Annotated in this window: 57 protein-coding genes and 1 tRNA gene (1 of these 58 cut by a window edge); 29 read left to right on the plus strand and 29 right to left on the minus strand. The window is 63.0% G+C overall.

Annotated elements, in window-relative coordinates; all coding sequences use genetic code 11:
* The 6 genes from AC0YKC_RS29135 to AC0YKC_RS29160 form a co-directional block, all read left to right on the plus strand.
* On the plus strand, positions 1-453 hold a 453-nt coding region (locus tag AC0YKC_RS29135; protein WP_488513572.1), incomplete at its 5' end, for a 2-oxo acid dehydrogenase subunit E2.
* A gap of 112 nt (positions 454-565) precedes the next feature.
* On the plus strand, positions 566-1204 hold the full coding sequence (locus AC0YKC_RS29140) for an SGNH/GDSL hydrolase family protein (protein ID WP_488513573.1): 639 nt from the start codon (positions 566-568) through the stop codon (positions 1202-1204).
* A gap of 28 nt (positions 1205-1232) precedes the next feature.
* Positions 1233-2681, plus strand: a complete 1449-nt coding sequence (lpdA, locus tag AC0YKC_RS29145) for a dihydrolipoyl dehydrogenase (protein WP_488513574.1) — start codon at positions 1233-1235, stop codon at positions 2679-2681.
* A 156-nt stretch (positions 2682-2837) separates the two neighbouring features.
* A complete protein-coding gene (locus AC0YKC_RS29150) occupies positions 2838-3095 on the plus strand; it encodes a GlsB/YeaQ/YmgE family stress response membrane protein (RefSeq protein WP_320295576.1) in 258 nt (85 codons plus the stop codon).
* A 129-nt stretch (positions 3096-3224) separates the two neighbouring features.
* Positions 3225-4190, plus strand: a complete 966-nt coding sequence (gene lipA, locus AC0YKC_RS29155) for a lipoyl synthase (protein ID WP_320295577.1) — start codon at positions 3225-3227, stop codon at positions 4188-4190.
* A gap of 6 nt (positions 4191-4196) precedes the next feature.
* Complete coding sequence (locus tag AC0YKC_RS29160; RefSeq protein WP_488513575.1) at positions 4197-4652, plus strand: type II toxin-antitoxin system RatA family toxin; 456 nt, start codon at positions 4197-4199, stop codon at positions 4650-4652.
* On the opposite strand, the gene AC0YKC_RS29165 is transcribed toward AC0YKC_RS29160, so the two are convergent.
* Both AC0YKC_RS29165 and AC0YKC_RS29170 read right to left on the minus strand, forming a co-directional pair.
* Positions 4649-5137, minus strand: a complete 489-nt coding sequence (locus AC0YKC_RS29165; protein ID WP_488513576.1) for a CinA family protein — start codon at positions 5135-5137, stop codon at positions 4649-4651. The two genes, AC0YKC_RS29160 and AC0YKC_RS29165, sit on opposite strands and share 4 nt — an antisense overlap.
* Positions 5134-6363 carry a bifunctional 2-C-methyl-D-erythritol 4-phosphate cytidylyltransferase/2-C-methyl-D-erythritol 2,4-cyclodiphosphate synthase gene (locus AC0YKC_RS29170; RefSeq protein WP_488513577.1) on the minus strand — a complete coding sequence of 410 codons (1230 nt, stop codon included), beginning with the start codon at positions 6361-6363 and terminating at the stop codon, positions 5134-5136. The genes AC0YKC_RS29165 and AC0YKC_RS29170 overlap by 4 nt, the downstream gene beginning before the upstream one ends.
* 250 nt (positions 6364-6613) lie before the next feature.
* On the opposite strand from AC0YKC_RS29170, the gene dusB reads away from it, so the two are divergent.
* The 8 genes from dusB (at position 6614) to hflX (ending at position 16892) form a co-directional block, all read left to right on the plus strand.
* Positions 6614-7642, plus strand: coding sequence for a tRNA dihydrouridine synthase DusB (dusB, locus tag AC0YKC_RS29175; protein WP_488513578.1), 1029 nt, complete (start codon positions 6614-6616; stop codon positions 7640-7642).
* Positions 7639-8781 carry a two-component system sensor histidine kinase NtrB gene (locus tag AC0YKC_RS29180; protein WP_320295582.1) on the plus strand — a complete coding sequence of 381 codons (1143 nt, stop codon included), beginning with the start codon at positions 7639-7641 and terminating at the stop codon, positions 8779-8781. Before dusB ends, AC0YKC_RS29180 begins: the two co-directional genes overlap by 4 nt.
* The gene (gene ntrC / locus AC0YKC_RS29185; RefSeq protein WP_224509941.1) at positions 8778-10238 is read left to right on the plus strand and encodes a nitrogen regulation protein NR(I); all 1461 of its coding nucleotides are present in this window, start codon (positions 8778-8780) and stop codon (positions 10236-10238) included. The genes AC0YKC_RS29180 and ntrC overlap by 4 nt, the downstream gene beginning before the upstream one ends.
* Positions 10239-10471: 233 nt before the next feature.
* Entirely contained in the window at positions 10472-12763 is a 2292-nt protein-coding gene (locus AC0YKC_RS29190; protein WP_488513579.1) for a sensor histidine kinase NtrY-like, read from the plus strand.
* Positions 12753-14114, plus strand: a complete 1362-nt coding sequence (gene ntrX, locus AC0YKC_RS29195; protein ID WP_488513580.1) for a nitrogen assimilation response regulator NtrX — start codon at positions 12753-12755, stop codon at positions 14112-14114. The genes AC0YKC_RS29190 and ntrX overlap by 11 nt, the downstream gene beginning before the upstream one ends.
* Positions 14115-14251: 137 nt before the next feature.
* The gene (locus AC0YKC_RS29200; RefSeq protein WP_320295585.1) at positions 14252-15115 is read left to right on the plus strand and encodes a D-amino-acid transaminase; all 864 of its coding nucleotides are present in this window, start codon (positions 14252-14254) and stop codon (positions 15113-15115) included.
* A 142-nt stretch (positions 15116-15257) separates the two neighbouring features.
* Positions 15258-15503: an RNA chaperone Hfq gene (gene hfq / locus AC0YKC_RS29205; RefSeq protein ID WP_006202172.1), complete on the plus strand. Its 246-nt coding sequence runs from the start codon at positions 15258-15260 to the stop codon at positions 15501-15503.
* On the plus strand, positions 15504-16892 hold the full coding sequence (hflX, locus tag AC0YKC_RS29210; RefSeq protein ID WP_488513581.1) for a GTPase HflX: 1389 nt from the start codon (positions 15504-15506) through the stop codon (positions 16890-16892).
* Between the two features lie 8 nt (positions 16893-16900).
* On the opposite strand, the gene mazG is transcribed toward hflX, so the two are convergent.
* Entirely contained in the window at positions 16901-17725 is an 825-nt protein-coding gene (gene mazG, locus AC0YKC_RS29215; RefSeq protein WP_320295587.1) for a nucleoside triphosphate pyrophosphohydrolase, read from the minus strand.
* 83 nt (positions 17726-17808) lie between these two features.
* A complete protein-coding gene (locus AC0YKC_RS29220; RefSeq protein WP_488513582.1) occupies positions 17809-18993 on the minus strand; it encodes an amino acid aminotransferase in 1185 nt (394 codons plus the stop codon).
* A 132-nt stretch (positions 18994-19125) separates the two neighbouring features.
* Between AC0YKC_RS29220 and AC0YKC_RS29225 the strand changes: the two genes are divergently transcribed.
* The 5 genes from AC0YKC_RS29225 to AC0YKC_RS29245 all read left to right on the plus strand — a co-directional run bounded on the left by AC0YKC_RS29225 (position 19126) and on the right by AC0YKC_RS29245 (position 22651).
* Positions 19126-19659, plus strand: coding sequence for a sigma-70 family RNA polymerase sigma factor (locus tag AC0YKC_RS29225; protein WP_488513607.1), 534 nt, complete (start codon positions 19126-19128; stop codon positions 19657-19659).
* Positions 19656-20429, plus strand: a complete 774-nt coding sequence (locus AC0YKC_RS29230; protein ID WP_320295590.1) for an anti-sigma factor family protein — start codon at positions 19656-19658, stop codon at positions 20427-20429. Before AC0YKC_RS29225 ends, AC0YKC_RS29230 begins: the two co-directional genes overlap by 4 nt.
* Positions 20430-20464: 35 nt before the next feature.
* Entirely contained in the window at positions 20465-21181 is a 717-nt protein-coding gene (locus tag AC0YKC_RS29235; RefSeq protein WP_320295591.1) for a Bax inhibitor-1/YccA family protein, read from the plus strand.
* A 180-nt stretch (positions 21182-21361) separates the two neighbouring features.
* The gene (locus AC0YKC_RS29240) at positions 21362-22237 is read left to right on the plus strand and encodes an aldose 1-epimerase family protein (protein WP_488513583.1); all 876 of its coding nucleotides are present in this window, start codon (positions 21362-21364) and stop codon (positions 22235-22237) included.
* A gap of 3 nt (positions 22238-22240) precedes the next feature.
* A complete protein-coding gene (locus tag AC0YKC_RS29245; RefSeq protein ID WP_488513584.1) occupies positions 22241-22651 on the plus strand; it encodes a hypothetical protein in 411 nt (136 codons plus the stop codon).
* A gap of 70 nt (positions 22652-22721) precedes the next feature.
* On the opposite strand, the gene AC0YKC_RS29250 is transcribed toward AC0YKC_RS29245, so the two are convergent.
* The gene (locus AC0YKC_RS29250; RefSeq protein WP_488513585.1) at positions 22722-23465 is read right to left on the minus strand and encodes an outer membrane protein; all 744 of its coding nucleotides are present in this window, start codon (positions 23463-23465) and stop codon (positions 22722-22724) included.
* A 194-nt stretch (positions 23466-23659) separates the two neighbouring features.
* The gene (locus tag AC0YKC_RS29255) at positions 23660-24571 is read right to left on the minus strand and encodes an agmatinase (protein ID WP_488513586.1); all 912 of its coding nucleotides are present in this window, start codon (positions 24569-24571) and stop codon (positions 23660-23662) included.
* 16 nt (positions 24572-24587) lie between these two features.
* Here AC0YKC_RS29255 and AC0YKC_RS29260 point away from each other — a divergent pair, with 16 nt between their 5' ends.
* Together AC0YKC_RS29260 and AC0YKC_RS29265 are read left to right on the plus strand one after the other, a co-directional pair.
* A complete protein-coding gene (locus AC0YKC_RS29260; protein ID WP_488513587.1) occupies positions 24588-25238 on the plus strand; it encodes a lysozyme inhibitor LprI family protein in 651 nt (216 codons plus the stop codon).
* Between the two features lie 49 nt (positions 25239-25287).
* A complete protein-coding gene (locus AC0YKC_RS29265) occupies positions 25288-25605 on the plus strand; it encodes a hypothetical protein (protein WP_434722618.1) in 318 nt (105 codons plus the stop codon).
* A gap of 37 nt (positions 25606-25642) precedes the next feature.
* On the opposite strand, the gene AC0YKC_RS29270 is transcribed toward AC0YKC_RS29265, so the two are convergent.
* Complete coding sequence (locus tag AC0YKC_RS29270; RefSeq protein ID WP_488513608.1) at positions 25643-26560, minus strand: NADP-dependent oxidoreductase; 918 nt, start codon at positions 26558-26560, stop codon at positions 25643-25645.
* A gap of 223 nt (positions 26561-26783) precedes the next feature.
* On the opposite strand from AC0YKC_RS29270, the gene AC0YKC_RS29275 reads away from it, so the two are divergent.
* Positions 26784-27659 (plus strand): LysR family transcriptional regulator, encoded by an 876-nt coding sequence (locus AC0YKC_RS29275; RefSeq protein WP_488513588.1) that lies wholly within the window; start codon positions 26784-26786, stop codon positions 27657-27659.
* Positions 27660-28220: 561 nt separating this feature from the next.
* Here AC0YKC_RS29275 and AC0YKC_RS29280 read toward each other — a convergent pair.
* The 6 genes from AC0YKC_RS29280 to AC0YKC_RS29305 all read right to left on the minus strand — a co-directional run bounded on the left by AC0YKC_RS29280 (position 28221) and on the right by AC0YKC_RS29305 (position 34066).
* The gene (locus AC0YKC_RS29280) at positions 28221-29120 is read right to left on the minus strand and encodes a rolling circle replication-associated protein (RefSeq protein ID WP_488513589.1); all 900 of its coding nucleotides are present in this window, start codon (positions 29118-29120) and stop codon (positions 28221-28223) included.
* 675 nt (positions 29121-29795) lie between these two features.
* Entirely contained in the window at positions 29796-30419 is a 624-nt protein-coding gene (locus AC0YKC_RS29285; RefSeq protein ID WP_488513590.1) for a M15 family metallopeptidase, read from the minus strand.
* Entirely contained in the window at positions 30419-31084 is a 666-nt protein-coding gene (locus AC0YKC_RS29290; RefSeq protein ID WP_488513591.1) for a hypothetical protein, read from the minus strand. Before AC0YKC_RS29290 ends, AC0YKC_RS29285 begins: the two co-directional genes overlap by 1 nt.
* 51 nt (positions 31085-31135) lie before the next feature.
* Positions 31136-32815 (minus strand): hypothetical protein, encoded by a 1680-nt coding sequence (locus tag AC0YKC_RS29295; RefSeq protein ID WP_488513592.1) that lies wholly within the window; start codon positions 32813-32815, stop codon positions 31136-31138.
* A 150-nt stretch (positions 32816-32965) separates the two neighbouring features.
* The gene (locus AC0YKC_RS29300; RefSeq protein WP_488513593.1) at positions 32966-33838 is read right to left on the minus strand and encodes a hypothetical protein; all 873 of its coding nucleotides are present in this window, start codon (positions 33836-33838) and stop codon (positions 32966-32968) included.
* A 15-nt stretch (positions 33839-33853) separates the two neighbouring features.
* On the minus strand, positions 33854-34066 hold the full coding sequence (locus tag AC0YKC_RS29305) for a hypothetical protein (RefSeq protein ID WP_127240460.1): 213 nt from the start codon (positions 34064-34066) through the stop codon (positions 33854-33856).
* A gap of 118 nt (positions 34067-34184) precedes the next feature.
* Between AC0YKC_RS29305 and AC0YKC_RS29310 the strand changes: the two genes are divergently transcribed.
* Positions 34185-34544, plus strand: a complete 360-nt coding sequence (locus AC0YKC_RS29310) for a Rid family hydrolase (protein WP_488513594.1) — start codon at positions 34185-34187, stop codon at positions 34542-34544.
* 19 nt (positions 34545-34563) lie between these two features.
* On the opposite strand, the gene AC0YKC_RS29315 is transcribed toward AC0YKC_RS29310, so the two are convergent.
* The 7 genes from AC0YKC_RS29315 to AC0YKC_RS29345 all read right to left on the minus strand — a co-directional run bounded on the left by AC0YKC_RS29315 (position 34564) and on the right by AC0YKC_RS29345 (position 42189).
* Positions 34564-35382, minus strand: coding sequence for an MBL fold metallo-hydrolase (locus tag AC0YKC_RS29315; protein WP_488513595.1), 819 nt, complete (start codon positions 35380-35382; stop codon positions 34564-34566).
* Between the two features lie 3 nt (positions 35383-35385).
* Positions 35386-36180 (minus strand): TatD family hydrolase, encoded by a 795-nt coding sequence (locus AC0YKC_RS29320; protein ID WP_488513596.1) that lies wholly within the window; start codon positions 36178-36180, stop codon positions 35386-35388.
* Positions 36180-37727 carry a methionine--tRNA ligase gene (gene metG, locus AC0YKC_RS29325; RefSeq protein ID WP_488513597.1) on the minus strand — a complete coding sequence of 516 codons (1548 nt, stop codon included), beginning with the start codon at positions 37725-37727 and terminating at the stop codon, positions 36180-36182. Before metG ends, AC0YKC_RS29320 begins: the two co-directional genes overlap by 1 nt.
* 90 nt (positions 37728-37817) lie before the next feature.
* Entirely contained in the window at positions 37818-38873 is a 1056-nt protein-coding gene (locus AC0YKC_RS29330; protein WP_488513598.1) for a DNA polymerase III subunit delta', read from the minus strand.
* Positions 38870-39544 (minus strand): dTMP kinase, encoded by a 675-nt coding sequence (tmk, locus tag AC0YKC_RS29335; protein WP_320295604.1) that lies wholly within the window; start codon positions 39542-39544, stop codon positions 38870-38872. The genes AC0YKC_RS29330 and tmk overlap by 4 nt, the downstream gene beginning before the upstream one ends.
* A 72-nt stretch (positions 39545-39616) precedes the next feature.
* On the minus strand, positions 39617-40795 hold the full coding sequence (locus AC0YKC_RS29340; protein WP_488513599.1) for a D-alanyl-D-alanine carboxypeptidase family protein: 1179 nt from the start codon (positions 40793-40795) through the stop codon (positions 39617-39619).
* A gap of 128 nt (positions 40796-40923) precedes the next feature.
* Positions 40924-42189: a septal ring lytic transglycosylase RlpA family protein gene (locus tag AC0YKC_RS29345; protein ID WP_320295606.1), complete on the minus strand. Its 1266-nt coding sequence runs from the start codon at positions 42187-42189 to the stop codon at positions 40924-40926.
* A gap of 608 nt (positions 42190-42797) precedes the next feature.
* Here AC0YKC_RS29345 and AC0YKC_RS29350 point away from each other — a divergent pair.
* From AC0YKC_RS29350 to AC0YKC_RS29360, 3 genes are all read left to right on the plus strand, one after another.
* A tRNA-Ser gene (locus AC0YKC_RS29350) sits at positions 42798-42887 on the plus strand.
* A gap of 145 nt (positions 42888-43032) precedes the next feature.
* Positions 43033-43632 carry a hypothetical protein gene (locus AC0YKC_RS29355; protein WP_320295607.1) on the plus strand — a complete coding sequence of 200 codons (600 nt, stop codon included), beginning with the start codon at positions 43033-43035 and terminating at the stop codon, positions 43630-43632.
* A gap of 78 nt (positions 43633-43710) precedes the next feature.
* Positions 43711-43908, plus strand: a complete 198-nt coding sequence (locus tag AC0YKC_RS29360; RefSeq protein ID WP_320295608.1) for a hypothetical protein — start codon at positions 43711-43713, stop codon at positions 43906-43908.
* Positions 43909-44051: 143 nt separating this feature from the next.
* Here the strand turns inward: AC0YKC_RS29360 and AC0YKC_RS29365 are convergent, their stop codons facing one another.
* Complete coding sequence (locus AC0YKC_RS29365; RefSeq protein WP_488513600.1) at positions 44052-44204, minus strand: hypothetical protein; 153 nt, start codon at positions 44202-44204, stop codon at positions 44052-44054.
* Positions 44205-44499: 295 nt separating this feature from the next.
* Here AC0YKC_RS29365 and AC0YKC_RS29370 point away from each other — a divergent pair, with 295 nt between their 5' ends.
* The 3 genes from AC0YKC_RS29370 to rimO all read left to right on the plus strand — a co-directional run bounded on the left by AC0YKC_RS29370 (position 44500) and on the right by rimO (position 47257).
* Complete coding sequence (locus AC0YKC_RS29370) at positions 44500-44907, plus strand: DUF930 domain-containing protein (RefSeq protein ID WP_320295610.1); 408 nt, start codon at positions 44500-44502, stop codon at positions 44905-44907.
* Between the two features lie 168 nt (positions 44908-45075).
* Positions 45076-45762, plus strand: coding sequence for a TerC family protein (locus tag AC0YKC_RS29375; protein ID WP_320295611.1), 687 nt, complete (start codon positions 45076-45078; stop codon positions 45760-45762).
* 181 nt (positions 45763-45943) lie between these two features.
* On the plus strand, positions 45944-47257 hold the full coding sequence (gene rimO, locus AC0YKC_RS29380) for a 30S ribosomal protein S12 methylthiotransferase RimO (protein WP_320295612.1): 1314 nt from the start codon (positions 45944-45946) through the stop codon (positions 47255-47257).
* 83 nt (positions 47258-47340) lie between these two features.
* Here rimO and AC0YKC_RS29385 read toward each other — a convergent pair whose 3' ends face one another.
* From AC0YKC_RS29385 to AC0YKC_RS29420, 8 genes are all read right to left on the minus strand, one after another.
* Positions 47341-48408 (minus strand): BMP family ABC transporter substrate-binding protein, encoded by a 1068-nt coding sequence (locus AC0YKC_RS29385; RefSeq protein ID WP_320295613.1) that lies wholly within the window; start codon positions 48406-48408, stop codon positions 47341-47343.
* Between the two features lie 51 nt (positions 48409-48459).
* A complete protein-coding gene (locus AC0YKC_RS29390; RefSeq protein WP_320295614.1) occupies positions 48460-49380 on the minus strand; it encodes an ABC transporter permease in 921 nt (306 codons plus the stop codon).
* Positions 49380-50510, minus strand: coding sequence for an ABC transporter permease (locus tag AC0YKC_RS29395; protein ID WP_434722629.1), 1131 nt, complete (start codon positions 50508-50510; stop codon positions 49380-49382). Before AC0YKC_RS29395 ends, AC0YKC_RS29390 begins: the two co-directional genes overlap by 1 nt.
* On the minus strand, positions 50507-52072 hold the full coding sequence (locus AC0YKC_RS29400; protein ID WP_488513601.1) for an ABC transporter ATP-binding protein: 1566 nt from the start codon (positions 52070-52072) through the stop codon (positions 50507-50509). Before AC0YKC_RS29400 ends, AC0YKC_RS29395 begins: the two co-directional genes overlap by 4 nt.
* Before the next feature lie 247 nt (positions 52073-52319).
* Entirely contained in the window at positions 52320-53297 is a 978-nt protein-coding gene (locus AC0YKC_RS29405) for a quinone oxidoreductase family protein (protein WP_488513602.1), read from the minus strand.
* Between the two features lie 135 nt (positions 53298-53432).
* On the minus strand, positions 53433-54251 hold the full coding sequence (pcsA, locus tag AC0YKC_RS29410) for a phosphatidylcholine synthase (protein ID WP_320295618.1): 819 nt from the start codon (positions 54249-54251) through the stop codon (positions 53433-53435).
* Positions 54248-54862, minus strand: coding sequence for a DUF1326 domain-containing protein (locus tag AC0YKC_RS29415; protein ID WP_488513603.1), 615 nt, complete (start codon positions 54860-54862; stop codon positions 54248-54250). The genes pcsA and AC0YKC_RS29415 overlap by 4 nt, the downstream gene beginning before the upstream one ends.
* Before the next feature lie 13 nt (positions 54863-54875).
* Positions 54876-55309: the end of a DUF2182 domain-containing protein gene (locus AC0YKC_RS29420; protein WP_488513604.1), read on the minus strand. It continues 457 nt past the right edge of the window; the window shows 434 of its 891 coding nt (coding positions 458-891); its start codon lies off the right edge, out of view; its stop codon occupies positions 54876-54878.

A 55309-nucleotide genomic window follows, 5' to 3' on the forward strand; every position in this document is an offset into this window, starting at 1 on the left:
GCCTCCTGGACGGACAGCGCCATGGTCAAGCACAAGCACGCCGATGTCGGCGTCGCGGTGTCGATCCCCGGCGGCCTGATCACGCCGATCATCCGCCATGCCGATGAAAAGACGCTGTCGGTCATCTCCAACGAGATGAAGGACCTGGCGAGCCGCGCCAGGAGCCGCAAGCTGAAGCCGGAAGAATATCAGGGCGGCACGACGGCGGTGTCCAATCTCGGCATGTTCGGCATCAAGGACTTTGCCGCCGTCATCAACCCGCCGCATGCGACGATCCTGGCGGTCGGCGCCGGCGAGGAGCGGGCGGTGGTCAAGAAGGGCGAGATCAAAATCGCCACCGTGATGTCGGTGACGCTCTCGACCGATCACCGCGCCGTCGACGGCGCGCTCGGCGCGGAACTGCTCGGCGCCTTCAAGCGCTTGATCGAGAACCCGATGAGCATGCTGGTCTAGGACGGGAAAGCGGTGCGGAAATTCTTCACCGGCCTTTTCGCCTTGTTCTTGCCGTCGGGCGGATCGCGCCGGCGGCCTAGTCGACCGGTGACGGCAGGGGTGTAGCAAAAGCATGAAGACGATTCTCTGCTACGGCGACTCTCTCACCTGGGGCTATGACGCCGGCAGTCTCGGCCGCCACGCGCTCGAAGATCGCTGGCCGAGCGTGCTCGGGGCTGAGCTTGGAGGTGACGTCGAGGTCATCGCTGAAGGTCTCAACGGCCGCACCACGGCCTTCGACGACCACCTGGCCGGCGCCGATCGAAATGGCGCCTGCGTGTTGCCGACGATCCTGACCAGCCATGCGCCGCTCGATCTCGTCGTCTTCATGCTCGGCTCCAATGACATGAAGCCTTGGATTCACGGCAATCCGGTCGCCGCCAAGCAGGGCATCCAGCGCCTGATCGACATCGTGCGCGGCCACGACTACCCGTTCGACTGGCCAGCGCCGCAGATTCTCATCGTCGCGCCGCCCGCCGTGACGCGCACCGACAATGCCGAGTTCAAGGAAATGTTCGCCGGCGGCGACGACGCCTCCAAGCGTCTGGCGCTGCAATATTCAGCACTTGCCGACGAGGCCGGCTGCGGCTTCTTCGACGCAGGCACGGTCGCCGTCACCACGCCGCTCGACGGCGTCCATCTCGACGCCGAGAACACGCGCAACATCGGTAAGGCGCTTGCGCCGCTCGTGCGCGTGATGCTCTCACTCTAACCTTCAGAAAGATCAGGGAGAAAACCCCGTGGCTGAATCCTACGACGTCATCATCATCGGCTCAGGCCCCGGCGGCTATGTGACGGCGGTGCGTTCCGCCCAGCTCGGCTTCAAGACGGCGATCGTCGAGCGCGAGCATCTTGGCGGCATCTGCCTCAACTGGGGCTGCATCCCGACCAAGGCGCTGCTGCGCTCGGCCGAGATCATGCATTATTCGGACCACCTCAAGGACTACGGCCTGAAGCTCGAAGGCGGCAAGGTCAGCCCAGACACATCAGCCGTGGTCGACCGTTCGCGAAAGGTGTCGCTGAGGCTCAACACCGGCGTCGGCTTCCTGATGAAGAAGAACAAGGTCGACGTCATCTGGGGCGAGGCGAAGCTGTCGAAGCCCGGCGAGGTCGTGGTTTCGAAGACGGCCAAGAAGCCGATGGAACCGCAGCCGCCGGTGCCGAAGGGCGTCAAGGGCGAGGGCACCTATACCGCCAAGCACGTCATCCTGGCGACCGGCGCAAGGCCGCGCGCGCTGCCCGGCATCGAGCCGGACGGCAAGCTGATCTGGACTTATTTCGAGGCCATGGTGCCGAAGGAAATGCCGAAGTCGCTGCTGGTGATGGGCTCGGGTGCCATCGGCATCGAGTTCGCCTCCTTCTACCGCACCATGGGCGCCGATGTGACCGTGGTCGAGCTGATGCCGGCGGTGATGCCGGTCGAGGACGCCGAGGTCTCGAAATTTGCGCAGAAGCAGTTCGAGAAGCAGGGCATGAAGATCATCCTCGAAGCCAAGGTGACCAAGGTCGAAAAGGGCGCCAATTCAGTCACCGCGCATGTCGAGATGAAGGACGGCAAGGTCGAGAAGATCACCGCCGACCGCATGATTTCCGCCGTCGGCGTGCAGGGCAACATCGAGGGCCTCGGCCTGGAGACGCTCGGCGTGAAGACGGACCGCGGCTGCATCGTCGTCGACGGCTACGGCAAGACCAATGTGCCTGGCATCTACGCCATCGGCGACGTCGCCGGCCCGCCCATGCTTGCCCACAAGGCCGAGCACGAAGGTGTGATCTGCATCGAGAAAATCGCCAATTTCCCGGGCGTACACGCCATCGACAAACTGAAGATCCCCGGCTGCACCTATTGCAGCCCGCAGGTCGCGTCCGTCGGCCTGACAGAAGCCAGGGCCAAGGCGGAGGGCAAGGACATCCGCGTTGGCCGCTTCCCATTCAGCGCCAACGGCAAGGCGATCGCGCTCGGCGAGGACCAGGGCTTCGTCAAGACCATCTTCGACAAGAAGACCGGGCAGCTTCTCGGCGCGCATATGGTCGGCGCCGAGGTGACCGAGCTGATCCAGGGTTTTGTCGTGGCGATGAACCTGGAGACCACCGAGGAAGAACTGATGCACACGATCTTCCCGCATCCGACGCTGTCGGAGATGATGAAGGAGAGCGTGCTGGACGCCTATGGCCGCGCTTTGAACGCATGATAAGTCACCAATCGGTGATAGATTGCCAATCGGTCATAGACGGCCAATCCGTGCTAACGTGGTCGGGCGAGACTCACACGCGGCAGCCGGAGAAAGCTGACGGCAAGGCAGTTCGTATCCGGATGCATTTTCACCTGATCGAGGAGGAATTGGCATATGCATATGAATGGCGTCGGCTGGATCACAGCCATCATCGTCGGCGGCCTGGCGGGCTGGTTCGCCGAGATGGTCATGAAGAGCAATACCGGCATCGTCATGAACATCATCATGGGCATCGTCGGCGCAGTCGTGCTCAACGCGATACTGCAGGCCCTCAATGTCGGGCCCTTCGGCGTCGGCTGGGTAGCCTATCTGATCACCGGCTTCATCGGCGCCTGCCTGCTGATCTTCGTCGGGCGGTTGGTGCGCCGCTGATCGCCGGCAAATGTCGCTATGCGAAAAAGGCCGTGGCGGCATGCGCTGCCGCGGCCTTTTTCTTTACCTCGAAAAGTCTTAGATGACGAAAGAGGCGGCCGTCGAAATAGCGGCCGCGAAGGGTTTGAGATGGTTACAGTCGTAGACACGATCGCCAGCCGGCCGCGCCCGCGGCATCCCGAGAAGGCGCACCGGCCCGACCAGGAGGTGCTGCGCAAGCCCGACTGGATCCGCGTCAAGGCGCCGGTTTCCAAGGGTTATGCCGAAACGCGCGAGATCGTGAAGTCGCACAAGCTGGTGACGGTGTGCGAGGAGGCCGGCTGCCCGAATATCGGCGAATGCTGGGACAAGAAGCACGCCACCTTCATGATCATGGGCGAGATCTGCACGCGCGCCTGCGCCTTCTGCAACGTCGCGACCGGCATCCCGACCGCGCTCGACCCCGACGAACCGGCGCGCGTGGCGCATGCCGTCAAGCAGATGGGGCTGAGCCACGTCGTCATCACCTCCGTCGACCGCGACGATCTGGCTGACGGCGGCGCGCAGCATTTCGCCGACGTCATCCGCGCCATCCGCGCGGCGACGCCCTCGACGACGATCGAGATCCTGACGCCCGACTTCCTGCGCAAGGACGGCGCGCTGGAGATCGTCGTCGCGGCCAAGCCCGACGTCTTCAACCACAATCTCGAAACCGTACCGTCGAACTACCTGACGGTCCGTCCGGGAGCGCGTTATTTCCACTCGATCCGGCTTTTGCAACGGGTCAAGGAACTCGATCCCTCGATCTTCACCAAATCCGGCATCATGGTCGGCCTCGGCGAGGAGCGGAACGAAGTGCTGCAATTGATGGACGATCTGCGTTCGGCCAATGTCGACTTCATGACCATCGGCCAGTATCTGCAGCCTTCGAAGAAGCACCATCCGGTGATCCGGTTCATCCCGCCGGACGAGTTCAAGTCCTACGAGACCATCGGCAAGACAAAGGGCTTCCTATTGATGGCATCGAGCCCGCTGACGCGCTCCTCGCACCATGCCGGCGAGGATTTCGCCAGGCTGCGCGCGGCACGCGAGGCGCAGCTCGCGAAGGCCAGCTGATTTTCAATGCCGAAATTCGAGGCGACACGCCGCGTCGCGCATACGCCGGAAGAGATGTTCGCGCTGGTGGCGGACATCGAGGCCTACCCGCAATTCCTGCCGCTCTGTGAATCGCTCGCCGTGCGCTCGCGCAAGGAGCGTGACGGCCGCACCATCCTGGTCGCCGACATGAGCATCGGCTACAAGGCGATCCGCGAGACCTTCACCACGCAGGTGCTGCTCAATCCGGCCGAGCATGCCATCGACGTCAAATACATCGACGGCCCGTTCAAATATCTCAGCAATATCTGGCGCTTCGACCCGGCCGAAAAAGGCTGCGAAGTGCATTTCTTCATCGACTACGAATTCAAGAGCCGCATCCTGGGCGCGGTGATGGGCACGATGTTCGACCGAGCCTTCCGCATGTTCTCGGAAGCCTTCGAGAAACGCGCCGACGTTATCTACGCGGCAAAACCGGCCTAACGCTCGCCCAGCGCCCGCAACCCGAGTTGCAGCGCATGCCGCACCGTTTCGTGCCGGATGAATTCACGGCCCTTTTGGCCGAACAATTGCTGTTCGGCGACAGTCGGCTGACCGGCAAGCGCGATCCCGAACCAAACGAGGCCGACCGGCTTGTCGGCTGAGCCGCCGCTCGGACCAGCGATGCCGGTGACGGCAAGCGAGAGGCTGGCTTGCGAATGTGCCAACGCGCCGGCTGCCATCTCCAGCACCGTCTCGCGCGAAACCGCGCCATGCGCGTCGAGCGTGGCGGCGGAAACGCCGAGCATCTCCATTTTGGCTTCGTTGGAATAGGTGATGAAGCCGCGATCGACCACGGCGGAGGAGCCGGCGATGTCGGTCAGCGCGGCGATGATCAGGCCGCCGGTGCAGCTTTCGGCCGTCGCCAGCATGATGCCGCGCTGCTGGCAGGCCTGGAGCAGAGCGATAGCGAGTTCGGCGTTGCTCATGCAGGCACCTCTCCCGGATAGACGACGCTGGCGGTGGCGATCGCGGCGATGCCTTCGCCGCGCCCGACAAAGCCCAGCTTCTCGTTGGTTGTCGCCTTGATCGAAATGCGCTCAGGCGCAATGCAGAGCATGGCCGAAAGCGCTTGCGTCATCGCCGCGCGATGCGGCCCGACGCGCGGCGCTTCGCAGATCAGCGTGATGTCGGCATTGGCGATACGGCCGCCACGCTCGCGCACCAGTCTTGCCGCGTGCTCGACGAAGATCTTCGAGGCCGCGCCCTTCCATTGCGGGTCTGAGGGCGGGAAATGCGTGCCGATATCGCCGGCGCCGCAGGTGGCGAGCAGCGCGTCGGTCAGCGCATGCAGCCCGACATCGGCATCCGAATGGCCAGAGAGCTTTCGCTCGTAGGGAATGGCGACGCCACAGAGCGTTACATGGTCGCCGGGCTCGAACGCATGCACGTCGTAGCCGTTGCCGGTGCGTATGTCCGGGAAGCGCTGCTGCGCACTGGAAAGCCGCTGGTCGGCCAATGCAATGTCCCTTGCCCAGGTGAGTTTGACGTTGTCCGGCGATCCGGGAACGATCTTGACCGGGATCTGCGCCCATTCAGCGATCGCCGCATCGTCGGTGAACTCCGTCTTGCCCAGATGATGCGCCTTCTCATGCGCGGCGAGCAGCGGCCAGAACGGAAAGCCTTGTGGCGTCTGCGCCGCATGCAGGCCGGCTCGCGACACCGTCTCGTCGATCATGCCGGTGGCCGATTCCCGCTTCAGCGTATCGGCGACGGGCAACGCCGGCAGCGCGCCCTGGCGCTCGCCGATGGCCTCGATAGTACGGTCGATCAGCCCGGTGTCGACGAACGGCCGCACGGCGTCATGCACCAGCACTTTTGCGGGCGCCTGATCCCTCAGCGCCAGGAGGCCGAGCCGGACGGACGCCTGGCGCGAAGGGCCGCCGATCACGGCGACAAGACGATCGCCATGCGCCTCGGCCGCGCGTTGGAAGAGTTCGGCGTCGTCGGCATGAATGGCCACGACCACGGGGCCGATCATCGGATGCGAGAGGAAGATATCCAGCGTATGCGCAATGACGGCGCGGCCGCCGATGCGCTGATATTGCTTCGGGCCGTCGGTCTGCCCGGCGCGCGCGCCACGGCCGGCGGCGACGATCACCACCCCGATCCCGCCGCTTGGGGACGCCGCTTGCTTTTCGCTTGCCTCGCTCATTCCGATCGGTCCTAGAGCCGGATGATTTCAGGGCGATTCGACCTGAAATCTGAATCCGTCTCTAAATCAAAGAAGTAGATGATGTCGGCCGAAAACCGCTCACACTTTTCGGCATCATGCTCTAGTCGCCGTGATGGCCGAAGGCCAGCTTTTTCCAAAATGCGCCTTAATGTGACGTCATTGCGCGTTGCACAATGCCACACTTCTGGCTAGAGAATGTGCAACGATCGAACATGCTTGGTTTTTGTGCATGGCTGAACTGACCACATTGGCATCGCCACTCGATGTCGGCGGCGTGAGAATCCGCAATCGCGTTTTCCTGGCGCCGATGTCTGGCATCACCGACGAGCCGTTTCGGCAACGCGCCCACGCGCATGGCGCGGGGCTGGTCGTTTCGGAAATGGTGGCAAGCGGCGAACTGGCCAAGGGCAGGGCCGGCTGCGACCTGCGCATCCGCCATTCCGGCCTGCCGGTGCATATGGTTCAGCTCGCCGGCCGCGAGGCCGTCCACATGGGCGAGGGCGCGCGCATAGCGGCGGGCGAGGGCGCCGATATCATCGACATCAACATGGGCTGCCCCGCGAAGAAGGTGACCGGCGGCTATGCCGGCTCGGCGCTGATGCGCGACCTCGACCATGCGCTTTCGCTGATCGAGGCGGTGGTCGGCGCCGTGTCGGTGCCGGTGACGGTCAAGATGCGGCTTGGCTGGGACGAAAGCGCGCTCAACGCGCCGATGCTTGCGCGCCGCGCCGAACAGGCCGGCGTCAGGATGGTGACCGTGCATGGCCGCACGCGCTGCCAGTTCTATCAGGGCAAGGCCGACTGGCGCGCCATCGCGCGCGTCAAGGAAGCCGTCTCGATCCCGGTGGTGGCCAATGGCGATGTCGGCTCGGCCGAAGAGGCGGCGACAATCCTCGAACAGTCCGGCGCCGACGCAGTGATGATCGGCCGTGCGCATTATGGCGCGCCGTGGACCGCCGGCGGCATTGCCACAGCCGCCGCCGGTGCAAGCGCGCAAGCTGTTCCGAGAACGCCGCAGGCGCTCGCCGACTACGTCATCTCGCATTACGAAGACATGCTCTCGCTCTACGGTATCGAAAGCGGCTTGCGCCAGGCGCGAAAGCATCTCGGCTGGTATCTCGACCGCCATGCTCCCGATGCGTCCGCCGAACAGCGCAAGCGCATTCTCACGTCCTTCGAGCCGGGCGACGTCGCCGCCGAGCTGCGCCGCGTACTCGGCGGCCGCGCGCAATCGACCAGCCTGCGGAGCGCGGCATGAAGGCAGACGTCCCACAGCCGGCTGGTATGGCGGATGCCGCCAATATCGTGCTCAACACCATTCGCCGCCCGGTCATCATGGTCGACCCCGACGGCTTCATCACGTTCGCCAATGCCGATGCCGAGGACTTCTTCCGCTCCAGCGCGACCATGCTCGCCCGCAACACGCTCTCCAAGCTGGTGCCGTTCGGCAGCCCGTTGCTGACGCTGGTCGACCAGGTGCGCGAGCGGCGCGCGCCGGTCAACGAATACCGCGTCGACGTGTCGTCGCCGCGGCTTGGTATCGAAAAGATGGTCGATCTCTATGTCGCGCCGGTGCCGGAGTTTCCAGGCTCCATCGTCGTCATGTTCCAGGAGCGATCGATGGCCGACAAGATCGACCGTCAGATGACGCATCGCGGTGCCGCGCGCTCCGTCACCGGCCTTGCCGCGATGCTCGCGCATGAGATCAAGAACCCGCTCTCCGGCATCCGCGGCGCCGCTCAGCTGCTCGAGCTTTCCGCCTCCGACGAGGACCGCGCGCTGACCCGCCTGATCACCGACGAGACCGACCGCATCGTCTCGCTTGTCGACAGGATGGAGGTGTTCTCGGATGAGCGGCCGATCGAGCGCTATCCGGTCAACATCCACGTCGTGCTCGATCATGTGAAGGCGATTGCCAAGAACGGTTTTGCAAGGCGGATCAAGATCTTGGAGGAGTATGATCCATCATTGCCTCCGGTCTTCGCCAACCGCGACCAACTGATCCAGGTCTTCCTCAATCTGGTGAAGAACGCCGCCGAGGCGATCGGCGCCGACCCGCAGGGCGAGATCATGCTGTCGACGGCCTTCCGCCCCGGCATCCGCGTCTCGGTGCCTGGAACGCAGGACCGGGTCTCGCTGCCGCTGGAATTCTGCGTGCATGACAACGGGCCCGGCGTGTCCGAAGACATCCTGCCGATCCTGTTCGATCCATTCATCACCACCAAGCCGAACGGCTCCGGACTTGGCCTGGCGCTGGTCGCCAAGATCGTCGGCGAGCATGGCGGCATCATCGAATGCGATTCGACACCGCGCGGGACGACGTTTCGCATCCTGCTTCCAGCCTGGAAGGAAGCCGCGCCCGGCGTTGGCGACGAAGCTGAAGGAGACCGCACATGAGCGCTCGCGGCAATATTCTGGTCGCCGACGACGATGCGGCCATCCGCACCGTGCTCAACCAGGCGCTGTCGCGGGTTGGCCACGAGGTGCGCGTCACCTCGAATGCCTCGACGCTGTGGCGTTGGGTGGCGGCGGGCGAGGGCGACCTCGTCATCACCGACGTGGTGATGCCCGACGAGAACGCCTTCGACATGCTGCCGCGCATCAAGAAGGCGCGGCCCGAACTGCCCGTCATCGTCATGAGCGCCCAGAACACCTTCATGACCGCCATCCGCGCCTCCGAGACCGGCGCCTATGAATATCTGCCGAAGCCGTTCGACCTGACCGAGCTGCTCAACATCGTCAACCGGGCGCTTGCCGAGCCGAAGCGGCCGAAGCTCGATGCCCGCGCGGAAGACCAGCCCGAGACGATGCCGCTGGTCGGCCGGTCGGCCGCCATGCAGGACATCTACCGCATGCTGGCGCGCATGATGCAGACCGACCTCACGGTCATGATCAGCGGCGAGTCCGGCACCGGCAAGGAGCTGGTGGCGCGCGCGCTGCACGAATACGGCCGCCGTCGCGGCGGTCCGTTCGTGGCCATCAACATGGCGGCGATTCCGCGCGACCTCATCGAATCAGAACTGTTCGGCCATGAGAAGGGCGCCTTCACGGGCGCCCAGAACCGCTCCAGCGGCCGTTTCGAGCAGGCCGAGGGCGGCACGCTGTTCCTCGACGAGATCGGCGACATGCCGATGGAAGCGCAGACCCGGCTGCTGCGCGTGCTGCAGCAGGGCGAATACACCACGGTCGGCGGCCGCACGCCGATCAAGACCGACGTCCGCATCGTCGCGGCCACCAACAAGGACCTGCGCACGCTGATCAACCAGGGTCTCTTCCGCGAGGACTTGTTCTACCGCCTCAATGTCGTGCCGCTGCGGTTGCCGGCACTGCGCGAGCGTTCCGAGGACATTCCCGACCTGGTGCGGCATTTCTTCAAGCAGGGCGCCAGCGAGGGCCTGCAGACCAAGCGCATATCGTCCGGCGGCATCGAGCTCATGAAACGCTATCCCTGGCCGGGCAACGTGCGCGAGCTTGAAAATCTGGTGCGCCGGCTGGCCGCCCTCTATTCGCAAGACGAGATTTCATCGGAGATCATCGAATCGGAACTGAAAACCGGCGAAAGGCCGGTCGTGCCCGACGGTGGCGCGCTCATCCCCGACGATCTGTCGATCGGCCAGGCGGTCGAGCATTTCCTGCAGCGTTATTTCGCCTCCTTCGCCGGCGAATTGCCGCCGGCCGGGCTTTACCAGCGTATTCTTGCCGAGGTCGAGTATCCGCTGGTGTTGGCTTCGATGACGGCGACGCGCGGCAATCAGATCAAGGCGGCGGAGCTTTTGGGGCTCAACCGCAACACGCTGCGCAAGAAGATCCGCGAACTCGGCGTCAACGTCTACAAATCGGCCAGGCAGCCCTAGAGCCGGATGATTTCAGGTCGAATCGACCTGAAATCTGAATCCGGCTCTAAATCAAAGAGATAGAGCATGATGTCGTCCGAAAACCGCTTCACACTTTTCGGCATCATGCTCTAGCGTCACCTCGTCCTTCGGCGAATTTGTCTGGGAAAGATTATCTTCCCGGCCACACTTGTTGCATAATCGCCACAATGCGTTGCATACATCCGACGCGATGACCGACTCTGTACCGCGACATGGCAGCTGAGGCTCCGACCCTGAACCAACCGCTTTTCAACCAGACTGGCACGCGTGAAGGGCGACGGTTGCTGGCGTTGCCAGGCGTGGTCGCGATTGCCGGAGCGATGATAACGGCGGCCATCTCGTTCGCGATCCTGGTCGGCGCGACGCCGATCGCGCCGACCGCGGACGCGACGTGGGCCTTGATCGCGGCCAATGCCGTCTTTGTCCTGTTCCTCATCGCCTTGATCGCCCGCGAGGTGCGCCGCATCGTCCTGGCGCGGCGCCACGGCAGGGCCGCCTCGCGGCTGCATGTGCGCATCGTCGCGATGTTCGCGCTGGTTGCCGCCATTCCGGCCATCATGGTGGCGATCATCGCCTCGATCACGCTCGATATCGGCCTCGACCGCTGGTTCGAACTCCGCACCAAGACGATCGTCAACTCGTCGCTGTCGATTGCCGACGCCTATGTGCAGGAGAACGCGCGCAACCTGCAGGGCACGACATTGTCGATGGCATACGATCTCGATGCCTCGCGCACGCTTTACGGTCTCGACCGAGCCGGTTTCCTCGATCTGTTGAACAAGGAAGCCGTCGGGCGCGGACTGGCGCATGCGGCCCTGATCAAGCCGGACGGCTCGTTCGTCATGAACGCCAAGACCGACGCCGATTTTCCCATGCCCGAGCCGCCCTCGGGTGCTGTCGACACCGCGGCCGACGGCAAGCCGGTGCTGATAGAACCGCGCACCCGCAACATCATGGGCGCCATCATCAAGCTGCGCGAGATCGAAGGGCTTTACCTCTATACCATCCGGCTGGTCGATCCCGACGTGATCAAGGCGCGCCAGATCGTCAGGTCCAACACCGACGAATACCGCAATCTCGAGGACAACCGCCGAACCTCGCAGGTGGCCTTCGCGCTGCCTTATCTGTCGCTCACGCTGATCATCACGCTCTCGGCGATCTGGACCGGCATCGCAGTCGCCGACCGGATCGTGCGGCCGATCCGTCAGCTGATCGGCGCGGCCGACGAAGTGGCGACCGGCAATCTCGACGTTGCCGTTCCCGTGCGCCAGTCCGATGGCGACGTCGCCTCGCTCGGCGAGACCTTCAACAACATGATCCTCGAGCTCAAATCGCAACGCAACGAGCTGGTGTCGGCCAAGGATCTGATTGACGAGCGGCGTCGCTTCTCCGAGGCGGTGCTGGAGGGCGTCACCGCCGGTGTCATCGGCGTCGACCCCTACGGCATCATCACCATCGTCAACCGCTCGGCCGAGACCATGCTGGCGATTTCGGCAAACGCAACGCTCGGCCAGAACCTTTCGGCGGTCCTGCCGCTTGTCGGCCGCGTCTTCGAGATCGGGCGGCAGTCCGGCAAGCCGGTCTATCGCGAGCAGGTGACCTTCTTCCGCACCGGCCTGGAGCGCACCTTCAATGTGCAAGTCACGGTCGAGGCCGGCGACGACGGCGAGGAAGAGAAATCCTACGTGGTCACCGTCGACGACATCACCGATCTCGTCCAGGCGCAGCGTTCGTCGGCCTGGGCGGACGTAGCGCGGCGCATCGCGCATGAGATCAAGAACCCGCTGACGCCGATCCAGCTTTCGGCCGAGCGCATCAGGCGCCGCTACGGCAAGGTCATCACCGAGGACCGCGAGGTCTTCGACCAGTGCACCGACACCATCATCCGCCAGGTCGAGGACATCGGCCGCATGGTCGACGAATTCTCGGCCTTTGCCCGCATGCCGAAGCCCGAGATGAAGACGATAGACCTGCGTGAATCGCTGCGCGAGGCGTCCTTCCTGGTCGAGGTCAGCCGCTCCGACATCGCCTTCGAACGCGATTTCGGCAGCGAGCCGTTGAAAGGCACTTTCGACAGCCGCCTGATGGCGCAGGCCTTCGGCAACGTCATCAAGAACGCCGCCGAGGCGATCGACGGACTTGATGCGCAAGACCGTTCGGACGGCACAATCCGGATTCACGCCGGGCGCCAAGATGGCGCCATACGAATCGACGTTATCGACAACGGCAAGGGGCTGCCGCGCGAGAATCGCCAAAGGCTTCTCGAGCCCTATATGACGACACGCGAGAAGGGCACCGGGCTTGGCCTCGCTATCGTCAAGAAGATCGTGGAGGACCATGGCGGCCGTCTCGAATTGCATGACGCGCCAGCGGATTTCCATGGTGGCCGGGGCGCGATGATCTCGATCATCCTGCCCCCGGCAACGATCGTAGCCGCGCCGCCACGCGGTGAAGGTCGAAGCGAACACGAACGAGAAACTGAAAAGGTCGGTAATGGCGTCTGACATTCTCATCGTCGATGACGAGGAAGACATCCGCGAACTTGTCGCCGGTATCCTGAGCGACGAGGGTCATGAAGCCCGCACGGCGCATGACGCCGACAGCGCGCTTGCGGCAATCGCCGATCGCGCGCCGCGATTGATTTTCCTCGACATCTGGCTGCAGGGCTCGCGCCTCGACGGACTGGCGCTCCTCGACGAAATCAAGACCATGCATCCGAACATGCCGGTGGTGATGATTTCCGGCCACGGCAACATCGAGACGGCGGTGTCGGCCATCCGGCGCGGCGCTTACGACTTCATCGAGAAGCCGTTCAAGGCCGATCGCCTCATCCTGGTTGCCGAGCGCGCGCTGGAAACCTCCAAGCTGCGGCGCGAGGTTTCCGACCTCAAGCAGCGCAGCGGCGAGACCTTCGATCTGATCGGCATGTCGTCGGCGATGAGCCAGTTGCGGCAGACCATCGAGCGCGTCGCGCCCACCAACAGCCGCGTCATGATCGTCGGTCCCTCAGGCTCCGGCAAGGAACTGACGGCGCGCGCCATCCACACGCTGTCGTCGCGCAAGGCAGGCCCGTTCGTCACGCTGAGCGCGGCCACCATCACGCCTGAGCGCATGGAGATCGAGCTGTTCGGCACCGAATCGAACGGCACCGAACGCAAGGTCGGCGCGCTGGAAGAGGCGCATCGCGGCATCCTCTACATCGACGAAGTCGCCGATATGCCGCGCGAAACGCAGAACAAGATCCTGCGCGTGCTGGTCGAGCAGCAATTCGAGCGGGTAGGCGGCACCAAGCGCGTCAAGGTCGATGTCCGCATCATCTCTTCGACCTCGCAGAATCTCGAGGCGATGATCGCCGACGGCCGGTTCCGCGAGGACCTTTACCATCGCCTGGCGGTGGTTCCGGTCATGGTGCCGGGGCTCGCCGAGCGCCGCGAGGACATTCCCTACCTCGTCGACAACTTCATGAAGCAGATCGCGCGCCAGGCCGGCATCAAGCCGCGCCGCATCGGCGACGATGCTTTAGCCGTGCTGCAGGCGCACAACTGGCCGGGCAACGTTCGCCAGTTGCGCAACAATGTCGAGCGATTGATGATCCTGGCGCGCGGCGAAGAGGCAGATGCGCCGATCACCGCCGATCTTCTGCCCTCCGAGATCGGCGACGTGATGCCACGCACACCCAACCAGTCGGACCAGCACATCATGGCGCTGCCGCTGCGCGAGGCCCGCGAGCAATTCGAGAAGGACTATCTGATCGCCCAGATCAACCGCTTCGGCGGCAACATCTCGAAGACGGCCGAGTTCATCGGCATGGAGCGCTCCGCCTTGCATCGCAAGCTGAAGTCGCTCGGTGTGTAAGCAATTCCAGGAAAAGTGCGCAGCGGTTTTCCGTCCGGAATTGCGTAAACTCTCTAGACCGACTTGGCCCACGCGATTGTTCATTACGGCAGGGGCGGAATCGCCTAAGAAAGCCGGACATTTCCCTGAGGATGCCCATGCCGCGCATTGCCTATGTCAACGGGCGCTATGTCGTTCATGCCCAAGCCAGCGTCCATATCGAGGACCGCGGCTACCAGTTCGCCGACGGCGTCTACGAGGTCTGCGAGGTGGCGCGCGGCCATATCGTCGACATGCCGCGCCATCTTGCCCGGCTCAAGCGCTCGCTGAAGGAACTGTCGATCGCCTGGCCGGTCTCCGAGGGTGTCCTGCCGATGCTTTTGCGCGAGGTGGTCAACCGCAATGGCGTGGTCAACGGCCTTGTCTATGTGCAGGTGACGCGCGGCGTTGCCAGCCGCGAGTTCGTGTTTCCGCCCGCGGGCACGAGACCTGCCCTGGTCATAACCGCCAGAAAGGCCGATCCGACCGCGGGGGCGAAGCGGGTGGAGACCGGCATCAAGGTCGTCACCGTCCCCGAGAATCGCTGGGACCGCGTCGATATCAAGAGCACGGGCCTGTTGCCCAATGTGCTCGCCAAGCAGAAGGCCAAGGAGGCCGGCGCCCAGGAAGCCTGGTTCGTCGACACCGACGGCAACGTCAAGGAAGGTGGCTCGTCCAACGCATGGATCGTCACCCGGGACGGCGTCCTTGTGACCCGACCCGCCGAGCACGGCATCCTGCGCGGCATCACCCGCACGACGCTGTTCGATGTCGCCGCAAAGCTTGGCCTCAAGATCGAGGAGCGCGGTTTCTCGGTCGCCGAAGCCAAGGCCGCCAGGGAAGCGTTCATCAGCTCGGCGACGACAATCGCCATGCCGGTGGTCGAAATTGACGGCGCGCCGATCGCAAATGGCCATCCCGGTTCCATGACACTTTCGTTGCGGCAGGCATTTTTTGACGTTGCGGAAAAAAGTCCAGCCTGATAACCGCACAACTGGAATTAACCTCAACTATCTCATTCTGCTTGCCATTGTGTCGGCAAGAGGGGGTTTGCGCGCTTGACAGGTGCTGCGTAATTTGGCGCATTGGCACGCAAACCAAGGGGATCGGCGAAAGACAAGAAAAATGGCGGAACGATCGCAAAACCTTCAGGACCTGTTCCTGAATTCAGTTCGCAAGAGCAAAAATCCACTTACCATCTTCCTCATCAACGGCGTGAAGCTGACCGGCGTCGTCACTTCGTTCGATAATTTTTGTGTGTTGTTGCGGCGTGACGGGCACTCCCAGCTCGTCTACAAGCACGCCATTTCCACGATCATGCCGAGCCAGCCGGTTCAGATGTTCGATGGCGAGGAAAGCCAGGGCGCCTGATTGGCACGCGATAAGGACGCGGACCGCAGCGTTCGCGGAAAACAAGGACATCAACTCGGGCCGGAATCCAAGGATCCGACCCGGGCTGTCGTTATTGTGCCGGTGCTCACCCGCCAACCGCGCGGCGACGACGAGTCGAGCCGTCCGCGGCTGAGCCGTTCGGCGGATGCCCGCCACGACGAAGCGGTCGGGCTTGCCAGCGCCATCGATCTCAATCCGGTTCACACGGCGGTGGTGACGGTCGCCGACCCGCGCCCGGCGACGCTGCTCGGCAGCGGCAAGGTGGCCGAGTTCGCGGATATCGTGAAGGAACGCAAGGCGGAGCTGGTCATCGTCGACCATCCGCTGACGCCGGTGCAACAGCGCAATCTCGAAAAGGAACTGAACGCCAAGGTGCTCGACCGCACCGGGCTCATTCTCGAGATATTCGGCGAGCGGGCCCGCACCAAGGAAGGCACGCTGCAGGTCGAGCTCGCCCATCTCAACTACCAGAAGGGCCGCCTGGTGCGGAGCTGGACCCACCTTGAGCGGCAGCGCGGCGGCGCCGGCTTCCTCGGCGGTCCGGGCGAAACCCAGATCGAATCCGACCGTCGCATCCTGCAGGACAAGATCACCAAGCTGAAGCACGAGCTGGAAACCGTGCGGCGCACGCGCGACCTGCATCGCGCAAAGCGCAAGAAGGTGCCATTCCCGGTGGTGGCGATCGTCGGCTACACCAATGCCGGCAAGTCGACGCTGTTCAACCGGCTGACCGGGGCAGGGGTGCTGGCCGAGGACATGCTGTTTGCCACCCTCGACCCCACGTTGCGGCGCGTTCGGCTGCCGCACGGCACGCCGGTCATCCTGTCCGACACGGTCGGTTTCATCTCCGACCTGCCGACGCATCTGGTGGCGGCCTTCCGGGCAACGCTGGAAGAAGTCGTCGAAGCCGATCTGGTGCTGCATCTGCGCGACATCTCCGATCCGGACACGGCCGCCCAGGCCGAGGATGTCGAACGCATCCTTGCCGATCTCGGCGTCGACGCCGCCGACGCGAACCGCGTGATCGAGGTCTGGAACAAGATCGACCTGCTCGATGAGGGCAACCGCGAACGGCTGCTGGCCGAAGGGGCGAGCGGCAGGACGCCACCGATCGCCATTTCGGCGGTGACCGGCGAAGGACTGGACACGCTGAAAGCGCTCATCGAGACGCGTGTGTCGGGCGAGCTGGAAACGATGACGGTGACCTTGAGCCCGGCTCAGCTCGGCAATGTCGACTGGCTCTACCGCAACGGCGACGTCGTTTCGCGCACCGACAATGAGGACGGCAGCGTCACCCTTTCGCTGACCGCCACACACAGCGCCAGGCAGGAGATCGAGAGCCGCCTGCACCGCAAGAGCGGCGGCTAAGAGGCTGTTTATTTGGCGCTTTTGGCCTGCTGCCAGAGCGCTTCCATCTCGTCGAGCGTCGCCTCTTCCAGCGAACCGCCCGAAGCCTCCAGGGCCTGCTCGACATAGTGGAATCGCGAGCGGAATTTGTCGTTGGTGCCGCTGAGCGCCGCTTCGGAATCCAGCTTGAGATGGCGTCCCAGATTGACCACGGCAAACAGCATGTCGCCGAACTCGTCCTTGATCGGAGCCGCGTCACCGGTGGCCAGTGCCTCGCGCAATTCGCCGATCTCCTCCTCGATCTTGTCGAGGATCGGGGCTGCCTCGCTCCAGTCGAAGCCGACGCGCGCGGCTTTCTCCTGCAGCTTGAGCGCGCGGGTCAGGGCAGGGAGCGCCACCGGCACGCTGTCGAGAAAACCTTTGCCGTGATCTTCCGGATCGAGCCCACGCGCGATGCGGGCAGCGCGCTTCTCGGCTTTTTCGGCGGCCTTGATCTTCTCCCACATGCCCTTGGCCATGCCGGCGCTGCGCGCCTTCTCGTCCCCGAAGACATGCGGATGGCGTCGGATCATCTTGGTGGTGATGGCCTCGACGACATCGCCGAAAGCGAATTCGCCGATCTCCTCGGCCATCTGCGCATGGTAGACGACCTGCAGCAGCAGATCGCCCAGCTCCTCGCGCAGATCGTCGAAATCGCCGCGCGCGATCGCGTCGGCCACCTCATAGGCTTCCTCGATCGTGTAGGGCGCGATGGTCGAGAAATTCTGCTCGATATCCCAGGGGCAGCCGGTTTTCGGCGCCCTGAGCGCCGCCATGATCTCGATCAGCCGGGAAATGTCTTTCGAGGGTTTCATCTTGCGAACCCTAGCGCGCAGCACGGCGGGCTACCAATCCCGCCGGCCGGCAAAAGCCTATTGTCCACAGTTGCGCGCGGGCTCTAGTCGAGCACCGAGACGATCGCCTTGGCGAGATCGTCCATGCCTTCCTCCGGCAGACCGGCCACGTTGATGCGGCTGTCGCCGACCATATAGACGGCGTGCTCGGTGCGCAGGCGCTCGACCTGCGCCTCGGTCAGCCCAAGCCTTGAAAACATGCCGCGATGGCTGGCGACGAAGTCGAAGCGATCGGAGTTGGACTGCCGGCGCAAAGCCTCGGCGAAAGTGACGCGCAGCCTGAGCATGCGCAATCGCATCTCCTCGAGCTCCGTCTCCCAATCCTTCTTCAGGCCGGCATCTTCAAGCACCATGCGCACCGCCGCCGCGCCGTGATCAGGCGGCATCGAATAGAGCGCGCGCGCCGCCGCCAGCATCTGGCTCATCGCCACATCCGCCTGGGCGCCGTCCTTGGCCATAATCATCGCGGCGCCCACACGGTCGCGATAGACAGCGAAATTCTTCGAGCAGCTCGAGGCGACGACCATTTCCGGAACTTTGCCGGCCAGCAGCCGCAGACCGGCGGCATCCGCGTCGAGGCCCTCGCCAAAGCCCTGATAGGCGATGTCGACAAAAGGCATGAGGCCGCGCTCCAGGAGAACGTCCGCGACCTTGGCCCACTGCGCGGCATCGAGATTGGCGCCGGTCGGGTTGTGGCAGCAGCCATGCAGCAACACGACATCGCCGCTGTTGGCGCTCCTGAGCGTCGCCAGCATCTCGTCGAAGCGGACTGTGCCCGAAGCGGCATCGAAATAGGGATAGTCGCGAACCTGGAGGCCTGCGGCGCGCATTACCGGCAGATGGTTCGGCCAGGTCGGATCGGACAGCCACACCGTCGTGCCGAGACGCGTGCGCTGCAGAAGCTCGGCAACCAGCCTGAGCGCGCCGGATCCGCCCGGTGCCTGCGCCGCCCGGATGCGCGAATGGTCGGCCTTCTCGCCGAAGGCGAGCTTGATCATGGCCGCATTGAAGCCGGTGTCGCCGGCAAGGCCGAGATAGGTCTTGGTGTCCTGGCTCGCCAGCAGCCGCTTCTCGGCCTCGCGCACGGCGCGCATCACCGGCGTCCTGCCGTTGATGTCCTTGTAGACGCCGACCCCTAGGTCGACTTTGCCCGGCCGTGGATCGCTGCGGTAGAGGCCGATCAGGGCGAGGATCTTGTCGGCGGGCGCGGGCTGCAGGGTCTCGAACATCGAAAAGGACTCCAATGGCGGCGGAGTGATACGCAAATCGATCCCGCCGCGCCAGCGGTTTCCTCGGAGACGGCGACACGAAAAGAATGCCGGGCAGGGGATTAAATTCCCTACATGCTCCGTAAACAGGGCATGAAACGGTCGATGGCACGCTTCGATATTGTCGGGCAGTTGGGGTCGCTGCGGCGCTATGCGCGCTCGCTGACGCGCGACAGCACCGAGGCCGAGGATCTCGTCCATGACGCGCTGGTGCGCGCCTATGAGCGGCGCGCGACCTTTCGCTCGGGTGGCAATCTGCGCGCTTGGCTCCTGGCGATCACGCACAACATCTTCATCGACCGCATGCGCTCGCGCCGCTCCGAGGCGGCGCGCATCGAACAGGCCGGCCACGTCGCCGACCAGAGCGTGCCGGCCTCGCAGGATCATTCGGTGCGCCTGTCGCAGGTCCGGGAAGCGTTTCTTTCGCTCCCCGAAGAACAACGCTCGGCCCTGCACCTCGTCGCGATCGAAGGGCTGTCCTATCAGCAGGCCGCCGAAGCCATCGGCGTGCCGCTCGGAACCTTGATGTCGCGCATCGGCCGCGGGCGTGCCGCGCTGCGTGAAATGGAAGAGGGCGCGGCGCCGAAAGCCAAGCCTCATCTCAGGATCGTGGGAGACGATCAATGACCGCCATTGTCGACCCCGTAACCGATGCCGACCTCGACGCCTATGTCGACGATCAGCTGGATGTCGCCCGCCGCATAGAGGTCGAGGCGCACCTCGCCGCGCGCCCGGAAGTGGCCGCGCGTGTAATGTCCGATCTGAGGACGCGCGACGAGTTGCGCGTCGCGCTTGCCGGACCGGTCGGCAGGGCGCGTCCGGCCACGACCGAAGCGGCGCGGCGACTGGAAAGGGCGCTTGCCAGGGGGCGTATCCTCGCCGTGCTGCAGCGGGCAGCGGCCGCGGCCGTGCTGGTCGCGGCGGGCTGGCTGGCCAACGGCATTTTCGGGCCGATCACTGTCACCAAGGTGGTCGCCTCGACGCAGCCGCCGGCCTATGTCGAGGATGCGGTCAGGGCGCACCGGACGACTTTGGTGCGCGAGACGATGCCGTCGCAGCAGGAGGCGCCGGGCTACGATGCCGACGAGATCCGCGCCGCCACGGCGATCGTCATGCCGTCGCTGCCCGGCGACTGGAAGATCCGCGACGTCCAGGTCTACCCCTCGCAATTCGGGCCGAGCGTCGAGGTGGCGGTCGAGACCAAGGACCTCGGTCTTGTCTCGCTGTTCGCCATCAGGCCGGGCACGTTCGACGTCGTGAAGCCGACGGTCGCGCCCTCCGATGACATTTCAACTGCGTATTTCCAGATCGGCGAGGTCGCGTATGCGGTGGTCGGACGTAGCGACGCCGGCACTCTCGACCGTGCCGCCGAAAAGCTAGCCAGAACTCTCTATTGAAAACAGACCCACTACCGAGAACCAAGGAGAACCAAATGAACAGCCCCAATCTGGGATACCGAATGGGCACCGGCGTCCAGGCCGGAGCCGTCTATGACGAGGGCCTGCGCAAGCATATGCTGCGCGTCTACAACTATATGGGCCTCGGTCTCGTCGTCACCGGCCTCGTCGCCTTCTTCGTGGCTTCGACGCCGGCGCTCTATGTGCCGATCTTCTCCAGCCCGCTGAAGTGGGTGGTGATGCTGGCGCCGCTCGCCTTCGTCATGCTCTTCTCGTTCAGGATGCAGACCATGTCGGCCTCGGGCGCGCAGGCAATGTTCTGGGCTTTCTGCGCCGTGATGGGCCTGTCGCTTGCCTCCGTCTTCCTGGTCTTCACCTCGACCAGCATCGCGCGCACCTTCTTCATCGCCGCCACGATGTTCGGCGCCACCAGCCTCTACGGCTATACGACCAGGCGCGACCTGACGCAGTTCTCGTCCTTCCTGATCATGGGCCTGATCGGCGTGGTCATCGCCAGCCTGGTCAACCTGTTCCTCGGCTCGACCGCGCTGCAGTTCGCCATCTCGGTGATCGGCATTGCCGTCTTCATCGGCCTCACCGCCTGGGACACGCAGACGATCAAGGAGCAGTACGCCGAGAACTTCGACGCGGAATCGCAGCAGAAGCTCGCCGTCTTCGGTGCCTTCTCGCTCTATCTGAACTTCATCAACATCTTCCAGCTGCTTTTGAATTTCACTGGCGAGCGCGAATAAGCCGGACCGTAGCAGGCAACGCTGCTGACCTCGGCTCGGCCGGAGGGAAACCTCCGGCCGTTTTTCGACTCTGCATCAGAGCGTCCACCGGCCAAGGCGACGCGCGGTATGCTTGCCGCCCTTGAGTTCACGCGGCCTTTTGCTAGCCTGTCGTCCAAACCGGCCAGCCGCGAGGACGCAATGGAACAGCTGACGCTTCACGCTGACGGCATCTCGGCGACCGTCGTCGGGCAGGGGGCCGAGCTGGTCTCGCTGCGCGATGGCGACGGCGCCGAGCTTCTGTGGCAGGCAGGCCCTGTCTGGCGCCGTCATTCCCCGGTCCTGTTCCCGATCGTCGGCCGGTTGAAGGGCGATCAGCTGCGGCATCGCGGCCAGACCTATCCGATGACGCAGCACGGCTTTGCCCGGGACAGGCGCTTTGCCTGGACGGAGCAGGGCACGACCTCCTGCACATTGGTGCTGACGGATGACACCGAGACGCGAACGCACTACCCCTTCGCCTTTCGCCTGGCCATCGGCTACGAGCTGAAACCCCGGCAGCTTGGCGTCACCTTCGAGATAACCAACACCGGCGACGAGCCGCTGCCGGCCTCGATCGGCGCGCATCCGGCGTTCAACTGGCCACTGCTGCCGGAACTGCCCAAGGAGGCCTATTGGCTGACCTTCGCCGACGATGAGCCGGCGCCGGTCCGCCGCCTGAAGGACGGCCTGCTGCTGCCGGACCCGCAACCCACACCCGTGGCGGGAAAGACGCTCCCTCTCTCCGAAAAACTGTTCGACGACGACGCAGTCATCCTCGACAGGCCGGCCAGCACCAGCGTGCGCTATACTGCCGGGCGCGGGCCGGCGATCGAGATGTCGTGGCGGGGGTTCAACGAGCTGGGTATCTGGTCCAAGCCCGGCGGCGCGCCGTTCCTGTGCATCGAGCCCTGGCACGGCATCGCCAGTCCCGTCGACTTCGACGGCGAGTTCGCCGACAAGCCGGGTGTCATGCGGATCGAGCCGGGCGCCCGGCGCCTGCTGAGCTACCGGATCGGTCTCCGCCGGGAGCCGTGAGGCATGGCATACGCCATCAAGGCCGAAATCAGGGACCCACAGGCGGAAACCTTCGTCTTCACCGCCCAGAAGACCATGTATGGCGGCAAACGCATCGCCGAAGCCGACGTCGTCTACCTGTTCGCCAGCGAGAATGAAGGCGGGCAGGGGCTTGTCGCGCGGGGCGTGGTTGCCTCCTCGGAGGCCACTCCAAGACGTCCCGATCTCGAACGGCAGACGCCGCGCGTCAGCGTTGCCATCCGCAGCACCGCCTTGGCGACGAGGCGTTTGGGCCGCGATGAGCTCAAGCGCTTCGAGGATTGGCAGGACGGCCGGCCCGAGACCGAACTCAACTTCAAATTCTACCGCCAGGCGACCAACAAGATCGTCGGCATCTCGGACGCGACGGCGGCGTTTCTCGAAGGCTTCTTCTAGCCATCTGTCTGCCGCCAAAAGGAAAGCCCGGCGCAAGGCCGGGCCAATCCAGATCGTGCCCGTCGATTGCTCAGTTGGAGAACTTGTAGCTCAGCCGCGCCATGACAACGTCGGCTCGGGCCTTGACCTTGTATGTCTCCGGATTGCTTCCAAGCGAACCGTTGTCAAACACATTGGGACCAGTGCTGGTCTTGGAGCCGAGGTCGATATGCGTGTAATCCACACCTAAGCTGAGCTTGTCGGTGAGAGCGTAATCGATGCCCGCGCCGATCGCATAGCCGTTGTGCCAGTCGTTCTGTTCGTAAGTGACAAGGACATCGTTGTCGCGCGCCTTGAAGCCGACTTCACCGCCGGCGTAACCGCCCTTGGCATAGATCAAGACGCGGTCGAAGGCATAGCCGATCCGGCCTACCACTGTAGCGTAGTGCTGGATTCGCCCGGTCTCGGTATCGCTGTCGGGGAAGTACGGGCTGACGATCGTCTTCCTGATCCCCGTCGCGGTCCATGAGGCTTCACCGCCCACGACGAACTGGTCCCACTGATACTGGGCGCCGACATGCACGCCGCCGGCGATATTGGCGTTGCTGAAATGGAAGCCTTCGGTCCCGGCGGGAACCGAATCGGTAAAGAAGCCGCCACTCGGCTGCGTGACATCGGTGGCTGTTATGTCGCCATTGGCGACGCCGATATGCGCGCCGGCATAGAAGCCGCTCCAGTCATAGGCCGATCCGGCAACCGGGCCAGCCATATCCGCGGCCGAAGCGGCGGTCGCGCTAAGTCCGGCCAGCGCGGCAAGTGCAACAAGTCTCTTCACTGAATTCCTCCGATCCACCCAAATCCCATCGGTGACGTAACCATAGTCGAATATTCGAAATAAAGTGTGACGATTTAGCCGCACTGCCTATAAAATCCGCACGATGCACATAACACTTTGTACAACAGTACTCACTAATATAATAGGTGGGACGCGTCTCGACTCGGCGCAAAAATTAAGAAGTAGCCGAGCTTCTACATTTGCCGCGCGATTGCGCCTATCACATTGACGAGAAGCCGCGCCGCGGTCAGCGCCGACAGGTTGTCGATGTCGGCGGGAGGATAGAGTTCGACGAGGTCGAACCCTGCGATCCTGGCTCGCTTGCCGAGGCCCGCGATCAGGTCGATCGCCTGCGTGTAGGAGAGACCGCCAGGCGTGCGGGCGGCCACGCCCGGCATGATCGAGGGATCGAGACCGTCGCAGTCGAGGGTGACGACGACATGCGCGCCTTCCGGAATGTGGCGCAAAGCGGCTTCGACGCCGTGGGCATGAACCTCGCGGGCCGTGACGAAGCGGCTGCCGAAATGCCGCGCCGCTTCGATGTCCGCGAGACGCGCGCTGCCGACGCTGCGCAGGCCGACCTGCACCATGCCGGCGACATGCGGCATCTTACTTGCCCGGCGCATCGGGCTCGAATAGCCGTAGCGTTCGCCACGCACCTCGTCGCGCCAGTCGATATGGGCGTCGATCTGCAGGACCCAGACCGGCCTGTGATCGGCAAAGCCGGCGAGGAAAGGGATGGTGGCCGAACAGTCGCTGCCAAGCAGGATCGGTACGGCCGGCATGGACAGCACCTCCCGCGTCTTTGCCTCGATCCGGCTCCTGTTGCCGGCATTGTCATTGATGGCGGTCGCGACGTTGCCAACATCGACGCAGCAGACCGGCCGGCCGGCGAACAGCGGACCGCCGAGATCGAAATCCCAATGCTCGACCAGCGGGGCATCCTTCTGGCTCGCCCCGCGGATGGCGTCGGCTGCCGAGACATCGCCACCACTGTGCTCGCCGGGATAAGCGCTGCAGTGATTGGCCCCGAAGATCACCGCCCTGGGCAAATGCCCGTCACTGAGTTGATCCGGAAGATCGAGAAAGGAAGGCGAGGCGGTCATTTTCTGGATGCCTTTGTTGTTGCGCCGCAGCGCGACGGGCAGGGTAGTTGCTTTAGCCCGGAGTTTTGCGACAATTCTCATCTCGGCGACAAGATGGGGTGCGGCGATGAAGAGTGTTCTGATGCTTGCGGGGTGCTGGTTGCTTCTTGCCACCCTATCGCCGGCGGTGGCCGATGAGAAACTGCGCGCTTCGGACAAGGCGGCGCTTGCCGAATGCCTGAAATATGTCGCCGATTTTCCCGGCGATGTCCCTGGGGTGAACGATACGCCGACGCCGGCCATCCATATCGACAACGCGATCAAGCTCGCCGGGCACGAGCCTGCCTCATGCATTAACTACGTGACAGAGCTGTGTTCCTTCGAGAGCGATGACGGCCGGTCGCAACTGGGACTGATCGATTGCGCCAACCGCGAGGTCAGTGTGTGGGAGGATCGTCTCAACACCACCTATGCGGCGCTGATGGCCAAGGCCGCGCCCAAGGCGCGTGAAGGCTATCGCAAGATGCAGCGCGCCTGGATCGCCTACCGCGATGCGCGGTGCGCGGCGGAAGGGTCCGCCGAAACCGTCAACAGCGATCGTCAGGGCAACATCATCGTCAGCTGCGCGCTTGACGCGACGGCCCGGCAGGCGCTCATCCTCGATGACGAGCTGTCGGATCTGCAGTAATCGGGCCGAGCGAGAGGTGTCGAAGGCTATTATCGTTTCCGGAGGTATGATGCCAAAATTCTCATGGCGGGCAGGGCTCATTTTCGGCCTGTGCGCAACGCCTGTCGCCCTGCTGCTGGCGCTCTTCTCCGCCGGATCAGGGCACGGCGACTGGGTGTTGGCGCGCGCGCTCTATCCGGTACCCATGCTGGTGACACTCTTGACCGACAAAACCGTTACCGGCCTCTCCGTGGGGCTGGCCCTGATACAGTTTCCTGCCTATGGCGCATTCGTTGCCCCCGGCGGCAGCATCCGATGGCTGGCGCTTGGCCTTGCCCATCTCGTCGCGGTCGCAGCTGCCTTCAGCGGACTTCTCGACTATTACTAACGCGAGGACTGTGAATACCATCGTTCCTCCCGACTCCTCACGAGCGGACGCGGATGACCGTCTTTCCGGCCCGTCGCTCAGTCGAATTGAAGGTAGCGATCGCGTCTTCCAGGGAAGGGACCTTGCCGATGTTGGTCCGCAATCTTCCGTCCCTGACTCGCTGAACTATCTCCGAAAGCTGGGCACGATCAGCCTCGACGACGAAGTCGATCGTCAGGCCGTCGGCAGGTCGAACATCCGTCGGTCCGACGGCAGTCACAAGCATTCCTCCGGCGCGGATCAGCGCTGCCGACCGCTTCTGGACATCGCCGCCGATGACGTCGAACACCAGATCGACGCCTCCGACGTCTTCCAGGCTGTCGTTCCCGAGGTCGACGAATTCATTTGCCCCGAAGTCGAGGGTCTTCTGGCGGTCGGCGGCGCGGCCTGTGCCGATGACATAGGCTCCCGCCTCTCGTGCAAGTTGCGTCACGACCGAACCGACGGCGCCGGCGGCGCCATGCGCAAGCACGCTCTGCCCGGCCTGAAGACGGCCATGCTGGAACAGGCCCTGCCACGCGGTCAGGCCCGAGATCGGCAGGCTCGCGCCAACCGTGAAGTCGACATCGCCGGGCAGCGGCGCGAGGTTGCGTGCCTCCATGGCGACATACTCGGCGAGTGTGCCGTCGCGATGCCAGTCCGACAGGCCGAATACCCGCTGACCGATCGAAAGCCCGGTTGTCCCATAGCCGAGGGCAGTGATCACACCGGCCAGCTCGTGGCCGAGGATCGACGGCGTCCGGTCACGGAAGGCCCGATCGGCCCAGGTCGAAGGCCACTCTAGTTCGGTGTTGACGAATCCCGCCGCATGAACCTGAACGACGACGTCGTTTATCGCGGCTTGCGGCTCGGGCCGCTCCACCAGTTTCATCCCGGCCGTTCCCGAAGCCTGCTCCGTGACAACGATTGCTTTCATCGGAATTGCCTTTTCTCTGGTCTGTCTCTTCGGTGGAAATGCTGCCCGCTGGCCGGTATGAATGGCATGCGGGTTGCGTTCATTGATGATTTCGACTGTCGCAGCACCGGATAAAAATTGCCAATAGCCGGCATGTATAGTTTCCATGCCGGTTGGTAATTGTTTCGCGCGATGGCGCTGGCTCGCTCGGAAGCGGCACAGGGAGAGCGGCGAGGGCAGAACAATGGAACTCAACCAGATTCGATATTTCCTGAACCTGGCGGACACTCTCAACTTCACCGAAGCCGCCATGCGCAGCGGGGTCTCCCAGCCCACGCTCACCCGCGCGATCCAGCGACTCGAACAAGAGCTGGGCGGAACATTGGTGTATCGCGATGGGAAAGACAGTCGACTGACAACGCTTGGCCGCGACATCCGATCCGAATTCGTTGCGATCGCGGACAGCGAACAGCGGATTCGTGCGATATCGCTGAACAGGGTTCGCGGCCGCCGCGAGACTTTGACGCTGGGCATCGTGAACACGATCGCGCCAGCGCTGATCACCGGGTTCGTCTCGCACGCGCTTCAACAGATGCCAATGCTGGAACTGATTCTCCAGCCGATCACGCGCGACGAGGGGCTGGAGCGTCTTCTTAGCGGCCAGATCGATGGCTGCTTCTGCACTGACCCAACCCTCGGAAACACAAAGATCGCCACCGTCGAAATGTTCAGCGAGCGGCTGCTGCTGGCAATGGCACAAGGGTACTGCCTGGCAAGTCGGACTTCGGTTTCGCTTTCGGACCTGTCGGAGCAACCGTACCTCGATCGGCTTCAATGCGAATTCCGCACGCGCGTGCAAAACCACCTGCATAAGCGCGCGATCGTCATGATCCCGCGGCTCCGATCCGAACGGGAGGATTTGATCCAACAGGCTGTGGCAGAGGGCGCAGGTGTCTGCATGTTGCCTGAGCGCTCGGCAATCGTGGGCGGTCTGACGCTACGTCCGGTCGATACGCTGGAGCTGTCTCGCACCGTCGCATTCCAGTCCATTTCGGGGTCGGGAACAGCATCGGCGTTGCAGCAATTCCGCATGCTGGTCGAGCACCATGCGTGGACGTGAGAAAGTCGCATAAGATATAGTATGCTACTTCGCTGCGAAACTTTTGCGAACGGGGAGAGGACTAATTTTCTACTCCCCGTTGCTTGGTTGATCTGATTTGCGGACTTCCGTCAACTGGTCCACTCACAATCGTGTGAATAGGCCAGACGGGATTAAAATTCGACCGCAATCAGCCGCACCACGGGACAAATCTTTTCCCGGACCCGTTTCCGCCCATGGGGCGATTATTCCGAGGCCGCGCCTTGCAGTGAGGCCGTTTGTCGTCACGCACCGAGGGTGAAAGCTTAGCTTGAGACGTTGCGGCCTTTTGTAGCGGCTTGGGATTGGCCTCGGAGATTTTGAGCCGGGACAGGTTGCGCTTGCCACTTTCGTTTGGCGCTGAGAGCCCAGCCGCGCGGCGGCTGTCGTGCGCCTGGACAAGCGCACGGCGGCGGCTCTCGCCGCGCTCTATTTGGCGACGGATCGCTTGTTCGGCCCGTATCCGCTTCTGCTCTGGAAGGGCAGGAAGCTGGGCCATGCGACCGCGCAGACTTGCCGACGCCGAGGCGCGGGCAGAGTGACCTATTTGACGCGACGACCGTTCGACAACGGGACGCCCGTTGATCCGTCGGGATGAAACCCTTTCAGAACGATACGATTGTTCCGAACGGCGCTCCCGGCTTTGCCTAGCTTTTCGTGCCATACCAAATCCCCTGTATTGTTGCGATAGAACCACAGCCGAGCAATCGGCGTGTCTGAGAAGTACGCGTTAACGGTCGGACTGTAAACAGGGTCCGAGCCGTAGGGAGGAGGTCTTTCAGGTTTAGGCACACGACCGGCAAACCGCTCTTTCCCAAGATCAAGCGGCGTTTTGGCTGCTTCACGGTCTAAGAAGTAATCGACCAGTTCAGATGACGGCCAACGGTTGTTGCCGTGTTTTTCTTGCCAAAGACGGACGAACCTTTCCACGAAGTGCGCAGCACTGAACGACTGTTTCGGCAGTCGGAAGGTTTCGGGCAGCTTAGTCTTTTTGTTGAGAACATCGGGGAAGCTATATTCTAGCTCTTTCGGAGAAAGACCCGCCTCAACATATTTCGCAGCCAGCAATTCAAAGTACTTTGCGCCGAGGGCAGGGCGCTTTGACAGTGCAAATTTGGCCTGCTTTTCTAGCGCGCCTTTATCCTTCTGCACATACTTGACGCAGTAGCGGATAGCTTGTGTGGATATTTCTTCCCACTGGCTAAAGCCATGTGGCCACATTTTATGATTGATCCGCTTGTTTAGTTCCACTTCTGGAACCTTGCCGCTCTCATAAAACAGGAGAACATGCCAATGCGCACGGCCCTTTTCGGAGCCGTATTCGCCCACGGCGAGGTAGCGGACTTTTGCCTTACGGCGGACCTCTACCAACCAGCGCTGGACATGTTCATAAGTCAGGAACTGCGCTGCAGGGTGGTCACCGCCGCCATAGGTGAGGGTCACGAAGCGGCTTGCAGAGGCAGTTCGACTTTCGGCAATGCAGCGACCCACCCAGTCTTGCGACTTCTGTTTCAGGCATTGCCAACATTTACGACACCCTATTTCGGAGCCGTCGTCTAAGCGGATCGGAGCCCCGCACATTACCGACCACCCGGCATAGGGTGTTGAGTAACTGCATTAGACGACAAGGGTGCATGCAGGGGCGCGCGCGAATAAGGATATTCGCGCGCGCCGTCAACCCCCACCAAGAGGGGACGGTCACCTACAGCCCAATTTAATAAGAGCGGTGACCGTCCCCTTGACCGCGTTACATGTAACGGGCAAGGTACGGGAAGCGTTACTACCAATGCTGGGGTTAATGAGGGGTTTACCATGGGACTTACACCACAGACAGCGAGCAACACCGACACGCTGTTTTGCAAGCAATGTCAGCAGGTTAAGCCAAAGCCGAGAGGGTGGCGGAGCATCAAATGCGAGCCCTGCTATCGGACGGCAAGAGCCGCCTCCAACCGGGAGCGTCAGCGCCGGTTCAGAGCAAGGCAAGCAGAGGCGAACAAGGTCCACGTGTTCGGTTACGTGTACCGCCACCAGATGGCCGGTTTGAATGAATTAATCACGGCCCTCGAGCGGGACCCGGACCTACAGGCCGGGCCCGCCAAGAGCGAACGCACAGGACGCTTACACGGCGTTCGGCGCTAAGAGACGCCACCCGCGCACTTGCCAGTGCGCCGGGTCGTAGAACTCCCAATCGCCGCCCCAGTCGATTTTCATCCGACCACGGGCGGCGACGCTTTTTCCAATATGGCCCAACAGGGTCCATTGCTGGCGCGTCAGGTCCCACCCAAGCTTGGAGTGGACGAGATCGAAGGCGAGCCCGTAGCCGTGCGGGGACTGGCCCCGCAAAGCCTTAGACATACCAGCGGCCCGCAGTTCGTCCTGGCGCTCAGGAGAGCGCACGAATTCAGCGGCGAACATAGGGACGCCAAGCGCCCGTAGCTGGCGCTGGAACGCATCGTAGAAGCCAAGCAGATGCATGTTAACGCCTTCGCGATCCGCCCGCATTTGCTGCGCGGCGTAGCGTTCGCCCATGAGATAGGCGCGATCCCTGATCGAGTTGAGCGCTTCCCGATAACCCCCGGAAACGATGGCAGTTTCCGGGATAGGCAATTCTTCCGGGAAGGCGAGGGCCAGCAGATCGGCAGGCGGTTGCCTGCCACGCTGGACATACATTTCCACGGCAGATTTAGCGGCCCGGGCGCGAGCGCCCGAGCCTTTGCCGTCGTCAAAGACAGCATCACCCATCAAGGCTTTTCACCTTTGGCGACTGGAACCGCGCCCGATCCTGCGTCGGCGGCGTTAGATACTGCCCGTCGTGCCCCGGGCTCCCGCCCCTCGCCATCCGTGGCCGGCTCAGTTGCGCCGGCTTGTGCGTCAGGCTGTTTCGGACGTTTCGGAGCCGTTCGCTGATGAACTCCTTCGCCTGATCCACCGGGGTTTTCGACGGTATTGGCATTGCGGTTCCTTTCTTCCCAAGCCAGCGAGCGGCGTTCGAACTCCGCTTCCATGGCCGCCATGCGGCTGTTGATGTTCTGGTTCATCATGAATTCCATCCACTCAACTTCGGGGTTGCGCTCCCGACGCTGCGCAATGGTCGTGAAGGTTTCTTCCTCGACGTTTTCGAAGGCCACAGCCTCGATTTCCGGGGTGAAGTAGGAGAGCGGCCCCGTGCTGGACAGCACGAGAGAGCAGCCGCCCGAGAGGAACTCGACCGCCGAGAGGCCGACCGGAAGAACGGTCATGAACTCGTCCACAAGTTCGCCATCCTCGTTTGTGTGCAGATAAACGTGCACCGGAGCCGAGGCGCGAACGTCCAGGCGGATTGTGCGGACCTTGTGATGACCAAAGGCGATTGCCTTTTCGTCGTGGACACGCCAACGAGCGAGATCACCAAGCTTCTGAATTTCCATTGGAATTTCCTTTTCTGAAAAGAGGGAAGGGGAGGGCCGCAGCCCTCCGATTTAGTCGCCCGCCGAGCCGTTCGCCGGGATGTCGTCAGCGACGACAGCCGCCTTGTCGATCCGGGGTTGCGGTGCGTGGGTGAGCACCTTTGCGTAATCGTCCACGCTTTCCTTGAGGCGCGGGCCGAAGACCGTATTGCCCTCAATGAGCAGGTCACCCTGCGTCACGCATTCGAACGGATCCTGATTGGTCACGACGAACACCGAAGTGTTCATGTTCGTGCACAGGTAGAAATCCGTCCCGAGGGTCGGATTGACCGTTTCGACCGCCCAAAGGCGCTGACGATCCTCGTCAAACGGATCGGTCGCGCCGGGACGGTAGAACTTGCCGCCGATGCGAGGGGTGTTGACGTTCCAGCGATAGTTGAGCGGAGCGTAGCCGAACACGCCCGTCGGAGTGGCGTGCTGGACGTCCATGTAGCGGTTCGGAACCGCCTCGACCTTTTCAGGGTCAAGAGTGTCGCGGAGATAGTGCGGGAAGTTCGCACCCGTATCCGGATAAGTGCCCGGCACCACCGGATAGTGGTAGAGCGGGTCAGCCTGCCGCTCAAACAACTGTTCCGGGGTGATTTCCGCAACAACCATGATGATGCCGCCGACCGGGATACGCGGGGTTGCGACAGACATTTCAATCTGCGTCGCACCGTTGACCACGCTTTCGGTCAGGTTGGCAGCGTCCGACGCATAGCGCTTGGACATGCCAAAGATCGTCGTTTCTTCACCGAGCAGGATAGGCTGGCGCATCGCCTGTTCGGGGATGGTCAAGCCATCCATGAGCATGTTGATGAGATAGTCGTCATCGAGCTCATTGTACTGGGTCCGCAGCTGCGCAAAGGCAGCGGTTTTCTTCGCCAGTTCGATGTTGGACAGCGACACGGTAATACCGTTCGCCGCCATTTCGGCGAAGATTTGCGGGATGCCGCCCGCGTTCGGCGCGGCGGACATCTTGATGGCGAAGCCAGCGCCAGCAAGTTCCGTCGTCGGATAGGTCGGGGTGCCCGCCGTACCGTTTTCACGGACGGTTTTCGCGCCGGCGCCAGTGCCGCCCGGCTGGATCACGCCGATACCCTTAACGGGCAACTGCGTGTTCACGACGTTCAGCGCGACGTTGCCGTCCACAAGGGCCTGATCGAAGTTCGGCACGATGTGGCGGAACTGTTCATGCCGCCAGAAGGCCGGCGCGAGGTTCTTCGCGGTGAGGGCGCGGAGCGCCAAATCCGGGGACCGGTTCTTTGCCCGGAAGTTCCAGATTTGGTTATAGGCCTCATGATAGGCCAAGGTCACCTTGTCGCCGGTCTTCGCGTGAAGGCCGAGATAGACCTTGATGTCATCCGCAGTCGCGGAGTTGAACGTCTCACGCTGAACGAACGACTGGACCGGACCGCCGCTGTACTGTTCGACGCCCTCATAAGCGCGGTTAACGGCGTCGATGCTGTCGAAGCGATCGAAGGCCGACCAAGGCACAAGATAGGCCTTAACCGAGACGTAGACGGCGTTCATGAGAATTTCCGCCGTTTCCATCATTTCGAAGGAAAAGCGCATGCGGCCCGAGCGCACCGCATCTTCGCGGAGCAGGGGGACCGCAGCAATAGGAACCATCTTGCCAGCAGGCAAGGAGGTGATGCCGCGCACGGTATGGATACGGTTCGACCGTTCCACCGTGATAGGCTGAGTAGACATGCGGGAAATCCGCGTGTAGTCGCCGTCGATTACGCGAGGGCCGTTACCGCCTCTTGAGCGAGCCATTTTTTCTACCTTTCAGTTTGGTGATGACGCGACGGAGCGCGCCGGACAGGACTTTGCGACGACGTGCGCAGGACGCGCACGCCATTAGAAGGACGGCCCCGACAGGGGCATTCCGAAGGGCGATTGATAGAGTTGGACGCCACGGCTAGCCGCCGAGCCGCGCACGCGTGCGGGCTTGTATGGCTTGCCCTTGCGGAGGCGCGAGACGCGATCCGCGATCATGCGATCCCCCGCCGAAGCGTAGTGATCGAGATTGTAGAGGATGTCGCGGCCAGTTTGGGCCGCCCATGCGACGGTTGAGCCTAGTTCGCTATCACCGTACGCATCCTCGAAGCCGGACACGTCCGGGCTTGTCGGATCATGGCGCAAGAAGCCATTGGTGAAGCTGTCCAACCACGGAGTGTTGTTCAGCTTACCGTCCTTCAACGGCGGAGGCGTGAAGGAGGAGAGGGCGGCATTACCCTTGGAGGTTGCGCCGCCCCCTGGCATCGAGCCCGAAACCGGGCCGTAGATCGGGTTCCCGGTTAACTGCCCAAGGACAGTTAACGGCGGTCCTTTTGCCCATCCCCGAGATAGGGAAGCCGGGGCATTCCGAACACCAGCGCCGGAAGCAACAGGCCCGTTCCGACTAGGAACAGTGTGTAGAAGATTTCCGGTTTCCGCGTTGAGGTTTGCGATTTGTGCGTCAAGCAGCCTGCTCCGTTGAGACCGTTCGGCGTCTTCGAACGGGTTGAAATTGGTCAACCAATCACCGACGCGTGATAACGCGCCGCCGACAGGATTACCCGGAGTGGTTGTTGACGTAAAGCCCGCCGATCCACCGTTGCGGATTGCGGTCAGCGGGTTGAAGCCAGCGGCTTCCGCATCGCGGACCATCCGCTGATAATCAACGTGCGAGGTTGTTTCCTGATCGCCCGAGCCAAAGAGGCCGGAGAGCAGCGAGCCACCGAGGCCCAAGAGGGCTTCGATGAATTAGGCCGCCTCCTGTTTGTCGATACCGACGAGGGACAGGGCCTTGCTGGTGATTATGTCACAACCAACCAGAACAACAGCCAGCACGCCATTTGCGAACTGATCCGCCAAAGTGCCATCAAGGCCCCATTTGGCGACGACGTAGGTAGCAAGCGCAGTGCCCGCACGCGAGGCGAGCGGGACGACGATTGACCGGAGGATAACATTTTTCATTCATGCTCCCGATTTTCGTTTGAGGTTCGAAAACGGTTCGCATGGTTTCGAGCGTTACGCTAAGTCGCATAAGATATATTATGGAACTGACGCATTGGCCGGAAGTGGCGGGAAGCACATGGGAAAGAAGGCAATTATCCCATCAGGGATGGAACCGCTCTATCGCGACTGGAGAATGTCGCCCGGACTGGAGTGCAGCGGGTTGGACGGCACTCTGTCAGCTGACCCCTCCGAGCAGATATGGGACGCTTTCATCCAGGTGCAGATGGTGCTCCAAGAAGGCGGGCTCACGTTCGGAGACGTTGTCGAGGTCACTTCGTATCACGTCGGGCTTCGCCATCATCTGGAGCAATTCAAGTCGATATGGGCGCAATTCGTGCGCGAACCTTACCCTGCATGGACGGCGATTGAGGTCGCGGGTTTTGCCTCCGATTCCGTGGTGATCGAGTTAAGGGTCGTGGCGCATCGTTCTGGCTGACCGCTTTCCGTCGACCGTCTCAATCTCGCTCGTAAGCGATTTCGATCATCATGCCATCATAGGCCGGTACCACATGCTCCGGCGTTTCTGCCATCACCACGGCGTAATCCAGCGGCACGTGCATGTGCGTCAGCACAGCGTTCCTGGGCGCCAGCCTTTCGATCCACTCCAGCGCTTGGCCGAGCGACAGATGGCTGGGATGCGTGCTGTACTGCAACGCGTCGATGACCAGCATGTCGAGGCCGTGCAAACGTTGCGCGGTAGCGGCCGGAAAGTCGCTGATGTCGGGGCAATAGGCGAGCCCGCCGACGCGAAAGCCCAGCGAAATGATGTCGCCATGGATCTGCGGCAGCGGCTCAAGGGTGAGGGGACCCCCCTCGCCTTCGATCACCACCGGCCTGGCGTGGTCGATAAGATGCGGCTTGACGATCGGCGGATAGGAACTGCCCGGCGGCGTCTCGAAGCAATAGCCGAACGCCTGGCGCAACCGCAGCATGGTCGGCTCGTCCGCATGGACATCGATGCGATGGCGTTGCTCGAGCACATAGCCGCGCAGATCGTCGATGCCGTGGATATGGTCGGCATGCGGATGCGTGTAGACGACCGCGTCGATGCGCTTGACGGAGGCCAACAGCATCTGCTCGCGGATATCCGGCCCGGTGTCGATGACGACCGTGGTGCGCGCGCCGTTGCCGGCAATACGCTCGACCAGCGCGGCCGTGCGCATGCGCCGGTTCTTTGGATTCTTGGGATCGCAGTTGCCCCAATCGCCGGTGATGCGCGGCGTGCCGGGCGATGAGCCGCAGCCAAGAACGGTAAAGCGCAGCCGATCGCCCATGCCTCAGCCCGCCGCTATGTCGGGACGCGGTATCTTGGTGAACAACCGAAAGAAGTTCCCGGTGGTGATATCGGCGATCTCGGTCTCGCTGACGCCAATGGTCTCGGCCAGCACCTTCGCCGTGTTCGTCACATAGGCCGGTTCGTTGCGTTTTCCCCGATACGGGATTGGCGCAAGGTAGGGCGCGTCGGTCTCGACCAACAGCCTCTCGCGCGGGACGTCGGCGGCGATGGCGCGCAGCTCGGCCGAGTTCTTGAAGGTCAGGATGCCGGAAAAGGAGACATAGCCGCCCAGCGCCACGCCGACTTCGGCCAACCTGCGTCCGGACGAAAAACAGTGCAGAATGAAGGGGAAGGCGCCCTTCCCTGTTTCGTCCTCGAGGATCGACGCCATGTCGTCGTCGGCATCGCGCGAATGGATGACCAGCGGCAGGCCGGTCCGGCGCGCGGCGGCGATATGGGTGCGAAAGCCTTGCGCCTGCGCATCGCGCGGCGCCTTGTCGTAATAGTAATCCAGCCCGGCTTCGCCGATCGCCACCACCTTTGGATGGCCGGAAAGCCGCACCAACTCGTCGGCGGTGACGTCCAGTTCTTCCGCGGCATTGTGCGGATGGGTGCCGACCGAGCAATAAACCTCGCTAAAAGCTTCAGCGATTTCAAGGATTTGCTGAAAGCGCCTCACGCGCGTCGAGATCGTGACCATACGGCCGATTCCGGCGGCGAGGGCGCGGGCGACGATAGCCGCCCGCTCCTCGGCGAAGTCCGGAAAGTCGAGATGGCAATGGCTGTCGACCAGCATCAGGCTTTGGCATCCTGCTCGACGTAACGGGGAAACACGCCCTCAGGCGCCGGCAAGGCGGTGCCAGGGACCAGCGCATGGTCGGCATGGACATGCTCGAAACTGCGCTTGTCCGCGGGCACGGCCAACAGATCGAGCAGTTTCGCAGCCGACCCGGGAACGAAGGGCTGGCAAAGCACCGTCACCCGGCGCACCACCTCGGCCGTCGTCCATAGCACGGTTTCCATGCGCTCCGGATTGGTCTTGCGCAGCGCCCACGGCTCCTGCGAAGCGAAATAGCGGTCCGCTTCCGACACCACGCCAAAGATCGCCGCCAGCGCCAGGTGGATGCCCTGCTCCGCCATTGCCCTGCGCGCGACGGCAAGCGCTTCCACGGCCTCGTCGAGGATCGCCGTGTCGGCCTCGGTGAGGTCGCCACGCGCCGGCACCTTGCCGCCGCAGTTCTTGGCGATCATCGACAGCGAACGCTGCGCCAGATTGCCGAGGCCGTTGGCGAGATCCGCGTTGGTGCGGTTGACGATCGCTTCGTGGCTATAACTGCCATCCTGGCCGAACGGCACCTCGCGCAGGAAGAAATAGCGCACCTGGTCGAGACCGTAGTGTTCGACCATGGTGAACGGGTCGACGACATTGCCGACCGACTTCGACATCTTCTCGCCGCGGTTGAACAGGAAGCCGTGGGCAAAAACGCGCTTCGGCAGGGCGATCCCCGCCGACATCAGGAAGGCCGGCCAGTACACCGCATGGAAGCGCACGATGTCCTTGCCGATGATATGCGTGGCCGGCCAGAAGCTCCATTTCTCTGACTTTGTATCGGGATAGCCGGCGGCGGTGATGTAGTTGGTCAATGCATCGACCCACACATACATCACATGCTTGTCGTCGCCGGGCACCGGCACGCCCCACTTGAAGGTGGTTCGTGAGATCGACAGATCCTTCAGGCCGGACTTGACGAAGCTGAGCACCTCGTTGCGGCGTTCCGCAGGGCCGACGAAATCCGGCTGGCTTTCATACAGCGCCAGCAACTTGTCCTGATAGGCGGACAGCCGGAAGAAATAGCTTTCCTCCTCGTTCCATTCGACCGGCGACCCAAGCGGCTCGCGGCGCACGCCATCCTCGCCGAGCGTGGTTTCGCTCTCGTCGAAATAGGCCTCCTGCCGCACCGAGTACCAGCCGCTGTAGCGGTCCAGATAGATGTCGCCATTCGCGGCCATCGCCTTCCAGATCGCCTGGCAGGATGCGTAATGGCGTGGCTCGGTCGTGCGGATGAATTCGTCATTCGAGGCGCCGAGGGTCTCGGTCATCGAGCGGAAGATTGCCGAATTGCGGTCGGCAAGCTCCAAGGGCGTGATGCCTTCCTTCTCGGCCGTCTGCTGCATCTTGAGACCATGCTCGTCAGTGCCCGTGAGAAAGAACACGTCCTTGCCGTCCAGCCGCTGGAAGCGGGCCAGTGCGTCGCTGGCAATAACCGTATAGGCATGGCCGATATGCGGCTTGCCATTCGGATAAAAGATCGGAGTGGTCAGGTAGAATTTTTCGCGTGCCATGGATGAAATCGCCATGAATGTCTGAATGGGAAGTGTGGCGGTGGATATCTCATCGAGACGGCGATTGCCATCCCGAGGACAAGGGCGCATTCACATTCGCATCGCAGATTTCAGGCGGTCGATCATGGTCAGGGCGTGCTGCTTCTTGTCGAGATTGTAGGTCTCTGCCTCAGATATCGTGTTCAGCGCCTCGTGCCAAGCCTCGGACAGTGTTTTGGCCCTGGCGAGATCGCCGGACAAAGCCGCCTCGCTGGCGGCGGCCGAAAGCAGGTCCAGCGCGCGGCGGTTGAAGATGTCGAACTGGATCGCCTGGTCGCGTCCGGCCACGGCTTCGGCAAGGCGATGGGCGCCGGCGATGTCGGGCTTCCTGGCCGCCACCAGCGTGTCGAGCGCGCCGGCGATCTCCAGCCCGCCATACTGGGTGAGCAGGATCGCGTTGCGGGCGCTGCCCCCTGCCCGCTCGGCAAGCGCCGCGCGCGCGGCCGGATCGTCCGGCGGCGGCGGCTCGACATTCTCCAGCACCGCCATCAGCTCGTCGGCGGCCAGCGGCGCCAGCCGCACCATCTGGCAGCGCGAGCGGATCGTCGGCAACAGGCTGCCCGGCGCGTGCACGATCAGAATGAACAATGTGCGCGCCGGCGGCTCTTCGAGATTCTTGAGCAAGGCATTGGCGGCGTTGGTGTTCATGTCGTCGGCCGGATCGACGATGACGACCCGGTAGCTGCCGTCATGCGAGGTCATCGACAGGAAGCGGCTGACCTTGCGGATCTCGTCGACGGTCAGCACCGTCTTGAAGCTCTTGGTCTTGTCGTTGGCCGGACGGGTGAGGTGCAGCACCGAAGGATGCGCGCCGGTGGCGATCTGGCGAAACAGCGAGGAGGCCGGATCGGGAACGGCAAGCATGTCGGGCGCCGTCTTGAAATCCGGATATCTCAGAAGATGGTGCGCCATGTGAAAGGCCATCGTCGCCTTGCCGATGCCTTGCGGCCCGGTGAAAATCAGCGCGTGCGGCAGCTTGCAGCCGCGGTAGGCGCTCGCAAGCATCCCGGCCGCCGTCGCGTGGCCAACCAGCCGCGCCGTTTCAGCCGGCTCGGGCACGCCGTCCAGCGTGTCATGCTGTTCCGGAGCGATGCGTTCGAAGATCATGCCGGCGCCGTCTCAATCCTTTGCGCCGGCATTCGCTCTTCCAGCGCCGTGAAGACGGCGGCGGTGACGACATTCTCCACCGTATCGGGATCGGCGGAAGCGTCGATGACGATGCAGCGCTCCGGCTCCGCCTCGGCAATGGCAAGGAAAGCCTCGCGCCGTCGCCGGTGAATGGCCAAGGTCTCCTTTTCGAAGCGATCGGCGGCGTCCCCTGCCCCGCGCCGCGCCGTGGCCCGCTTCAGGCCCTCGACCGGATCGATGTCGAAGATCAGCGTCATGTCCGGCATCATGCCGTTGATGGCCACTGCCTCCAGCGCTTTCATGAAATCAGCATCGAGGCCGCCCGTGACGCCTTGGTAGACGCGCGAGGAATCGATGAAGCGGTCGCACAGCACGATCGAGCCCCGCTCGACCGCCGGCCGGATCACCTGCTCGACATGGTCGGAGCGCGCGGCGGCGAACAGGATCGCCTCCATCTTTGGGCCGAACGGCTCGGCCGCGCCCGACAGAAGCACATGCCTTACGGCCTCGGCGCCGGGCGATCCGCCTGGTTCGCGGCTGACCAGCACTTCATATTTCTTGGCGCGCATGCGCCGCGCCAGCCGCTCGATCTGCGTCGACTTGCCTGCTCCTTCGCCGCCCTCGAAGGTGATGAAAAATCCGCTCGCCAATCGAGACTGCCTTTGCCCGTGCTGGCCGCTGTCATAGCTCCCGTCCGACAAAAGGTCCACGAAGTTGCCCGATCACAAATGTTTCTGACGCAGCCAGCCGACAGCGAGTTCCTTGGCCGCGTCGAGCGCACGCTGCGGCAGCGTGCCCACTTTCACCGACTCGGCGGCATAGAGCGGCGTCTGCTGGCTCAGCGTATCGCCTATCCAAACGCGCAATTCTCCGACCGGTTGCCCCTCCTCGACCGGTGCCGATACCGGACCCTGGTAGACGATCCTGGCGGTCAGCTTGTCGCGGTTGGCGATCGGCAGAAAGATGTCGACCGGACCTTTCGCTTTCAAGGCCAGGCCCGACTTGGCGCCGCCGAAAACCTGCGCTTCGCCGACGACCTCGTCCTTGGCGAATATCTCGGTCTTCTGGAATGACCGCGAGCCCCAGTCGAGCAGCTTGCGCGCCTCTTCGGAGCGTTCGCGGTCATTTGCCAGTCCGCTGAGAGCGGCGATCACGCGCGTGCCGTTGTGGCTGACGGTGCCGACCAGGCCGAAGCCCGCCTGCTCGCTGGCGCCGGCCACAAAGCCGTCGGCTTCGATGCCCATGGCGATCAGCGGATTGCGGTTTCTTTGCGCGATCTTGTTCCAGGTGAAGTCCGGCTGGCTGTAATAGTGGAAGAATTCCGGATAGTCGCGCCACAGATGCAGCGCCAGCATCGTCAACTCCCGCACCGTCGTCTGCTGGCCGTCGGCCGGCAGGCCGGTCGAATTGACGAAGGTCGATTTCTGAAGACCGATCTGGCGGGCGCGATCGGTCATCTGCGCGGCGAAATTCGCTTCCGAGCCGGCCATGCCCTCGGCGAGCACGATACAGCCGTCATTGGCCGCCTGCACGGTGACGCCCTGGATCAGATCCTCGACGCGGACCTCGGATTTGAGCTTGGCGAACATGGTCGAGGTTCCGGACGGCGCGCCGCCGGTGCGCCAGGCGTTTTCGCTGACCACGAAAGTATCGTCGAGCGTGATGCGCTTCGACTTGATGGCGTTGAAGACCATTTCCATCGTCATGAGCTTGGCCATCGAGGCCGGCGGGATCGGCTTGTCGGGATCCTTGGCGAAGAGCACGGTGCCGGTGTCGGCATCGATCATGAACGCCTGCGTCGCCTTGGTCTCGAAAAGCTGCGCGCTTGCCGGGACCGCGCAAAGCAGCGCCAGCACCAATCCCAGAAGGCTGGCGAAAGGCGGAAAAATGCGCAGTTGCATGAAATGTCGACCCGATCTGAGCAACACCGGAGACGTTGAACGGTTTTCGCCCGGAATTGCGCAAAGACTACCCCTCGGCCAAGCTATCAGGGTTTTTTCGGCCGGATCAACGGGCAGCGCGAATTTGATCAGTTACGCACAACCAGCGCGTCCGGCGCGCCATGCGACCAGGCCGCCTGAAGCAGGTCGTCGACGCTGCCATGGCCGTCCGGATAGACATTGACCGCATACCAGTCATTGCCGTCGAGTTCGGTGCGCTGGATCTCGGTCCGGCCGAATGGCTCGAGCGCCGAGGCCACGCGCTTTGCCTCCGCGGCTTCGTCGAAGGAACCGGCGGCGACATAGTCGGATGCCGGCGCCTGTTCCTGGCGGTTCGATTTCCGCCACGACTGCAGGACATCGGCAGGCGACATGCCACCGGCATCGAGCGCGGCAAAGACGTCGGCACGCTGCACCCGCTCATCCGCATAGGACAGCGAAGCCACGGCGAAGGGTGAGTTCGGTGGCAGGGCGAGGTCCGGCCGCACCGGCACGATCGGTCCGAAATCGGGCAGCACGACATCGCTCGCGCCCTGTGTCGAGAACGCCGCCGGTTGCACGGTCGGCTGGTCCGACAGGCCCGGCTGCGCGGCAAAAGCCTGCCCCGAATTGGTCAACTGTCCAGGGAACGGCACGGCGGCCGGCGGCACGCCCGTCGACAAGCTCGGCGACGGGCCGTTCATGGCCACCATCACGCCGGTCGGCAGACCGTCCGACGGATCCGGCCGGTTGTTGCCAGGGTGATAGGAGGCCACCAGATACTGATCGTCGTCACCGTCGAGCGGCGCGCGGCCGACATATTCGACTTTGACCCTGGCCGTGCCGACCTTGTCGTAGTCGAGCATCTGCGCCGCGCGCTCGGAGACGTCGATGATGCGGCCCTCATGGTAGGGACCGCGATCGTTGACGCGCACGATCACCGAGCTGCCGGTCTCCAGATTGGTGACGCGGGCATAGCTCGGCAGCGGCATCGTCGGATGCGCCGCGGTAAGATGCGTCATGTCGTAGACTTCGCCATTGGCGGTCAAACGGCCGTGGAAGGCGTCACCATACCAGGACGCCAGCCCGACCTTGGTGAAGCCCTTCTTATCTTCCTTCGGATAGTACCACTTGCCGCGCACCTGGTAGGGCTTGCCGAGCTGGTCGCGACCGCCGCCCCGCCGCATGAACTGCACGCGCGGGCTTGCCTTCACGCCATACTCGGACTCGGCGAAATATTCCTTGGAGCGAGCCTTCTTGTAGACCATGCCCTTCGGTTCGGGCTGCGAGGCGCAGGCAGCCAAAATGAGGCCCGAAAGGGCGCACAAGGCGAAAGCAGAAGCGCGACGAAGACGCGGGCGCGCCGGAGTCTGCATGTTCTCGATTGTCCCCTACCGTACTGCCACCCGACGGGGCCAGAAGTCGCCCACCAGGCCAACACCTTGATCCCCAATCCCTTTTGCACCGGAATTGCTTATCACGATGTTAATCGATTATGGCAGCAACAGGGCGAGATTATGGCGAGAATGCCGGGCCATACCCCCGGCAAGCCGCCTGCCCCGATTCCGAGAGGCAACGCCGGCAATATCCGCACCGCCAGGAAGGATCATCGGCGAGCCAAAACCTGCAGGCGAACAGACGCTTGTCCGTTATTGTGGCAGTGCGGACGAAGCCTGCTGAGCAGTCGCGCGCGACAGCATCTCGCGCTTCGTTAGGAGCGGCTTCTCGTAGTCTTTCTTCACAGCTTCCCCCTGCTTGAAATATTAGCAAGTCGACATTGGCCGACCTTGCGCCGAATTGTCAATGCAGCCGATTCGATGGAATGCCTCGCGGCTCGACGGTGGCCCGCCTGATTGCTTCTTGCGCATGATTGGCTCCTTGCGATTGACAGGTCTTTGCGCGACGCACTAGAGCATGGCGCGCAGTCCTATCGACACAGCCCTTGTGGCCAACGAGACGGAAGCGCCCTCGTGAAGATCACGACGGAGGGATGGCCGAGCGGTTTAAGGCACCGGTCTTGAAAACCGGCGTGGGCGCAAGTTCACCGTGGGTTCGAATCCCACTCCCTCCGCCAGCAAAGCGCCAAAGGCAGCGCTCATGGAAACGCGTCAAAAACAGCGCAAATTACAGCTTACAGACCAATTTCAAATCAGAGCATGAACCGATTGCTCGGGCGCTGCGACCAATGCTCTGAGATGAGAAACGTCTGGAGGCCTGTCATGCAATCGTCGATGGAAAGAACGAGCTTCGGTCGTCCGCTCGTTTTGGCAGCCGGCCTGGCCGTCATGCTCGGCGGACCAGCCGCCGCGAAAGAACTGAGCGATCCGCTTTCACCGCTCACCACAACCAAAGGCTCAGTCCTCTGCTTTGAGCGCGACTACTCCGCCGCGCATCTCGCACAGCACCCCAGGCAGACGACCAAGTCCATTCTCCTGGCCTTCGAGCAGGGCTTCGTCACCATCGTGCTGCGGCCGCGCACGGGCCCGGAAAAACGCATCTATGCGGCCTGCGACTGGCGGCAGGGTGCCGGGATCGACACTTCGGATCACAAGATGATCCCCAACTTCAACGGGCCGGCGGGATTCGACTGCATCGTGACGGAAGACGAGTCCGCCGAGGAAGCCGGCTACGGCCTGATCGACCCGGCGCAGGACGGCCAATCGCTCACGCTTTTCCTGCAGAGCCCGATCTATGTCGAGGGCAACAGCGCCGACGAGGAAAGCCACAGCATGACGCTCGGCAAGGAGGACCGGACGTTTGCCCTGACCCGAACCGACCCAAAGGCATGCGAAACTTACAAGCCGGTCTCGGAGGAGTAGCGCCAATCCGGACTAGGATGACGTTTCGTTGGGTGCCCTGGCCCGAAGGAAATTAAACTTTCCAAGGAGCGATCCGTGATGGCCAGGCAAACACAAGCCTTCGCCTTGGCAATCTTCCTGGGTTCGGCGGCCTTCGCGCACGCCGCCGACTCCGGCGACGCGGGTTGCGCCGCGGGGCCGAAGATGAAGCCTAAATCTGTCATGTGCCTGCCACGCGCCCCGCGCAACTGGATCGTCTGCAGCGGCGTCCCCAATGCCCAGGGCGAAGGATTGTGAAAGGATACGGGCGTTCCCTGCGAACAACCGCCGCCTCGCGATCCGGCGGACTATCGGCCGGTGGCCGCCATAGCTCTGCAAGCCGTCGCCAACTTTGCCGTCGAAAGCGGCGAACATCGAAGTGTTCGAGCTCCAGTTCATTTTCAGGCCCGCATTGACGGCAACCGCGTCCTCGCGGCCGAGGCGCCCTGGATGACGAAGGAGGTGCCCGGAGCCGCCTGGAAACTTGGCTTCACCGAGCGGTCCGGCTCGAACTCGTGCACCCAGGCTGCGCGGCCCCATGCCTGCGCATTCACCGGATCGATGTCCCGGTCAGCCCCGCCATGCGAGGCGCGCCACGCACGCGGTCGAATGCGTCCTGGAGCGGCTGACTTTTCTGGGCATATCGCGACCCGATTAAAGGAAGACGCATGAACGCGGCACCTCACATAGACCCGAGTGTTTTCGCGAACATTGGCGATTCTGCAAGCCTGGCCACCGAGAGTGGTACGCCGGGTGCAATGATTGAAGGACCGAATTGTTTTGCGGCGCGCATTGGCGCGCCGGTCAACGGTTGGTGAAGCAGCGTTCATTTGATTTCTCAGACAAAATATGCTGCTTGTCGCGCCCATGAAAAAGCTCTGCCTGATGGTTCTGGCGTCGCTGACGCTGGTCTTGCCGGCCAAGGCGATGGACAATGCGTTGCGCGCCGGCCTGATGAAACTCGACCCGCAGACTCGCCTCGAGCAGCGGTGTGACGCCGAAGTCCTCGACCGGATCAGTCACGACGATCACAACTACAAGGCCGACCGCGTCGTGGCCTACGCCTTCGCCACGCCGCAGATGAGCGCCGATGCCATCAAGAGCTCGGGCGCGGCCTTCCGCAGCAAGGGCCAATGGTACCGGCTGAAGTTCAAATGCCAGACCGGGCCGGACCATATGGAAGTGCTGCAGTTCCGCTACAAGATCGGTGACGAAATCCCGGAATCCGACTGGGCCAAATATAATCTCTACGATTAGTTTTCCGCCCTGCCCGCCTTGCCGACGACCACCCGAAATCCCTGAGGGCTTGCGCCGCCGGCGTTGTTTTCCGGCGATGTCCAAGCCTGTGCCTTGACGCCGATGGACCATGCCTTTAGGGCCGTCTGGATAAGGGCTACGCTCATTTCAGGCAAGGATTTCTAGTCGATGGAAATATTCACTGCCGCAGGCCTTTCAGCTCTCCTCCAGGTCGTTGCAATCGATCTCGCGCTGGCCGGCGACAACGCGATTGTGATCGGCCTCGCGGCAGCCGGCCTTCCCGCGGATCAGCGCAAGCGCGCCATCCTTGTCGGCATCGCGGCGGCCACGGTCCTGCGCATAATCTTTGCCCTGATCACGCAATGGCTGCTGACCATCGGCCCGATGCTGCTGATCGCCGGCGGGCTTCTGCTTCTGTGGGTGTGCTGGAAGATGTGGCGCGAATTGCGCGTCAGCCACGACGACGAGCGCGACGCCACCGAAGCGCTGTCGAACAGCGATTACAACAAGGATGGATCGGTCTCCGGCAAGAGCAAGCGCAAGACCTTCTCGCAAGCCGCTTGGCAGATCGTCATCGCCGACGTTTCGATGTCGCTCGACAACGTGCTCGCCGTCGCCGGCGCGGCCATGAAGCACCCCACTGTGTTGATCATCGGGCTGGCCCTTTCGATCGCGCTGATGGGCTTCGCCGCATCCTTTGTCGCACGCCTTCTGCACAAGTATCGCTGGATCGCCTATATCGGCCTGCTGATCATTCTTTACGTCGCGGTGAACATGCTTCTCGGAGGCGCCGTGCAGCAGTTTCCCGACCATTTTGCCTTCCTGGCACCATGGTTCGGGCCGGGCGGCCACTGACGCTCTTTCTGGCGAGCGTCCGCGCAGCGCCTCTCGTCCTGGCCGGCTGGCAGGTTTGCTTCTGTGCCGAAGCGTGCTATTGCGCCCGCGCGAAATGGCTCAAAGCCGCGCACGTAGATCGATCTTCGGAGCCTGTGGCTCAATCCTCGATCTCGCTCTCATCTCTTGGAAAACAAAGTTTATGTCCGCCCCACGCGTCAGTTTCGTCAGTCTTGGATGCCCGAAGGCGCTCGTCGATTCCGAGCGCATCATCACGCGGCTCCGCGCCGAAGGCTATGAGATCGCACGCAAGCATGACGGCGCCGACCTCGTCGTCGTCAATACCTGCGGCTTCCTCGATTCCGCGCGCGACGAGTCGCTCAACGCCATCGGCTCCGCCCTTTCCGAAAACGGCCGCGTCATCGTCACCGGCTGCCTCGGCGCCGAGCCGGAGGTCATCCGCGAAAAGCACCCCAACGTGCTGGCGATCACCGGCCCGCAGGCCTATGAGAGCGTGATGGCGGCGGTCCACGAAGCGGCTCCGCCCAGCCATGATCCCTATGTCGACCTGTTGCCGCCGCAGGGCGTGAAGCTCACGCCGCGCCACTACGCCTATCTGAAGATTTCCGAGGGCTGCAACAACCGCTGCACCTTCTGCATCATCCCTGCATTGCGCGGCGATCTCGTCTCGCGCCCGGCCGCGGATGTGCTGCGCGAAGCCGAAAAGCTCGCCAAGGCCGGCGTCAAGGAGATCCTCGTCATCTCGCAGGATACCAGCGCCTACGGCATCGACATCAAATACCAGACATCGATGTTTGGCGATCGCGAGGTGCGGGCGAAATTCCTCGACCTCGCCGAGGAGCTCGGCAAGCTCGGCATCTGGATACGCATGCATTACGTGTATCCCTACCCGCATGTCGCCGACGTCATTCCGCTGATGGCGGAAGGAAAGATCCTTCCCTATCTTGACATCCCCTTCCAGCACGCCTCGCCGCAGGTGCTGAAGAACATGCGGCGCCCCGCGCATGGCGAAAAGACGCTGGACCGCATCCGCGGCTGGCGCGAGGTCTGCCCCGACCTCGCCATCCGCTCGACCTTCATCGTCGGTTTCCCCGGCGAGACCGAAGATGATTTTCAGATGCTGCTCGACTGGCTGGACGAAGCCAGGATCGACCGCGCCGGCTGTTTCAAATACGAGCCGGTGAAGGGCGCCCGCTCCAACGACCTCGGGCTGGAGCAGGTGCCGCAGGAGATCAAGGAAGCGCGCTGGCACCGCTTCATGCAGCGCCAGCAGAAGATCTCGGCAGCGCAGTTGGCAAAAAAGGTCGGCAAGCGCCTGCCGGTGCTGATCGACGAGGCGCATGGCACATCGGCCAAGGGCCGCACCAAATACGACGCGCCGGAGATCGATGGCTCGGTGCACATCCAGTCGCGGCGGCCGCTGCGCGCCGGCGAGATCGTCACGGTCAAGATCGACCGCGCCGACGCCTACGATCTCTACGGTTCGGCGGTCTGACAGCCCACACGAACAAGGCAGCTTCAAAGAAAAAAGGGCGCCCCGGAGGCGCCCTTTTCCGTTTCGGTTCAGCTGCTTGCTGCTTACTGCGGCAGCTTGTCGTCGATGCCTTTGACGTAGAAATTCATGCCGAGCAGCGTACCGTCGTCGGCGACCTCGCCGTCCTTCAGCCAGGGCGATCCGTCCTGCTTGGACACCGGTCCGGTGAAGGGGTTCCAGCCACCGGCGATCTTCTTCTCGGTCGCTTCCGCCATCGCCTTCACGTCGTCGGGCATGTTGGTGTAGGGCGCAAGCTTGACGGCGCCGTCCTTGATGCCGAGCCAGACATTGTCCGGCTTCCAGGTGCCGTCTAGAGCAGCCTGGACGCGGCTGATGTAGTACGGCCCCCACTCGTCGGTCAGCGAGGTCAGCTGCGCGTTCGGCGCGAACTTGATCATGTCGGACGACTGCCCGAAGCCGTGCAGCTTGCGCTCCTCGGCGACCTGCAGCGCGGCAGTCGAGTCGGTGTGCTGGACGATGATGTCGGCGCCCTGGTCGAACAGCGCCTTGGCGGCGTCGGCTTCCTTGCCCGGATCGAACCAGGAGTTCACCCACACGATCTTGACCTTGAAGTCGGGATTGACCGACTGCGCGCCGAGCATGAAGGAGTTGATGCCCATCACCACTTCCGGGATCGGGAAGGAGACGATGTAGCCGGCGAGGCCCTTCTTCGATTCCTTGGCCGCGATCTGGCCGAGCACATAGCGGCCTTCATAGAAGCGCGCATTGTAGATGCCGAGATTGTCGCCGGTCTTGAAGCCGGTGGCATGCTCGAACATCACCTTTGGGAACTTCTTGGCGACCTTCACTTCGGCGTCCATGAAGCCGAAGGATGTGCCGAAGATGATCTTGCACTTCTCGCGCGCCAGGCGCTCGAAAGCGCGGTCGGCGTCCGGACCTTCCGATACGTTTTCGAGATAGGCGGTCTCGACCTTGTCGCCGAGCGCCTTCTCGACCTCGAGGCGGCCCTGGTCGTGCTGGTAGGAATAGCCGAAGTCGCCGATCGGACCCGTATAGACCCAGCACGCCTTGAGCTTGTCGGCAGCTTCAGCGGTTGCCGCCAGCGACAGGGCCGCAGCCGTGGTCATCAACGCTATAAGCAGTTTTTTCATTGTGTTACCTCTCTGAGTTAAGCCTTGGAGCTTCCCGTCTTTTTGTTGTCGTCAACGATCCGGAACAAATGGCTGCCCCAACGAAGCCGGCGTGTTCATCATCGTCAGCCGCTTGTTGCGGGAGATTAGAACGAGAACCACGACGGTTGCCAGATAGGGCAGCGAAGAAAGAAACTGCGAAGGTACCGGAATGCCAAAAGCCTGTGCATGAAGCTGGCCGATCCACACCGCGCCGAAGATGTAGGCGCCGGCCAGCACCCGCCACGGACGCCAGGAAGCGAACACCACCAGCGCCAGCGCGATCCAGCCGCGGCCCGCGCTCATATTCTCCACCCATTGCGGCGTGTAGACCAGCGACAGGTGGCCGCCGGCAAGGCCTGCGCAGGCGCCACCGAACATCACGGCGAGATAGCGGTAGCGGATGACCTTGATGCCGAGCGCATGCGCCGACGTGTGGCTGTCGCCGATCGAGCGCAGCGTCAGGCCGGTGCGCGTCTTGAACAGAAACCACATCACCGCCGCGGTCAGCGCGATCGAGATATAGAAGACCGGATCCTGGCCGAAGATCAGCTTGCCCACAACCGGGATCGAGCTGATCACCGGGATGTCGAGATTTGGCAATCTCACGCCCGGCTGGCCGACGAAGCTGGTGCCGATCATGCCCGAGAGGCCAAGGCCGAGCAGCGTCAGCGACAGGCCGGTCGCCACCTGGTTGGTGGCGAGCGACAGCGTCATGACGGCGAACAGCAGCGAGAACAGCGCGCCGACGATGATCGCGGCAAGCAGGCCGATCCATGGCGACCCGGTGAGGTAGCCGGCGCCGAAGCCGCCGACGGCGCCCATGATCATCATGCCTTCGACGCCCAGATTGAGCACGCCGGAGCGCTCGACCACCAGCTCGCCGATCGCCGCGATCAGAAGCGGCGTTGCAGCGGTCGCGATGGTCAAAAGGATGTTGACGGTGATGTCCATCAGCGGGCCTCCTCGAGCTTGGGCGCTGCTTCGAGTTTCGTCGCGCCATTCGGCTTCGTTAGCGCCATGCCGATCAGGCGAATGCGGTAGTGGATGAGCGTGTCGCAGCCGAGCACGAAGAACAAAAGCATGCCCTGGAACACACGCGCCACCTTGTCGGAGATGCCGAGCGCGCTCTGCACCGCCTCACCGCCGAGATAGGTCAGCGCCAGCACCAGGCCCGCGGCGACGATGCCCAGCGGATTGAGCCTGCCGAGGAAGGCGACGATGATGGCGGTGAAGCCGTAGCCGGGCGAGATCACCGGCTGCAATTGGCCGATGGCGCCGGAAACCTCCGAGATGCCCGCAAGGCCGGCCAGTGCGCCAGACAGAAGGAAGGTGAAGAACACCATCCGGTTGAAGCCGAAGCCGGCGAAGCGGCCTGCCCTTGGGCTTGAACCCAGCACGCGGACCTCGAAACCCTTGAGCATGCGGCTCATCATCAGCCAGACCAGAACGGCGGCCACCAGGGCGAAGACGAAGCCCCAATTGGCGCGGCCGGCATCGGGCATCAGCTCGGGCAGCACAGCGGAATCGCCGAACTGGATGGTCTGCGGGAAGCCGTGGCCTTGCGGATCGCGCCACGGACCGCGCACCAGCCAGTCGAGGAAGAGCTGCGCGACATAGACCAGCATCAGGCTGGTCAGGATCTCGTTGGTGCTGAAGCGGGTCTTGAGCAGCGCCGGGATGGATGCGTAGAACGCGCCGCCGACCATGCCGAGCAGAAGCATCAGCGGGATCACCAGCGGACCTTCGAATTGCGGGAACAGCACCGGGATGATCGAGCCGAAGATTGCGCCGAATATGAACTGGCCTTCGGCGCCGATGTTCCAGATGTTGGCCTTGTAGCAGACCGACAGGCCGACCGCGATCAGGATGAGGGGCGCTGCCTTGATCGCCAGCTCGTGGAGCTGCCAGACCTGGCTGATCGGCTCGACGAAATAGATCTCGAAGGCGTTGAGCGGATTGACGCCGAGCAAGGCGAACATGATGGCGCCGGCGATGATCGTCAGCGCGAAGGCGATGAAGGGCGACAGCATGGAGAACAGCACCGAGCGCTGCGGGCGTTTGACCAGTTCGATGCGCATCATGCCATCTCCAGGCTGTGTTCGGCGTGCCCGGGCTCGGCGCCGCCCATCAAGAGGCCGATCTTCTCGAAAGTCGCCTCGGCGATCGCCAGCGGCTTGGACAATTCGCCATTGTGCATGACCGCGATCGCGTCCGACAGTTCGAACAATTCGTCGAGGTCCTGGCTGATGACCAGCACCGCCGATCCGCTGCGCGCCAACTCGATCAGCGCCTGGCGGATATGGGCGGCGGCGCCGGCATCCACGCCCCAGGTCGGCTGGTTGACGATCATGACGCTCGGCTTGCGGTCGAGCTCGCGGCCGACGATGAATTTCTGCAGATTGCCGCCCGACAGCGCCGCCGCTTCCGGATCCGGCGCGCTCTTGCGCACGTCCATGGCGGTGATGATGCGCTGGGCGGCGCTGTAGACGGCGCCGTTCTTGACCATGCCGCCCGAGCCGACGAAGGCCTTGCCGTCGGTGGCGTGGCGCGACAGAAGCAGGTTCTCCGAAAGCTTCATGCGCGGCGCCGCGCCATGACCCAGGCGCTCTTCGGGCACGAAAGCGGCCCCCATCAGGCGGCGGCCGGTGATCGCCAGGCCTCCGGCATCCTTGCCGCGAATGCGCACGGAACCGGCATCCTGCTGCAGCACTTCGCCGGAAACGGATTCGAAGAACTCGCCCTGGCCGTTGCCGGCCACACCCGCGATGCCGATCACTTCGCCGGCGCGCACGCTGAGATTGATGTTCTTGAGTGGTATTGCGAAGGGCGTCGCCGGCTTGCGGCTGAGGTTGCGGATTTCCAGCAGTGCCGGCGCCGTTTCGATGCCTTCCGCCGGCGCGCGCACCACCGCCTTCACCTCGCTGCCCACCATCATGCGGGCAAGCGACGCGGCGGTCTCCTGGCGCGGGTTGCAATGGCCGACAACCTTGCCGTGGCGCAGCACCGTGGCGCGGTCGCAGATGCGTTTGACCTCTTCCAGCCGGTGCGAGATGTAGAGGATCGACTTGCCTTCCGAGCGCAAGCGCTCCAGCGTTTCGAACAGCTTGTCGGCCTCCTGCGGCGTCAGCACCGAGGTCGGCTCGTCGAGGATGATGAGCTGCGGTGTCTGCAAGAGGCAGCGGATAATCTCGATGCGCTGGCGTTCGCCGACCGAAAGGTCTCCGACCAGCGAATCCGGATCGAGCGGCAAGCCGTAGCTGTAGGACAGCGCCCTCGCCTTCGCGGCGATGCTGCCGATCGGCGAACCGTCATTGAGCGAAAGCGCGATGTTCTCGGCCGCGGTGAGCGCTTCGAACAGCGAGAAATGCTGGAACACCATTCCGATGCCGAGCTTCTTGGCCATGCCCGGGCTAGTGATCTTGACCGGCTTGCCGTCCCAGAAGATTTCGCCCGAGTTCGGTTCGAGCGATCCGAACAGCATCTTGACCAGCGTCGACTTGCCGGCGCCGTTCTCGCCGAGCAACGCGTGGATCTCGCCCTTTGCGATATTGAGATCGATGTGATCGCACGCAGTCAGCGTGCCGAAAATCTTGGTAAGGCCACGAACCTCGAGCAGGTTCGCCCCGTCATGATTTGCACTCACAGTGCCTCCCACCCGGTTTCCCGGATATGTTCTGTGTTCCCGAAAGCATGGTATGCGCGGCCGGCTCCCATCGGAAAGCAGCACCCTACTTGAAAGAGCTTCAAGAATTTCAGCGGAAACTCAAGGGCTAAGATAGGCCTGTAGAGAACGCAGGCAAATCCGCAGCGCTTTTCAGGCAAGCCGTGCCTTCGGGCACGGCAAGTCGCTGAAAAACAGGGCAGCCGGCTAAGGCGTGATGCCGAAAGCTCTAAGGAATGAGGACAGTCGTTCCAGTCGTCTTGCGGGCCTCGAGATCCGCTTGCGCCTTTGCCGCGTCCTTCAGCGCATAGCGCTGGTTGATCTTGATCTCGACGGCGCCGCTCATGACCACGTCGAAAAGCGCTTCGGCCGACTTCACCAGATCCTCGCGGCTGGCGTTGTAGACGAACAGCGTCGGCCGGGTTGCGAAGATCGAGCCCTTCTGCGCCAGGAGCGACATCGAGAAAGGCGGGATCGGCCCGGACGACTGGCCGAAACTCACGAACATGCCCAGCGGCCGCAGGCAATCGAGCGATGCCGGGAAGGTGTCGGCGCCGACGGAATCGTAGACGACGTCGCATTTCTTCCCGCCCGTAAGCGCAGCGACTCCGGCGACGAAATCCTGCTCCTTGTAGTTGATGACGTGATCGAAGCCATGCGCCCGCGCGAGCTCGATCTTGTCGGCGGAACTCGCGGTGCCGATCACGGTCGCGCCGAGATGCTTTGCCCATTGGCCGAGGATCAGGCCGACGCCGCCGGCGGCCGCGTGGTAGAGGATCGTATCGCCGGCCTTGACCGGAAAAGTGCGGCGCAAGAGGTATTCGGCGGTCATGCCCTTCAGCATCATCGCCGCCGCCTGCTCATCGCTGATGCCGTCCGGCACTTTGACCACACGATCGGCGGCGATCACCCGCTTCTCGCAATAGGCGCCGACATTGACGGCATAGGCGATGCGGTCGCCGGGCTTCAGCCAGTCGATGCCGCTGCCGAGCGCCAGCACGACGCCCGCCGCCTCGCCGCCCGGAATCAGCGGAAAACCACCGGGTGGCGGGTAGAGCCCCGAGCGGTAGTAGACGTCGATGAAGTTGAGGCCGATCGCGGTGTGCCGGATCAGGATCTGGCCTTCTCCCGGCTGGCCGGGATCGGCGTCTTCATAGGCCAGGACTTCGGGACCGCCATTGGCGTGGATACGGATTGCCTTGGACATCGCTCAACTCTCTGAAAGGTACGTACAAAATCCGGAAACTTGATCCCGAGACGGAGAAGCGGTTTCCGGAAGGCCGTGCGCCGATGGACAGCCAGGCCAGGATGACCATTCGACCAAAAATATCCTGATCCAGGATCAGGGCTTCTTGGCGCCCAGACTGGGAAACATCTGCATGATGCCTCCGATGCAGGCGAGATAGAGGCCGGTGATCGTTATGCCGATCTTGGTGAAGTCGCTGACCTGCTCTCCCAGCACGCCGATCTTGTCATAGAAGGTGGCAAGTGCCGCCTGCGCCAGCGCCAGCGCGCCGAAGGCGCACCACAAAAGCGTCATGCCGAGATTGAGCGGTCGCAACCGCACGACGCGCACAGGATGGATGAAATTGATCGGCAGGAAGGTCAGGATGCCGGCGACCACCACGACAGCGAAAGACACCCATTGCCCGGGCTCTATGACGAAGAGCGTGAACACCACCATGTTCCAGACGACCGGGAACCCTTTGAAGAAGTTCTCCTTCGTTTTCATGCCGGTGTCGGCGTAGTAGATCGCGCTGGAGACCACGATGATGGCCGCGGACAGGAAGGACAGGTTCTCGCCCATGAAACCGCGCTGATAGAGCGCGAAGGCCGGTATGAGCACGTAAGTGACATAGTCGATGATGTTGTCGAGGAGCTCGCCCGACCATGTCGGCAGGATGTCCTTGACCTCGAGCCTCCTGGCGATCGGGCCGTCGATGCCGTCGACGAAAAGCGCCAGTCCCAGCCACCAGAACATCGCCGTCCAGCGTTCCTCGCTCGCCGCAACCAGCGACAGGAAGGCAAGGAACGACCCTGATGCGGTGAGCAGATGGACGGAGAACGCGCGCGCCTGCGGCCACGTCACCTTCTTCTTCGGCAGCGGAATCCGCTCCGCGATCTTCTTGGCTGCTTTCCTGGCCGCTGTGTTCTTGCTCACGGTCCCCGCCAGTCCAGCTTGCAGATTTCGGCCGAGCGGCCCGCGAAATTCCAGTTACGGCCGAAGGCGCGCATCTTGCTCTTGTCGGACTTCGCCACGATGATTTCCGGCGCAATCCAATATTCCGAATTGGTGATCACCGTATCCTTCTCGCGATCCTTGCCGGGAATTGGCGTCACCGCGCCGTCTATGATCTTCGGTATCTGGAAGACGCGCGTCTTGTCGCGCGTCTCGTAGGTGATCGGCACCTGCTCGACGCCGAGGAATTTTCCGACCAGAATCGACAACAGTGAGGTGGTGCCGCCGGCCTTGCCGGTGAAGATCTTGGTCAGCGCCTTCACCGCATAGACCGAAGCGCGCGTGTCGATGAACAGGCCGGCCGTCCAGTTGCCGCGGCTCATATAGCCGGGGATTTCCATGATCAGGCCGAGATTGAGGCCCGACAGGTCGACGTCGCCGAAATGGCCCGCGTCGATGCGGAACCCGGCCCAGGTCTGGCAATAGCCCTCGGTCGGCGGATGGCTACCGAGCGACAGCACGCAGGGACAGAAAACCGTGCAATTGCAAGAGAGTACCAACTCCCCTTTCATTGCCCAGCTTTGGTCGGTCATCGAATTCTCCCCCTCACGCCGAAACTAATAGCAGGGCAGCCGCCCACACAAGCAGTATCGTACCGGCAACCCGGCTGGCCACCCTGCCGCCGGTCTGTTTTTCGATCAGGGTGAACAAGCCGATCAGCGCCATCCAGAAGACGTTCATGGCGCCGACGGCAAACATCACCAGCATCAGCGCCCAGCAGCAACCGAGGCACCAGACGCCCTGCTCCAGTCCCAAACGGAAGATGCGGGCCGGCTTCGCGCTCCAGTTGGCGAACAGGATCGAGAACGGGTTGCGGCACTTTTCCAGGCATGCCTGTTTCAGGCCGCTGAACTGATAGAGGCCGGCCACGAGCAGCGCGGCGGCGCCGGCAATGCCGATGGCGGGATCGAGTATCCGGCCGGAACCGGCAAACGCGTAGACCGCGAGTGTCAACAGCGTAAAGCCCACTGATGCGCCAA

The organism is Mesorhizobium sp. CNPSo 4661 (assembly GCF_057784215.1).

What these genes read in the sequence shown, in the direction of transcription:
- AC0YKC_RS29415 (WP_488513603.1), bottom strand. Translation starts at nt 54,862, where the DNA reads ATGACCGACCAAAGCTGGGCAATGAAAGGGGAGTTGGTACTCTCTTGC.
- AC0YKC_RS29235 (WP_320295591.1), top strand. Translation starts at nt 20,465, where the DNA reads ATGAACAGCCCCAATCTGGGATACCGAATGGGCACCGGCGTCCAGGCC.
- AC0YKC_RS29360 (WP_320295608.1), top strand. Translation starts at nt 43,711, where the DNA reads ATGGCCAGGCAAACACAAGCCTTCGCCTTGGCAATCTTCCTGGGTTCG.
- AC0YKC_RS29150 (WP_320295576.1), top strand. Translation starts at nt 2,838, where the DNA reads ATGCATATGAATGGCGTCGGCTGGATCACAGCCATCATCGTCGGCGGC.
- AC0YKC_RS29160 (WP_488513575.1), top strand. Translation starts at nt 4,197, where the DNA reads ATGCCGAAATTCGAGGCGACACGCCGCGTCGCGCATACGCCGGAAGAG.
- AC0YKC_RS29200 (WP_320295585.1), top strand. Translation starts at nt 14,252, where the DNA reads ATGCCGCGCATTGCCTATGTCAACGGGCGCTATGTCGTTCATGCCCAA.
- AC0YKC_RS29170 (WP_488513577.1), bottom strand. Translation starts at nt 6,363, where the DNA reads ATGAGCGAGGCAAGCGAAAAGCAAGCGGCGTCCCCAAGCGGCGGGATC.
- AC0YKC_RS29265 (WP_434722618.1), top strand. Translation starts at nt 25,288, where the DNA reads ATGCCAAAATTCTCATGGCGGGCAGGGCTCATTTTCGGCCTGTGCGCA.
- AC0YKC_RS29345 (WP_320295606.1), bottom strand. Translation starts at nt 42,189, where the DNA reads ATGCAGACTCCGGCGCGCCCGCGTCTTCGTCGCGCTTCTGCTTTCGCC.
- AC0YKC_RS29395 (WP_434722629.1), bottom strand. Translation starts at nt 50,510, where the DNA reads ATGATGCGCATCGAACTGGTCAAACGCCCGCAGCGCTCGGTGCTGTTC.
- AC0YKC_RS29385 (WP_320295613.1), bottom strand. Translation starts at nt 48,408, where the DNA reads ATGAAAAAACTGCTTATAGCGTTGATGACCACGGCTGCGGCCCTGTCG.
- AC0YKC_RS29290 (WP_488513591.1), bottom strand. Translation starts at nt 31,084, where the DNA reads ATGGAAATTCAGAAGCTTGGTGATCTCGCTCGTTGGCGTGTCCACGAC.
- AC0YKC_RS29270 (WP_488513608.1), bottom strand. Translation starts at nt 26,560, where the DNA reads ATGAAAGCAATCGTTGTCACGGAGCAGGCTTCGGGAACGGCCGGGATG.
- rimO (WP_320295612.1), top strand. Translation starts at nt 45,944, where the DNA reads ATGTCCGCCCCACGCGTCAGTTTCGTCAGTCTTGGATGCCCGAAGGCG.
- AC0YKC_RS29255 (WP_488513586.1), bottom strand. Translation starts at nt 24,571, where the DNA reads ATGACCGCCTCGCCTTCCTTTCTCGATCTTCCGGATCAACTCAGTGAC.
- ntrC (WP_224509941.1), top strand. Translation starts at nt 8,778, where the DNA reads ATGAGCGCTCGCGGCAATATTCTGGTCGCCGACGACGATGCGGCCATC.
- AC0YKC_RS29390 (WP_320295614.1), bottom strand. Translation starts at nt 49,380, where the DNA reads ATGGACATCACCGTCAACATCCTTTTGACCATCGCGACCGCTGCAACG.
- AC0YKC_RS29165 (WP_488513576.1), bottom strand. Translation starts at nt 5,137, where the DNA reads ATGAGCAACGCCGAACTCGCTATCGCTCTGCTCCAGGCCTGCCAGCAG.
- AC0YKC_RS29355 (WP_320295607.1), top strand. Translation starts at nt 43,033, where the DNA reads ATGCAATCGTCGATGGAAAGAACGAGCTTCGGTCGTCCGCTCGTTTTG.
- AC0YKC_RS29305 (WP_127240460.1), bottom strand. Translation starts at nt 34,066, where the DNA reads ATGAAAAATGTTATCCTCCGGTCAATCGTCGTCCCGCTCGCCTCGCGT.
- AC0YKC_RS29320 (WP_488513596.1), bottom strand. Translation starts at nt 36,180, where the DNA reads ATGCTGGTCGACAGCCATTGCCATCTCGACTTTCCGGACTTCGCCGAG.
- AC0YKC_RS29405 (WP_488513602.1), bottom strand. Translation starts at nt 53,297, where the DNA reads ATGTCCAAGGCAATCCGTATCCACGCCAATGGCGGTCCCGAAGTCCTG.
- AC0YKC_RS29225 (WP_488513607.1), top strand. Translation starts at nt 19,126, where the DNA reads ATGAAACGGTCGATGGCACGCTTCGATATTGTCGGGCAGTTGGGGTCG.
- AC0YKC_RS29190 (WP_488513579.1), top strand. Translation starts at nt 10,472, where the DNA reads ATGGCAGCTGAGGCTCCGACCCTGAACCAACCGCTTTTCAACCAGACT.
- AC0YKC_RS29180 (WP_320295582.1), top strand. Translation starts at nt 7,639, where the DNA reads ATGAAGGCAGACGTCCCACAGCCGGCTGGTATGGCGGATGCCGCCAAT.
- dusB (WP_488513578.1), top strand. Translation starts at nt 6,614, where the DNA reads ATGGCTGAACTGACCACATTGGCATCGCCACTCGATGTCGGCGGCGTG.
- AC0YKC_RS29330 (WP_488513598.1), bottom strand. Translation starts at nt 38,873, where the DNA reads ATGATCTTCGAACGCATCGCTCCGGAACAGCATGACACGCTGGACGGC.
- metG (WP_488513597.1), bottom strand. Translation starts at nt 37,727, where the DNA reads ATGGCACGCGAAAAATTCTACCTGACCACTCCGATCTTTTATCCGAAT.
- AC0YKC_RS29340 (WP_488513599.1), bottom strand. Translation starts at nt 40,795, where the DNA reads ATGCAACTGCGCATTTTTCCGCCTTTCGCCAGCCTTCTGGGATTGGTG.
- AC0YKC_RS29230 (WP_320295590.1), top strand. Translation starts at nt 19,656, where the DNA reads ATGACCGCCATTGTCGACCCCGTAACCGATGCCGACCTCGACGCCTAT.
- ntrX (WP_488513580.1), top strand. Translation starts at nt 12,753, where the DNA reads ATGGCGTCTGACATTCTCATCGTCGATGACGAGGAAGACATCCGCGAA.
- AC0YKC_RS29275 (WP_488513588.1), top strand. Translation starts at nt 26,784, where the DNA reads ATGGAACTCAACCAGATTCGATATTTCCTGAACCTGGCGGACACTCTC.
- AC0YKC_RS29370 (WP_320295610.1), top strand. Translation starts at nt 44,500, where the DNA reads ATGCTGCTTGTCGCGCCCATGAAAAAGCTCTGCCTGATGGTTCTGGCG.
- AC0YKC_RS29285 (WP_488513590.1), bottom strand. Translation starts at nt 30,419, where the DNA reads ATGGGTGATGCTGTCTTTGACGACGGCAAAGGCTCGGGCGCTCGCGCC.
- AC0YKC_RS29140 (WP_488513573.1), top strand. Translation starts at nt 566, where the DNA reads ATGAAGACGATTCTCTGCTACGGCGACTCTCTCACCTGGGGCTATGAC.
- AC0YKC_RS29220 (WP_488513582.1), bottom strand. Translation starts at nt 18,993, where the DNA reads ATGTTCGAGACCCTGCAGCCCGCGCCCGCCGACAAGATCCTCGCCCTG.
- AC0YKC_RS29375 (WP_320295611.1), top strand. Translation starts at nt 45,076, where the DNA reads ATGGAAATATTCACTGCCGCAGGCCTTTCAGCTCTCCTCCAGGTCGTT.
- AC0YKC_RS29295 (WP_488513592.1), bottom strand. Translation starts at nt 32,815, where the DNA reads ATGTCTACTCAGCCTATCACGGTGGAACGGTCGAACCGTATCCATACC.
- AC0YKC_RS29240 (WP_488513583.1), top strand. Translation starts at nt 21,362, where the DNA reads ATGGAACAGCTGACGCTTCACGCTGACGGCATCTCGGCGACCGTCGTC.
- AC0YKC_RS29245 (WP_488513584.1), top strand. Translation starts at nt 22,241, where the DNA reads ATGGCATACGCCATCAAGGCCGAAATCAGGGACCCACAGGCGGAAACC.
- lipA (WP_320295577.1), top strand. Translation starts at nt 3,225, where the DNA reads ATGGTTACAGTCGTAGACACGATCGCCAGCCGGCCGCGCCCGCGGCAT.
- AC0YKC_RS29315 (WP_488513595.1), bottom strand. Translation starts at nt 35,382, where the DNA reads ATGGGCGATCGGCTGCGCTTTACCGTTCTTGGCTGCGGCTCATCGCCC.
- mazG (WP_320295587.1), bottom strand. Translation starts at nt 17,725, where the DNA reads ATGAAACCCTCGAAAGACATTTCCCGGCTGATCGAGATCATGGCGGCG.
- AC0YKC_RS29310 (WP_488513594.1), top strand. Translation starts at nt 34,185, where the DNA reads ATGGGAAAGAAGGCAATTATCCCATCAGGGATGGAACCGCTCTATCGC.
- hfq (WP_006202172.1), top strand. Translation starts at nt 15,258, where the DNA reads ATGGCGGAACGATCGCAAAACCTTCAGGACCTGTTCCTGAATTCAGTT.